Origin of the sequence: Alkalitalea saponilacus (assembly GCF_900168165.1) — a bacterium.
Lineage (GTDB): Bacteria > Bacteroidota > Bacteroidia > Bacteroidales > Marinilabiliaceae > Natronoflexus > Natronoflexus saponilacus.
Genome location: NZ_FUYV01000001.1, coordinates 230,687 through 288,357, shown reverse-complemented (window position 1 = coordinate 288,357; position 57,671 = coordinate 230,687). Strand labels below are relative to the sequence as shown.

At 39.9% G+C, this 57,671-nt stretch carries 33 protein-coding genes (2 of these 33 running past the window's edge); 1 reads left to right on the top strand and 32 read right to left on the bottom strand.

What is annotated here, in order from left to right; genetic code table 11:
• Positions 1-2,723 carry the 5' portion of a family 43 glycosylhydrolase gene (locus B5X70_RS01035; RefSeq protein ID WP_079555992.1) on the bottom strand. 31 nt of this gene lie to the left of the window's left edge, so only the first 2,723 of its 2,754 coding nucleotides appear in the window; its start codon is at positions 2,721-2,723; the stop codon falls past the left edge of the window.
• Between the two features lie 619 nt (positions 2,724-3,342).
• On the opposite strand from B5X70_RS01035, the gene B5X70_RS01030 reads away from it, so the two are divergent.
• Positions 3,343-5,481 carry a family 43 glycosylhydrolase gene (locus B5X70_RS01030; RefSeq protein ID WP_079555991.1) on the top strand — a complete coding sequence of 713 codons (2,139 nt, stop codon included), beginning with the start codon at positions 3,343-3,345 and terminating at the stop codon, positions 5,479-5,481.
• Between the two features lie 71 nt (positions 5,482-5,552).
• Here the strand turns inward: B5X70_RS01030 and B5X70_RS01025 are convergent, their stop codons facing one another.
• The 31 genes from B5X70_RS01025 to B5X70_RS00885 form a co-directional block, all read right to left on the bottom strand.
• Positions 5,553-7,487, bottom strand: coding sequence for a glycoside hydrolase family 97 protein (locus B5X70_RS01025; RefSeq protein ID WP_079555990.1), 1,935 nt, complete (start codon positions 7,485-7,487; stop codon positions 5,553-5,555).
• Between the two features lie 80 nt (positions 7,488-7,567).
• A complete protein-coding gene (locus B5X70_RS18480; RefSeq protein ID WP_143255003.1) occupies positions 7,568-7,696 on the bottom strand; it encodes a glycoside hydrolase family 43 protein in 129 nt (42 codons plus the stop codon).
• A gap of 396 nt (positions 7,697-8,092) precedes the next feature.
• Complete coding sequence (locus B5X70_RS01020; RefSeq protein ID WP_079555989.1) at positions 8,093-10,477, bottom strand: glycoside hydrolase family 127 protein; 2,385 nt, start codon at positions 10,475-10,477, stop codon at positions 8,093-8,095.
• A gap of 698 nt (positions 10,478-11,175) precedes the next feature.
• Entirely contained in the window at positions 11,176-14,313 is a 3,138-nt protein-coding gene (locus B5X70_RS01015; RefSeq protein WP_198314235.1) for a glycoside hydrolase family 2 TIM barrel-domain containing protein, read from the bottom strand.
• A 208-nt stretch (positions 14,314-14,521) separates the two neighbouring features.
• Positions 14,522-15,055 (bottom strand): DUF3237 family protein, encoded by a 534-nt coding sequence (locus B5X70_RS01010; RefSeq protein ID WP_079555987.1) that lies wholly within the window; start codon positions 15,053-15,055, stop codon positions 14,522-14,524.
• Between the two features lie 107 nt (positions 15,056-15,162).
• Positions 15,163-17,547, bottom strand: coding sequence for a carbohydrate-binding protein (locus B5X70_RS01005; RefSeq protein ID WP_079555986.1), 2,385 nt, complete (start codon positions 17,545-17,547; stop codon positions 15,163-15,165).
• A 75-nt stretch (positions 17,548-17,622) separates the two neighbouring features.
• Positions 17,623-18,996: a glycoside hydrolase family 43 protein gene (locus tag B5X70_RS01000; protein WP_079555985.1), complete on the bottom strand. Its 1,374-nt coding sequence runs from the start codon at positions 18,994-18,996 to the stop codon at positions 17,623-17,625.
• Between the two features lie 10 nt (positions 18,997-19,006).
• Complete coding sequence (locus B5X70_RS00995) at positions 19,007-19,843, bottom strand: sialate O-acetylesterase (protein ID WP_079555984.1); 837 nt, start codon at positions 19,841-19,843, stop codon at positions 19,007-19,009.
• Positions 19,844-20,114: 271 nt separating this feature from the next.
• The gene (locus B5X70_RS00990) at positions 20,115-22,688 is read right to left on the bottom strand and encodes a glycoside hydrolase family 9 protein (RefSeq protein ID WP_079555983.1); all 2,574 of its coding nucleotides are present in this window, start codon (positions 22,686-22,688) and stop codon (positions 20,115-20,117) included.
• 125 nt (positions 22,689-22,813) lie between these two features.
• On the bottom strand, positions 22,814-24,373 hold the full coding sequence (locus tag B5X70_RS00985; RefSeq protein ID WP_079555982.1) for a carboxylesterase/lipase family protein: 1,560 nt from the start codon (positions 24,371-24,373) through the stop codon (positions 22,814-22,816).
• Between the two features lie 17 nt (positions 24,374-24,390).
• Positions 24,391-25,578, bottom strand: a complete 1,188-nt coding sequence (locus B5X70_RS00980) for an esterase (protein ID WP_079555981.1) — start codon at positions 25,576-25,578, stop codon at positions 24,391-24,393.
• 19 nt (positions 25,579-25,597) lie between these two features.
• Positions 25,598-26,761, bottom strand: coding sequence for an alpha/beta hydrolase-fold protein (locus B5X70_RS00975; RefSeq protein ID WP_079555980.1), 1,164 nt, complete (start codon positions 26,759-26,761; stop codon positions 25,598-25,600).
• Between the two features lie 26 nt (positions 26,762-26,787).
• Entirely contained in the window at positions 26,788-27,438 is a 651-nt protein-coding gene (locus tag B5X70_RS18220; RefSeq protein WP_232468411.1) for an alpha/beta hydrolase, read from the bottom strand.
• A gap of 15 nt (positions 27,439-27,453) precedes the next feature.
• A complete protein-coding gene (locus B5X70_RS18215; protein ID WP_232468412.1) occupies positions 27,454-27,954 on the bottom strand; it encodes an early set domain-containing protein in 501 nt (166 codons plus the stop codon).
• Positions 27,955-27,965: 11 nt separating this feature from the next.
• The gene (locus tag B5X70_RS00965; RefSeq protein WP_079555979.1) at positions 27,966-29,075 is read right to left on the bottom strand and encodes an alpha/beta hydrolase-fold protein; all 1,110 of its coding nucleotides are present in this window, start codon (positions 29,073-29,075) and stop codon (positions 27,966-27,968) included.
• Between the two features lie 165 nt (positions 29,076-29,240).
• Positions 29,241-30,404, bottom strand: a complete 1,164-nt coding sequence (locus B5X70_RS00960; RefSeq protein ID WP_079555978.1) for an alpha/beta hydrolase-fold protein — start codon at positions 30,402-30,404, stop codon at positions 29,241-29,243.
• Between the two features lie 117 nt (positions 30,405-30,521).
• On the bottom strand, positions 30,522-31,634 hold the full coding sequence (locus B5X70_RS00955) for an alpha/beta hydrolase-fold protein (RefSeq protein WP_079555977.1): 1,113 nt from the start codon (positions 31,632-31,634) through the stop codon (positions 30,522-30,524).
• Positions 31,635-32,155: 521 nt separating this feature from the next.
• Positions 32,156-33,718, bottom strand: coding sequence for a carboxylesterase/lipase family protein (locus B5X70_RS00950; protein ID WP_198314236.1), 1,563 nt, complete (start codon positions 33,716-33,718; stop codon positions 32,156-32,158).
• Between the two features lie 322 nt (positions 33,719-34,040).
• On the bottom strand, positions 34,041-34,718 hold the full coding sequence (locus B5X70_RS00945; RefSeq protein ID WP_198314237.1) for an alpha/beta hydrolase: 678 nt from the start codon (positions 34,716-34,718) through the stop codon (positions 34,041-34,043).
• A gap of 250 nt (positions 34,719-34,968) precedes the next feature.
• A complete protein-coding gene (locus tag B5X70_RS00940; RefSeq protein ID WP_079555976.1) occupies positions 34,969-36,711 on the bottom strand; it encodes a glycoside hydrolase family 43 protein in 1,743 nt (580 codons plus the stop codon).
• A 54-nt stretch (positions 36,712-36,765) separates the two neighbouring features.
• The gene (locus B5X70_RS00935; RefSeq protein WP_079555975.1) at positions 36,766-40,338 is read right to left on the bottom strand and encodes a family 43 glycosylhydrolase; all 3,573 of its coding nucleotides are present in this window, start codon (positions 40,336-40,338) and stop codon (positions 36,766-36,768) included.
• Between the two features lie 591 nt (positions 40,339-40,929).
• The gene (locus B5X70_RS00930; RefSeq protein ID WP_079555974.1) at positions 40,930-41,673 is read right to left on the bottom strand and encodes a 3-keto-disaccharide hydrolase; all 744 of its coding nucleotides are present in this window, start codon (positions 41,671-41,673) and stop codon (positions 40,930-40,932) included.
• Between the two features lie 71 nt (positions 41,674-41,744).
• Entirely contained in the window at positions 41,745-43,157 is a 1,413-nt protein-coding gene (locus tag B5X70_RS00925; RefSeq protein ID WP_079556213.1) for a Gfo/Idh/MocA family protein, read from the bottom strand.
• A 365-nt stretch (positions 43,158-43,522) separates the two neighbouring features.
• Entirely contained in the window at positions 43,523-45,622 is a 2,100-nt protein-coding gene (locus B5X70_RS00920; RefSeq protein ID WP_079555973.1) for a hypothetical protein, read from the bottom strand.
• Positions 45,623-45,751: 129 nt separating this feature from the next.
• A complete protein-coding gene (locus tag B5X70_RS00915) occupies positions 45,752-48,349 on the bottom strand; it encodes a glycoside hydrolase (protein ID WP_079555972.1) in 2,598 nt (865 codons plus the stop codon).
• Positions 48,350-48,527: 178 nt separating this feature from the next.
• Positions 48,528-49,433 (bottom strand): alpha/beta hydrolase, encoded by a 906-nt coding sequence (locus tag B5X70_RS00910; RefSeq protein WP_079555971.1) that lies wholly within the window; start codon positions 49,431-49,433, stop codon positions 48,528-48,530.
• Between the two features lie 110 nt (positions 49,434-49,543).
• A complete protein-coding gene (locus B5X70_RS00905) occupies positions 49,544-51,148 on the bottom strand; it encodes an alpha-N-arabinofuranosidase (protein ID WP_232468413.1) in 1,605 nt (534 codons plus the stop codon).
• 83 nt (positions 51,149-51,231) lie between these two features.
• Complete coding sequence (locus tag B5X70_RS00900; protein WP_079555969.1) at positions 51,232-52,812, bottom strand: glycoside hydrolase family 43 protein; 1,581 nt, start codon at positions 52,810-52,812, stop codon at positions 51,232-51,234.
• Positions 52,813-52,966: 154 nt separating this feature from the next.
• Complete coding sequence (locus B5X70_RS00895) at positions 52,967-54,343, bottom strand: glycoside hydrolase family 43 protein (protein ID WP_079555968.1); 1,377 nt, start codon at positions 54,341-54,343, stop codon at positions 52,967-52,969.
• 18 nt (positions 54,344-54,361) lie between these two features.
• On the bottom strand, positions 54,362-56,308 hold the full coding sequence (locus tag B5X70_RS00890) for a glycoside hydrolase family 97 protein (protein WP_079555967.1): 1,947 nt from the start codon (positions 56,306-56,308) through the stop codon (positions 54,362-54,364).
• A 401-nt stretch (positions 56,309-56,709) separates the two neighbouring features.
• A protein-coding gene (locus B5X70_RS00885) for a glycoside hydrolase family 127 protein (RefSeq protein WP_079555966.1) crosses the window boundary here: on the bottom strand, positions 56,710-57,671 show its end. It continues 1,423 nt past the right edge of the window; 962 of the gene's 2,385 nt are visible here — the last part of the coding sequence; its start codon lies beyond the right edge, outside the window; its stop codon occupies positions 56,710-56,712.

Below are 57,671 nucleotides of genomic sequence, written 5' to 3'. Positions count from 1 at the left end.
ACACCAGGATGGAAAAAGAAAGTATCGTTAACGCCGCCACCAGCGAATGTATTAACCGAATGGTCCCAGTCAAAAACAGGATTCAGTAAGATGAAGATCTGCTCTCCGCCCCATGCATCACTTGATAAATGAAGCACTTGAGATGATTCGTCAAAATTCCAGGAACCTCCAACTTCTTCTCCGCTGTGCAGGTAAGTACCATCAGCATTAAATACCATCATTGGCGCAGACATATTGTTTACGCTGGCTGGGCTGCCCTGGAACCAGAAGGTTCCATAATGCCATGTTCCCGGAATATCATCAACTGAAACCGTTCCGCTTTCAACACCTGAGAATCTCTCTGGAGAAATGACCGGAAATGGCTGTTCCGATGTAACCATACGGGTATCCTCAAGCCAGTTCATCACTCTAACATGCATCTCATAATCTTCTCCATCTGTTTTTCTGGCCTGATGCACAACATACCAGTTGTCACCATCTCTCCAGGTCTTAATGCCGTCTGTGTATGACCAACTTGTTCCTCCTGAGAATTGATAAGGAGTAAGAATTCTACTTTCGCCAAAACTGCTTCCATCAGACAAATTCCTGTTACCATAATCGATGTATGGTCCCATCGGATTGATTGACGCACTCTGAAGCACAGATACATTATTATAGGTTGCAATAAGGGTATAGTAACCATTATAATATATCAATTCAGGTGACCCTACATTAAGATTAGGATCGCTGCTGGTTACTGCAATAACAGGAGAACCTAAAGGCATACCCGTAGACTGATCCAGTTCAACTATATGAACTCCACCGACTCCCTCACCAAAAGCCAGGAAATGACCATCAGCTGTCGCCACAAAACTTGGACTCATTGCCTTATATGAGGTAGATACATCAGAGAAGAGCACCTCTCCCTGATCTGTCCATGATGCATTTTCCAATGAAGAACTGGTCGCATAACCTATTACAGAAGCATCAGTTCCAGCCTCAACAGAATAGTATAATCTCCACTGACTTCCAACTCTGGCAATTGCAGGTTGACCAATCATTATGTCTTCATCCTCGATTGAAGAATCCAATTCCATCAGTCTTGCACCAGCCCAGTTATTAATTACACTGCTGAGAACATATCCATGATCATCAAAGAAAACCAAGTCATCACTTGATCTAACAACAAGCCCTCTTTCGTAATCGAATCCATCAACTCCGGCATTACTTGAAAAAAACCAATATTTGTTATCCACAGCCATGGCCGGATCATAAATTCCGGCTCTTACATTTGAAGGATCAGGGCCAGATGCGTCGCCTATTTTTCTAATCCAAACACCTGGAAAATCTCCAAACGTATCATTGATTCCTGCTCCGACAATAATCACTTCATTATTCCCTTCAAAATCATGCCCTTTAAACAATCGAATATAGATATCTTCTCCTCCCCATTCAGTACTATGCATATGTAATATTCCTCGTCCTGGATCAAAATCCCAAGATCCCCCACTATAAGTTCCATCTGCGTTGAAAGACTTTGGATCATTTATAGCACTTAGGGTATGTCCCCAAATTGTACCATAATAGTAATCGCCTGCAATATCGGCAATGGTAATATCATCAGGAAGAGGTCCGGCATACCTCACAGGGCTGATGCCCGGCACCGGAATCCCCGCACCTACATTTCTTCTTGAATCATCGATCCATTCCATTCGCCTTATATGTAACACAGGTTCAGAAGATCCGGCTGCAACAGCGTGATGTGCAGCAAAAAACTGATTGTTATCGTCTTTAAAAACACTGACACCATTAACCCTTTGCCAGGCTGTTCCTCCTGCATGTTGAAGATTAGACAAAACCCTTGATATTTCCCAAAAATTGGCAATTCCAAGCGCACTTCTTCCTGAGAAATCAGAATATGGCCCCATAGGGTCAGTTGAATAAGTGTGTGCTGTAATGGGTAAATCCCCATTATCAACAGTAAAAAGCAAATGGTAATAACCTCCATGGTAAAACATTGAAGGGTTCCCTGTAAGGGTGTTATCTGCTCGTGATGCAACTCTTACTGCAGATGCGCTTGGCATGCTGGTTGCTGGGTTTAACGGTACAATATGAACCCCACCTCCGCTATTACCAAAAGCCAAATAATGAGATCCTCCATCTGGAGACTTACAAAAACTTGGACTAATAGCTTTATACTCCATTCCCGGCTCAGAGCTAAGAATCTCCCCCATATCAGTCCATTTTGGATCATCCAACGAGGGGGTTACTGCATATCCTATAATAGAGGCATTAGTTCCAGCGGATACTGAATAATATAGTCTCCACTCATCCCCAACTTTAACTAAATCAGGTTGGCCTATTCTAATATTGGTTTCTACTACAGCATCATCAAGCTCTAGCAACCGTGCACCTGCCCAATTAGAAATAACATCAGATAAAATGTATTCATTCCCCTCGGTCATTGTCATATTAACCAAATCAACTGATCTGCGTACCATAAGACCATCCTCGTATTCCACTCCTTCTAGCGAAGCATTCGATGAGATGATGTAATAGTAATTATCCTTTCCAATAGTTGGATCCGTCACATTCGAGTATGAAGGATCCATTGCTGGTGGCTCTGGTTCAGGATTTTTCTGGTTCCCAGCCGGTGGATCCATTTGATCCCACTTCTGGCATGACCATCCTAATAAAACTCCAAACAGAGTCACGGTTAACAATGGCTTAAATTTTATTCTCATAATCAATTTTTAATAATAAAACATTGAATCATAACTTTTAATTGAACTCTTCCTATTTAAAAAAGTGATTTAGGTTTACCTCCATAGAATTGAATATTTGACATTAAACTTCTGTTTGCGATTTATAATTTTTGTTAAATCAAATGTAGGGTAGATTTCACTTTTCATGGTTCAAAATAGTACATATGTGGTGGATTAATGTTGACATACTATGATAGAGAACCTCAAACACCCTTATGAAAAGGGTGTTTCTAACGAAAAACAAACTACGATGCATTTTTGATCAAGAGACCGCACCAAAACAATATTTAACAAAAAGAGTGTTAATCATTCTATACGAATGGAGAGCAATAAGCTAAAGCATATTTACAAATTGATCCACTATAAATAAACTTGTGTCCACCAAGGAATAAAAAAGAAACAATATTTTTATTGCACTCTAAACCATAATTGTGGCTTTAAGTATTTAAAAACACAATTTCCCCTCTCACTTACCAAGATTGACAAAAGGATAATGATATAAAAGAATAAAAACCTCTCTAAATCATCAGTATTACATACTTATACTTAAGCATAAATTACAATTCTAAATAATATAGAATAGCCAAATTAAAAGACTATGAAAAAGAACTTTACCGTATTACTAACTCTGATTTTTATAGCAAATTACACCTTATCAGGTAACCTTTTAAATGACTTTACCCCACCACCCTATTTCGATACCTACCATGAATTTGCGACAGATCCTGAAAATTGGTCCATCTTTAATGTACACGATCCAACAGTCACCAAAGATGGAGAGTGGTATTACATGTTTAATACCGATGTAGCATTTGGCGGTCATAACATTGGCACGGGTGCCATGGTTCGTAGATCCAGGGACCTGGTTAAATGGGAATTTCTTGGAACGGCCTTTAATGGAGTCCCTCAATCAGCAAAAGAGTTCTTTCTCCCGCATAACCCAAATTACGACGACTCAGGCATATGGGCACCATTCGTAATCAAGGTGGGAGATGAGTTTCGTCTGTATTATTCAGCACCAGGAGGTCTTGACGGACAAAACCTTGCCTATATTGGCTTCGCAACCAGCCAATCAGCGGCTGGCCCATGGGAAGATCAGGGACATATAGTTCACTCCCTGCCTAATGACCCCATTAATGCAATCGACCCATCGGTGGTAATTGATCCGGAAACCGGGAAGCATTGGATGGTTTATGGATCGTACCAAACAGGCATGTTCGTATTGGAGTTGGATTCGGAAACCGGAGGCATTTTAAACGAAGGTGATAAAGGCGTGAAAATTGCTGCTCGCTCAGGGGGCAGACATGGTTCAATAGAGGGGCCGGAATTTAGCTACAGAAACGGGTGGTTTTATCTTTTTGTATCATACGACTGGCTGGAGGATTTTTATAATGTCAGGGTTGGCAGATCCCGAAACCCTGAAGGCCCATATTACGATATTAATGGACGAGATATGGCTGCCTACACAGACGATTATCCGATGATTTTAGCTCCTTACAGATTTAATCATCACATGGGATGGCAAGGAACAGGTCACAATGCCATCTTTAATGACAACGGAGATTACTACATTTTTCATCAGGCGCGACCAAGCACATCAATTTTCTGCATGAACCTTCATGTTAGAAAAATACACTGGGTAAATGACTGGCCTGTAGTTGAACCCCAGCGATATGCCAATGTCCCTCAAACTCCAATTAGTGAAAATGAACTCATCGGACAATGGGAACACCTTTTATTGATATATAACAAATCAATTCCTCACCAAAGACCAAGCATCATTGAGCTTCTTGAGAATGGCACCATTGACAATAATGCGGCAAACAGATGGAGTCTGGACGGTAATAAACTTACCATGAGTTGGGGTAATGGACAGCATATAGATCAACTAATTGTATCCCGCGCCTGGGATTGGGAACTCCGAAGACTAACCATTACCTATACAGGCATGAATGAGGGTGGCTTAAATATTTGGGGGAAACATATTACACAGGATGCAGTAGATGCTGTTTCAAATGTTTTTACTGACTCTGTTTATGTCATCCGCAATCATAACAGCAATAAGGTTCTGGAGGTTTTTAATGGAAATGATGCCTTTGGAACAAACATCATCCAAAACACATACACAGGAGCCAATTCCCAAAAATGGATGGTGGAAAATGCCGGGAGTGGTTATGTTGCTTTGCGTCCAATAAGCAGCTCTCAGGGAAGGTATTTGGAAGTGGCAAACAACAATGCAAACAATGGCGCAAATATTCGGCTGGGGACCAATGTAATCGATAACTCAAAACGATTGAAATTTAACTATCAGGAAAACGGCTACTTCTCTATTCATACCGCCTCGTCAAACGATATAAGATCGTTTGATGTGAGCAACTTCTCAACACAGGATGGAGCGAATGTTGTGCAGTGGGAATATATGGGTGGAAATAATCAATTGTGGAGAATAGAAAGAATTCCTCAAAGTCCCACTTCACTTATGAAGACACCTGAACTAAGAATCAGTATTTATCCGAATCCAACAACCCAAAAATCGGTTACAATAGACCTAAACTCTGTGAATCCGGAAAGCAACCTTAAGATTTCCATTTATAACATCTCAGGTTCTATGGTTGAACAGTATGAGGGAGAATGGCTGAACCAATATCAAACAAAAGTCAGATTTGAAAATGGCATATATTTCATAAGAGTTGAAACACCTTCATTTACTTATACAGAACGAGTTATTTCGAGGTAATTCATCCTTCTGCTGATATAACAAAAAAGGGACGATGGATCGTCCCTTTTTTACTTTTATCAAATAAAACCTTAGTTTGCCGGATACCATATCACAAAGCCACCATTTGGTTCCATGGTTAATGTAACATCTGTATCTACCTCAGAAATAGAAAAACCCTTATCTGATCCATCAGAAATTAGTTGTCCGGTAGTATTCACTCCAGACAAGTCAAGGTTCATGGAAATCTCTCGGGCTCTATCCTCGCCATTAATCCCTGCAACAAACCATCCATTTTCTGCTTCTCTGGCCAATACAGCAAACTCTCCCGGATACCCATCAACAAACCGAGTCTCTAGCCATTGCACCGGCAACTGGCGCAAGAAATCTTTTACATAGTCCGGAACTTGTCGAATACCCGCTGGTCTCTCTGCCAAATGTTGAATGCCGGATGTAAACAAAATTGGCAAGGCCAATTCATGTCCTGGCGTTGTTATTCTTATTACATCACCAGGTATTCCGGTTAAATTCATTGGGGTGTAATCAATTGGATCAAAAACATTGCGTGAAAACACTTGCATGGTATTGTGTCGTGGTGCATTATTTGCTGTTTCTTGTGTAAACGTGACAAATTCCATCCCTTCAACTGCCTCAATGGTAACAAGGTTTGGATAGGTGCGATGCCATCCCCTTGGCAAGGTGGCTCCATGGCAGTTGACTGTCAAATTGAATTTTGCAGCGTCCATGAAAATATCATGATAATATTCAATAACTGACTGACCATCTCCACCAAAAAAGTCAACCTTAACACCAGAAATTCCAATTTCGCTGATTCGTTGAAATTCACGCATGCGATCCTCGCGAGTTAACAACGCACTTCTAGGCGTGTAAGGAGCTGTATTCCAATCGCCTGCCGAATTATACCACAGAATTAATTCCACATTTTTAGATGCAGCATAATCGGCCAATTCTTTCATGCGGTCATAGCCAATGTTTTGATCCCAGTTAACATCAATTAAGCAATACTCCCAATTCATATCGGCTGCAAAATCAATGTACTCTCTGGTGGTATTGTAATTAACTGACTCATCTTTATACATAATCCAACTCCAACTGGCATTTCCCGGCTTCACCCATGAAAAATCCATATCAATGGTTGGTGCAGCAAGGTCTGTTCCCAGGGTTGACATCACAATGTCTTCTAAGGAACCAACAGCTATTAAACGCCAGGGCGATAACCATGGCAGCTTAGATTCTGGATTAAGCTTTCCATCAAATATTGTTTCTCGTGGATCAGGGAACCCAATTTTATACTCATTATCATTATATCCGGGAATCAGTCGGGTTCCACAATAACTCTTGTGTAAATCAGCCTCAGAGATTAACATCCAAACATCTCCATTTTTGAATAACGCCGGATAAACCCACCCTACACCAAGAGGAGAAGGGGTACCTGGTTTCACCTCATATTCATATTGCTCTTCGTAAGATGGGTTGGTATGTTCCCAACCAGTTTTTGCAACCGACATTGGAGACAGCCAACCAATGGTTCCTTCAGTAAACCTGAATGAACTGGCCTCTGAGGTAATTTTTTTCACATCGTCACTTTGACCAGGGAAGTAATAGCGATAGGCAAAACCGTTGTCTGACAATCGAAAAATAATATCCATTTGTGCACGATCGCTGTTGAAGAAAGTTAACACTGTTTCAAAACCTTCATAAACATGGTCAACTTGTTTACCGGTTACCAAAGTGTATTGATCACTGATGACCTGGCTTTCTGAAACCCCTCCAAAAGCGAGATTTTCTGTAAAGTCTGCATCCTCCATAACAACTCCAAGCCTTGAGTTTTCAAGAATGATTTTCCCATCATAAACAAGAGAGTAAAATGCATATCCATCAATTGATAGATGAACAATGGCTTTTAAACGGCCATCCGGGCTCTTTAATTCCAGATCCTGTTCACCGGATTTACACCCCGAAAAAAGGAGAAGAATAAGAAATAATTGTAAGAATCTTTGCTTCATAGTCTTTGGATTTTATTGATTACTTAAATGAACTCTTAATATTTGCGAATTCAAACCAAATTAAAAGTAAGCAATACAATTTAATTATCCAAACTTACTTTTGGGATGCTGATTTTGAGCCCCCCCAAATTATACGAAATAACTGCTGCCCATCCTCCCGAAGGCCATTCAACCGGCAACAAATAGGTGTCTTTTCCTGTGTTCCTCATATCAAAATCATAAGGTCGAACACCCAGAGAAACAGCACACCACTGACCGTCCTCGTCTCCTGAGTTCCGTACTTTTTTTCAATCACAAACATCAAAAAACATGCTGTCAGCAGATTAAGTATTTTTTAATTGGTATTATGGGTGTCCCAGTGAGGAATCCAGGAGATTAGAACAGAAGCCAACATTGCTGAAATATTTTTTTAAAATTTTTTTGATTTCATTCGAAGTTTATTTTCGTTATGTAATTACAATTCAGAACTTTTTATTGGTATATATCAAATACGCCTCCCGATCTGGTTCATCGGGAGGCGATACTTGAAGCAATCAATAAATGACTTGAAATTTATTCATCCAATGCCTTTATTTCAAATAACACGTAATCTGTTCAAAAATACACTATTTCAACAACCTTACATAAAAAACTCCTCCTGCAATGGAGTTCTCATGAGCCTGAAATCTAACCTCGTGATAGTTTCCACTCTTTTTCGACTTTATACTTTGAGGGATTTCATAGTTAACATCAAAAAAGCGGTCTCCTTGCGAGCCATCCAGATTGACTGTGGTTAGCAGTTCTCCGTTCATCAAAATATCAAAGTTTCTACCAGCATCGCCACCAAAATAGGTAACCCTAAGTGTAGATGCCTGGTTTTCTGGATCGCTTAATTCATAAGAGAACCAGCCATGAGCATGTCTCCAATGGCGATTTTGATGGACGCCTGTTTCAGTTCTCTCTCCTTTAAAATTTCGTTCAGATTCAGGTTGTTGCTGACCAGTTTCGACGGCATCTAAAGTGCTGGCCTCTAACTCAAGCATTTCACGTTCCCTTTCCTGAAGTTCCTGACGAATGCTTTCCAACTCTTCTCTTGTTGATGTTTGCCAATACACCATATATCTGGCATCGTGCAGCATGTAAAAAGGCATCAACTCCATATCTCTGAATTCGTCTGGAAATATAAGATCGCTGGCAGAAAAAGTTAATGGTTTTCCAGGAACAGGCCTAACTTTATCTTCCAAATTGAACTCACCGGCAAGCAAAACTGGAGCATCTTCTCGTGAAACAAGAGGTCCATGAGCAACATGTCCCATACGGCTATCGTCAGCAATCAGGCCAATCAAATCCTCAGTTCCAGCATGTCCGGTTAACACGAGTGGCCCATGCAATAGAGCCATATAAGGAGAACCATCGGGCATTTCCTCTCCATAAGTGTACATAGGAAGAGAAATCTCAATTACATCACCATCTTTCCACTGACGGGTAACTGCAAAATACTCGCCTGGATTACTTTTACCACGAACGTTTCTACCATTTACTTTAACCTGCAAATCAGATTTATCAATCCAATTAGGATGTCTCAAGAATACGGTAAAACGGGAGGAATTGTCAACATTCACAATAAACTTCGAAGACTCTGTCTCGGGAAAAGCTGTCTCCTGTGTAATTTTTAGTCCATTCTCCTCCCAATTTAAAACTGAAGGGATAAATAGATTCACATATACATTATTTAAATCGTCACGAGCATAAATCAACTCTCCATACTTAGCATGATTTTCAATCCCGCTACCAACACAACACCAGAATGTTTCTTCAGGATTGGAATAAACACGGTAGTGTCTTGGTCTCATTGAAGTAAAATAAACCAACCCTCCATGCTCAGGATGAATAGATGGTAAAATATGATTGTATAAAGCACGCTCATAGTAGTCAAGGTATTTTAGATCATGGCTGGAGAAATACAGCATTTGAGACAGCTTCATCATGTTATAAGTATTGCAAGTCTCAGGCCCTTGACGTGATTCAATCATAGAAGAGAAATCATCGATCTGATGGAAATGTTCATAAGTACTGTTCCCTCCAATAACAACGCTTCGGTTGTTAACAACCGTGTTCCAAAAGAAATCAGAAGCCTCTTTCCATTCTTTATCATCGGCCAACTCAGCAATTCTCATAAAACCTACAACCTTAGGAATTTGAGTATTGGCATGAAGGCCGGTAAGACGGTCTTCCTTAACCAGCAAAGGATCTAAAATTAAATGATGTGAGAACTGTCTGGCCAGTTTGAGATATTTTTCATCACCAGTAATATCATAAACATCTGCAAATACTTCATTGACTCCCCCATGTTCAGACACCAGCATTTCCTGAATCTGTTCAGCTGATAAGTTTGCAACCAATTCAATGCACCAATCGGTCAATGCAATCAACATATCGAATGCTTTTTCGTTACCTGCCAGCAGATAAGCATCACGTAAACCGGCATAAAGTTTATGAATATTATACCAGGGAACCCACTTCCCATTCAAAGAAAAGTTACCAGCATTAATATGACCATTTGCAATCTCCTTCCACATTTCTCTACCACCAGGTATTCCACCTACATAGCCGTCACCATTGGCAATCTGACAACGCTCAAGCTCATCAATCATATAGTTTAGCCTCTTTAAAGCTTCCTCATTGCCTGTTGAGGCAACCATTAAGGAAAAGGAGGTTAAGAAGTGACCCGCAGTATGACCATCAAGCCCAATGTTTTCCCAGTTTCCGTAACGGGGTGCTTTGGGTTCCAATCCTGCATCAATCAGGAACGGAGCCAATAAACGATCCAAATCATGAACCATAACATATGCTTCGTTCATGCTTGCCGCATGAGCAAAAGGGCCATCCAGCAATCTTACCTGCGAAAGGTGAAATGGTTGGATGTTCCCCTGTTCTGCTTTTTCCTTTTCACACGCACTAAATAATAGTAACGTTAATGCTAAAGGAAGTAGTTTTGAAATAATTTTCATAACAATGATATTTTTGATTAAACGTTATAATAAGCTAGCTTTTATTTGATGCATAATACATAATCAGAATATGTGCAGACAACTGACTTTTTTAATGGATAAAGAACTTTTCCGTTTTTTATAAAATCTACGATTTTAAATCCAATTAGAAGAGTCTTCATGAAAAAGAAACCTCTATTTCTGAATAAATCTAAATCCCCAGAACACTCTGGTGATAATCAATCAATAATCTAAACCCAAGCAAATGAAAAAAAATAACAACAAAAAAATGTTGAAGAGCTATTATCAAAATGAGTTTTATGAATCACAGCATATCTGTTAAGACATATTTACAAAAGTAAAATAAATACATACCTTCGTTTTGTAAAATCAGATAATGAATATTATAAAAATAGATAATAATTTTATCCAAAAAAAGAGAGTCAAAGTTTTAATTTTCAAAGACAAAAGATCACGTCTCTAATTATTAAACCTCAAATACTGTTTTTTCAGAAACATTAGATGGCGGCATTTCAAGATGCATTTAGTGCAAAAACCAACTATAGAATATTGAGTGAAGTATGACTTAGTTTGGGTTTTACGAAGCTATTTATCCAAATGCATCGTTTAAGGAAGATTAATAATTCTTACATAGATATATTTATATGCGATTGTTTAGAATTAAGGTAATAAATAAAAGAGCACTTACACAGTAAAAACTATCTGTATTCCTCATTGATTACATTCAATATGAAACCATATGAATAAGGCTTATTCCCGTCAATGGAATATTGCTCCATTGTACGTGCCCCCCATGAATCGTTGCCACCTACCCCTTTAATATTTAAATCAATGTTCACATTCACAAAATCACGCCGGGGTAATAGGTGATTATGGCTTGTTGTTTCCAAATCCTCTTCCTGATAAGGCCATGCGCGAAAGCAGAGTGGTTGTAATCCCTTAACTCTAATGTGCGATGAATTCCCATTGCTAAAGGAGAACCAACGAACATCTCCCCGGTTGGCATTGTCCTGCGGCACTACGAAAGGAGTTATGAACTCTTCCAATGTTTTATTATAATGGCCAACCAATGCCGCAGTTTTCCGATCGGGGTAGTTTTCAAACTCGCCTCTGCCGTACCAAATTATTTCATCATATTCAGCGGGAAGTCGCATTCGCATTCCAAACTTAGGCATTTGGGCAATATCATTGGTTTGGGGCTCATAAAAAGCCTCAACCTGAATTTCCCCCTCTCCGTTTATCTGATATTTAAGTTGGTATGAAGCTCCTACCGGAAGTGACATTTCAAACACTACAACAGCTAAGCCATTCTCAATTCTACTTTCCACCTTTTTCACTACTCTATTTTTAGCTGCATCACGCCACGAACCTAAACGAGTGTTGTACCCGTTACGTCGTTGGTTATCATTGGCTGGTTTCCAGAAATAGGGCTCAAGTACTCCTTGTAGTAATTCATCCCCATTTACATTCCAGCTTTTTAATGCACCATTATGAATATCAAACACAAAAATCGAATTAGTGGATTTTACCTCTACGGAAGAATTGCTTTTCGTAATTACCGGTGTTTGCCCCGTTGAACTGATATGAGAAAAAGAATACGGATGTAGCTGAAATTGCTTTTGGGCAACAACAAACCCTTTGTCGGCCCATAGAGTTGGTCTTCTCAATTTCGCATATACATTTAGAAAAAGTTCTCCATCTACCTCTAACGGATAGTGTATTTCGAGTATGTTATTTGCGTTGAGTGGCTGCTGATCAGATTTAATGACTTTGCCATTATCTAAAAACTCATAGAAATATTCATACTCATGCAGTGATGTAAAGTCGAGCTTACTTATTACCTGAACGTTTGACGAACCAGGGACTACAGAGAAGTCGATATACTGCTGAACCCTTTGGGCTTCATAATAATGGGGGTGCGGAACTCTGTCAGCTCCTATCAACCCATTAAGACAAAACGGACCATCATTGGGAATGTCACTAAAATCACCTCCATAAGCCCAAAATTCATCCGGTTGAAGCGTTAACATTGCTGGATCTACACCGTATCTTTGAAGAGATCCATCCCTTTTCTTTGCTATAGACTGGTCAGCCCAATCCCAAATTGCAGCACCGGCAATGCTCTTATCTGCTTCTATTACATCCCAATACTCCTGCAGATTTCCCAGCGAATTGCCCATTGCATGGGCATATTCGCGAAGCATAACAGGTCTGTCGGTAATTCTTTCGGCCAACTCTTTAAGTTCATTGGGTGGCAAATATCCATCATCGTAAATATCCGACACAGACCGGTCAGAGTCGCAATAGATTATTCGGGTCGGGTCAATTGCTCTAACAGTATCGCGCATAGCTCTAAAATTCATTCCGCTGCCTCCTTCGTTGCCAAGTGACCAAAACAGAATGGAAGGATGATTTTTATCGCGCTGAACCATTGAAACAACCCGATCGACATGCGCTAAAGTCCAATCGGGGTTATCACCCAATTCCAGATTTCCAATACCATAACCGTGCGACTCCTGATTGGCATCACACATAACATACAACCCATAACGATCGCAAAGCTCGTAAAACAAAGCCGAATGTGGATAATGAGCAGTGCGTACCATGTTGAAATTGCCCTGCTTAATGAGCTGTACATCCAACTCAGTAGTTTTAGGATCCACGTAACGACCCGTTCGGGGATGATGGTCGTGCCGGTTGATACCCTTCATCTTAATGGCTTTGCCATTAACCTTTAAAACATCTCCAACAATCTCAATTCGGCGAACACCCAAATGGTATTGAAAACTCTCAACCTCCCCTCTTCTGTCATTTAGTGATATTACAACATCATATAGGTAAGGGTCCTCAGATGACCATAAACGTGGATTTTCAATGACATCGTTCAGGACAACTGTCTGGGTGCTATTACCAGGAATTGTCGGAACAGGTTTAACAAGTATCTTTTCTACAGCTCTTCCGTTCCTGTCCCTTCCCGAAATTGAAACTTCCAGATTTAAATTTCTTATCCTGCGGTTGCTCTTATTGCGCACTTCTATCTCTGCTCCAACCCTGGCAGAAGAAAAATCTGTTGAGGGCTCAGCAATTAGGGCATAGTCTCGAATATGTGTTTTGGGACGTATCCATAATTCAACAGGCCTGAAGATGCCACTTAAACGCCAAAAATCTTGATTTTCCAGATAACTGCCGTCGCTCCAACGATAAACTTCAACTGCTAAAAGGTTTTCACCGGGCTTTATAAATTGCGTAACATCAAATTCAGCAGGCGAATATGAGTTTTGGCTGTATCCGACCTTTTGCCCGTTTACCCAAAGGTACATGGCCGATTCAACCCCTTCAAAGTAGAGGTAGAATTGCTTGTCGTCCAAATCTTCATCGAGTATAAAGGTAGTAATATATGAGCCTACAGGGTTTCGGTTTTCGTAGGCAAACCAATCAGTGGGTGGTTCCCCGGTAACAAATGGCTGATCTCTTTTAAAAGGATAGTTGATGTTGAGGTATATGGGCTTTCCAAAACCCTGCAATTGCCAATTGCCGGGGACTACAATATCATCCCAAACTTCTGCATCAAAACCAACTTCATAAAAATCAACAGGTCGATCGTCAGGCTTTGGCGACCACTTAAATTTCCAGTTTCCATTGAGAGATATAATCTCTTTATGCTCACTTTTATTTGAAGGAAGCACTAAGGAGCTCCGGTATCGTTCTTTGTTAATCCCAATAATTGAGGGGTTTTCCCAATCGGAAGTCTCTTGAGGATAACAAAACATTGAAACCAGTAATAGGATTAAAGTGGTTTTAAACTTCAACAGGAATCTGGACGATATATTCATCATAGCTAAAAGGTATTGAATTTGAATAAGGCTTGAGCAGTCTTCTGGAAATATGGAAAAATGTATATCTATTATAGATTAACCACACATTCAGTTTCAAACAATGCATTTATCATTATGCATATTTGTCTTCCGTTTGAAGCGTATGTTTTTTCGAAAACTGATGCTAAAATACATTTTTTTAAGAAATCACTACATCCTTTAACATGGATTACAGCAGTTTGTAAACCCCTATAATCACATACGGGTCTTCATCTTCCTTTAAATCGGGAAATCCTAAGGTGCCAATAAAGATTGCGTGATTGAGATATTCATATGGGCTGTTAATTGGTGCTTCCAAATCAATCACCGATTTACTATAAAGTTGACTTCCCTCGTGCATCAGAACTTTGTTAATGACTTGAATAATGTAGCCATCATCTGTTTTTAAAAGGTATCTGGCATAGAGTTCCGTATCACCATCAGGTCGCACAAGTTGCCAATCTTCGCCCATTGGTAAAACCACTCCATTTATATTTGTGCCACTAAACGTTCCGCCAAGAATTGGAATAATCCGTCTCACACCCCTCTTACTCTCTCCAAGGTTTATCATTTCCCCGATTTTCACTTTTGCCTCCCACACAAGTTCTGTTTTAAAACTTTTGTAAATTATTTCATGGGAGTCATCATTTTCCTGAGCACTTAAACCATTCATAAACAGTCCAGTTAAAAACAGCATCCCTATTGATTTTGATAAGACAGTCATGGTAAAACAATTTAAAATTTTACGCGTTCAATTTAATGAAAATAGGGCGAAAAGCTAGAAAGCTTAAGCCCTATTGAGAACAAAAGAATAAGATAATGATTTAATTTTTATTTCTGCACTGTCACTTTTTGAGAAAAATAATCATCCCCATTGCTGATTTTAACAATGTAAACACCGTTTGAGAAATTTCCGGAAATCTGCTTCTCCGCCTCATATGTAACAATCTCATTAACGACTACATTACCAGCTAAATCTATTACTTTTACATTATTATATATCAAATCGTTTGTCCTAATACTAATTTGCTTTGACAAAGAGTCATGGTAAATTAAAACATCTTTAACAGCGGGGTTATTAAAACCCACAGTATTTACCTCAATATCAAAATAGTTGATATTAAAACCACTACTTGTTGCCACTATTTTTAAATATTGCTGTCCTTGCTTTAAACTGATGTCAGAAGTAACGGTTTGCCAAATTTGCCAGCCACCGGTATTTGGGACGTTAATCGTTCCAACTTTCACGTCATCCACATAAAGATCGAAATTACGACCTCCAGCTTCAGCTGCAAGACGGAAAGAAATTTGAAACTCAGTCTCGTCACTTTTGTTATCAATAGCATATACCAACCAGTCTCCACTATCAATCCAGCCAACATTTATGCCACCTCCATCATCTGAAGTGGCTTCTGTATCTGTCCCATACTGAAGAGTATAGCTTTCAGCCTGGATTTTAGCAGGTATTTCAGTCCATTCGCCTGGTGCTTCGACTTTATTTTCAACAGCAATATCGATAAACGCGACTAACTCACCGTGATCTGCGGCTGTAACATCTCCGGGAACGTAGCTGATTGTAATCTCATCCCCGTAATATACATTATTAGCCAGCACTAAACTGATAATTTCCTTTCTCACAAAAAATTCGCGAACAACTGCATCCTGATTATTAACTTGTACAGTGAATTGCTCAAGTTGCTGTTCCGTCATCCTCATTGCCTTTGAGAATTGTAAGTTTAATGCGATCGCATTCTCTTCGAGTATTGCTTCTTCAATGGTTACCGGCAAACCTTTTGACTTATTGATAACAGGGTAATCATCAACAGTTTGAAGCAGCCCATTATCAGTTGAAGAAATCCCCGTGCCGGTATATGTAACGGTCAATTCATAATCAGCGAACACCTGCTCGTCCAATACAAAAACGATGGTTTTTGGATTGTCCTCCCAAAAAGAGGACTGCTCAGTTATCGGAATTTCATTTAGACCTTCAAAGGTCGAATTCAAAACCAAACCATCAATATCAGACGGTAAGATCATATCTTTGTTGAATTTAATAATCAGCTCATTACCCGATTCTTGAGCAATAATTTCAGTAATCCGAGGCGATGAACCTGTAAGAAGATTATCGACCAACAATTCATTAAACTCAGCAAGATCCTTCTCGAATACAGATATCACATTCCCATTGTTGTACGAAATATTAATTTGACTGCTGTTAAGAATTGCCTGTTCCAAATTAATGGCCATAATATCCTCATCTATTAATTCAATGTTATTAATATCTACAGGGACACCATCTACATTAACCAGAAAACCTTCAAAATCGTCTGTCTCATCAATAGGCAATGAATATTCAATAACAATTTGCTTAGGATCAGCATCGGTAACATAAGCCGTATTTACTTTGGGAATTCCAAAGCCAAGGGAGAATCGTCTGCAAAACTCCCAAATCACTTCACTGGTATTTACTGGTTCCATAGAGTGCCAGTGCCCAACTCCTTCATGTTTTAATAAAACAACTTCAACCTGATCAGTTCCGGGTCCATAAATGTACTTTGTGGTATTTGAATGACTCATTCCTGCTGGATATGGCTGAATTACCTCGGGTGTTTCAGGGCAATTATTGCGCTCTACCCATGCATCTATAGCCGTTTGAACACCACCAAAAACAACAACATCATCAGTAGTTCCATGCGTATGTATCAAAGGTATAGGTCGCGAACTATTGGTATTTGGTCCTTGCATTAAATAACCCCCTACAGGTGCAAATGCTGCTATTTTATCGGCAATCTGAGTTGCCGCATAGTAGGTCATCATTCCACCCATGGAAAATCCGGAAAGATAAACTCTGTCACGATCAATAGCATAACGATCGTGCATTTCATCAATGATAGCAAGAATAAAATTGATATCGGTCGAACCAAAAAGACTCCATCGACTATTAAGTCCTTCGGGATAAACAACTACAAAATTATGCTCACTCGCAACATCCTCCCACTTTGTCATATTCTTTTGGTAGCTGATATCCTGATTCATTCCATGCATGGAAATCATAAGAGGCCGATTGGGTTCGATATCGGATGGAGCATAAGCCAGCATCCTCCTGGTTTGCTCACCCACTTGAATATTTTCAATTTGGGCAAAAGAATTGGATGGAAATAATGCAATAATCAAAGCAAAACATAAAATCTTTAGGTTGTGGTTTTTAGTTTTCATAATAACTTGAATTTAATTAACACTAAATCTATTAATATAGATTGACTAAAAAGTATTAGACTAACTTTCTACCTGCTATTGAAATCTCCACCAATCGAAATTAAACAGATTGCCTTCTTGGCCTTTAAAAACAAAGCAGACATCGTGAACACCTGTTACTTTTTTCAATTCACATGATTTCATCTCCCAACTTTTTGAACCGCCAGTATTTCCCACCGTTAAATGGCCGATTAGTTCTCCATCTGGATTGTTTAAACGAATTTCAATTTCTCTACCATCAGAATCTGAAGCAACGCTGGCTTCAAACACCTTAGCTCCATTGTTAAAATCGACACTTCGTACAATGAGGTAATCATCATTATTTATATTGGTAACATATATACCCGTTTCATCATCTTTTTTTGTCTTTAATCCTTCACTCCATGCTATGGTTTCAGCCTCAACCCGATTATATGGATTGAGATTTGAAACACTTTCAGCAACTCCATGCTTTGTTGGTATCATTAAAGGGATTGAGCCATCGGGGTTGTATTCAAACTGCTCTACACATACTGAACGCTTGAAGCCTTCTCCTCCGGATAATTCATGACTGTGATAAAAGAAATAGGAATTGCCTTTGTAATCAATAATTCCCGGATGATTAGTAAATGCCAGATGAGGAGCTCTTTCCATAATGAATCCTTGATATGTCCATGGACCTTCAATAGCAGGAGCAGTTGAGTAAGCTATATACTCAGGAATACCAGCAGCTGCGTACACCAAATAATATAAATCATTTCTTTTATAAACCCAGGGGCCTTCAGTGTAAGTTGTCCTCATTCTTCCATCGCGCCCTTCATGAGAACCAAATGCCTCAGTTGTCATTTCTACGGCCATTATTCCGTTGTTACCAATACTGCGATCGTAGGAAATCATATCTTCATTAAGCTTGACATAGTAAAGCCCGGGGTTTCCCCAGAAGAGATAAGCCTGGCCATCATCGTCAATAAATACAGTTGGGTCAATATCGTGCCAGACATTATTGGTTCCCTCAATTAGACGATGCCCCAAGGGGTCGGTGAACGGTCCAGTTGGCGAATCAGAAACCAAAACAGCTACACCATCACCATGAATAGGGCAATACAAATAGAATTTTCCTTTTCGTTCAATGCATTGCGGAGCCCAGGCACCGTTTGTTATATCACTCCATTCAAAATCCTTAAGTGATGCAACAACTCCATGGTCAGTCCAGTTTACCATGTCAGTGGTTGAATAACAGCGCCAATTATACATGGTAAAGAAGTTATCGACGGTTTCGTCTTCGTCATTTGTGGTATATAGATAGAGAGTGCCATCGTGTACCATAGGTGCTGGATCGGCTGTAAAAGAAGTTTGAATAATGGGATTTTGAGCATGAACACAATAAGCTCCCATTAACAATATCGTAATAGATATTTTTTTTAGTAACATAGAACCAGAATTATTTAGAGATTAATATACCATAGTTTACTTCAAGCATCTTTTCACCATACCTTCTTCCCAATATTCTATATCCTTCTGATGTAAAGTGCAAACCGTCGGTCATTCCGGGGCAGCCCTTTGAAGAAACTACATGGGCATTTGATATGACACCCGGCAGCAGATTTATAAAATGATTGAAAGCATGACACCTCCCTCCAAATTCGTCACTAAGCATTTCGCCGGCAAGTATCGGTGTCTTTTCTGGGTTGAGCATTAAGTCAGCCAACAGGTTATCATAAATATCCTGCACTTTATTGACCCAAAGCGTATCGTTTGGGTTCGATTCACCCTGGTGTAACAGGGCTCCTTTAATTATGCCGTTGGTTTGGGCTATTTTGGCCATTTCAACCAATCTACCATATGGATTTCCTCCATAATTCTCAATCCAGCCAATCATCCAATCGGGAGCCGTTTCGATGTACTCCTGATGATTGTATTTATCGAACAATTCGATGCGTGACCCACCAACAGATACATTTATAACACCAATGGTTATTGAGTCCGGTAGATTCTCAATGAGTGTGCGTCCGAAATAATCTGCGGGAGAGATTCCCGCATTGCAATCAGAAATAGGTGGCGTTGCGGTGTACCAGTTTCCCATGACCCTATCATGTTTCGGGCAATCCATGGCACTCAACATTTGAAAACGTGCATCAACAACAGAGTCTTGTGCTTCGGCAGGTGCTGCTCCAGCCATATTCGACTGACCAAAGCACAGGTAAATGTGAAAGTTTGGGTCTTGTGAATAAACCAGCGTGCTTAAAAACAAAAACGTTATCATTAAAAGTAATTTCATATCCTTGATTTTCTAATAGTTAAATTATTATTTTTGAAGCTGTTTCAAAATTGAATTTAAATTGTACTTGTCTTTCAAATATTAAATTTCAAAGTACGATTTACCCCTAAATCCCCCATAGTGGGAATTTAAGCCTCCCATTTGGGGGAGGTTTGGAAGGGTAAATACAATGATGCTTTCAAATTGCAAGAATTAAGTATTCTTATTCGACCTTTGAGACATCTTCATGATTTTTCAGATCAAACTAGCAAACTACCACTCAAAGGAGGTTCTAATCAATTACCTTATTCATCTCCTTTGCCAGTTCTTCAATAGCATGTGCCAGAAAAACATAGGGAGTGGCTGTGGTTATAATTGCCTCATTTTGTCCCCACAGGAACGGCCAGTCATCTTTGTTCTCATAAAAATCAGGCTGTAATAACACCAAACCGGGAACTACGCCTCCGGCAATAAACGTAAAATCGGCCCGGTTACTGCCATAAGTAACTTGTTTGGACTTCACTCCTATTGTAGAAACGAATGAGACATTTGAATATGGATGACAACCGAGTATGTAGTCCATAGCACTAAATATCGACTCAACATCCATTAATTCAGGGTAATACTTATGAATAAAATAGTTGTTGATGGCCCATTTCATGATAGGGGTATTGCCTCCCCATCCCCGGCCTCCCATGGGAACCTCGTATGGACTCACCGAAGTGATTTGATTGGACTCCTCCAAATATTGCAAAACAAACGGACGAAGTTTGCCGTGAAAATTCTCATTCATATGAGGATATGCCATGAGGGCATAAGAGAAAGCATTATCTACGGGAAAATTACCAGGTCTGTTTGTATCAAACATTGTCCTATCCATCTGGCTCCAAATGGCATCTTCGAAAACTCTTTTAAATCGGTCCTCTTTTGTAGTTATAAATAGTTGGAGAGCCGCTGAAGTTTTCACTCTCATAAAATTAAAGAAAGGCCTGCCGCCATCCATTGTTTCAGGATCTACATCTATATTATCATTCCACATTTTCATAGCACAGTCCAATGCTCTTTGGGATAAATCCGGATTAAACTCCTTTAAAACCCTACTTGCTGCGGCCAACGAAGCTGCGGTTGAGTAATCCATAAAAACACTGCGAGTTGTAAAGGCCCACCGGTCATCGAGTGTGCCACTGCTCACGCCATCTGTTTCATAAGGCGCTAAATTGGGATTGTATGGGAGATTATCAGTTATTGTTGCAGCATCACCGAGATGATGATATTGGTATAGATTTCCCACAACGATTCCTCTAATGGGATGTCCAATATTTTCGATTTGTGCAACTAAAGCCAAAACACCATGCTCAATCTGTTGGAGCATGTCATTTTTTCCATCAGGACGGTGAATGTCAACATATCTGGTTTTTTGATCCACGTAGGTCATATCACGCTGAGGTGCAAAAGTCTCATAAATCTGAACCAAATCCATAACAACAGCATTATGAGAGCCCGTTTGAATGTCAAAGTCTCCGGCATCGTACCATCCTCCTATGTCTAATCCGGGAATGCGCTCGAAAGGCTCAAAGCGGGTGTCGGTGGTATCGCCCATACTGTAACCGTCAAAATGATTATGATTCAGAGGTGCCTGAAGGGCATCATCCTGGTGTGCATTTCCATGCCAGATACGATAAGCTTCTCTTACCGTCATGTGATCCATTTGAATAGGCAGCCAAACATCCATTGTTGGATGCCAGATACCTTCATAAACATCTTTAGAAATAGGAAAAACATTGGTTCTTTGCCCGCCATATTCAATAAAATAAACACCCTCATTCTTCACTTCACTGAAATCAAACACAAGGTAATTATAACGCAAATATCTGCCCCATTCTTCTGTCATGCCTGTAAACACGGGAACTTCGCTACCATCTTTAGCAACCTTGAATATTTTGGCTGATGATTGCGGATTGTCGTTTTTATCTAATTCAATGATTGCTCTTTTTCGTTGTGCAGGAGTGTACCCAACTTGCGAGAACCCAATGTTGGGTTCTCGCACCCAATCAGGAATTGTATGGGGTTCAACATACCACTCCATTACCTTACCAGTTTTTCCTGATGGGAGAAGAGAGCGAAAAACATACCATCCATTCTGAGCCAGAATGCGTCCGTCGAAGAACATTATTTCCGAATCAGACTCAATTACAACTCGTCGTTCAGGATTTTCCGGAGCCAAAACAAAGGAATTCGCCATTGAAATTGGCAAAGGTTCAAGAAATTCCCCTCTTCCGCGATCATCAAAGGTGGAGTGATCAAATATTTGCTGAATTTTTTCACTCGAAGGTCTCACTTGCGCATCACTGGCAGGGTACCGGGGAAAAAGTTTAGGCTTACCGTCGGCCAGATAAGTACTTTCCCAATAATCAGGAGGAAGAAATTCAAAGTTTAAGCCTGCTCTTCCTTCCAATTCTTTCGGAATTGGTTTTTCTAAAAACACTTCAATCCGGAACCCGTTTTTATGTGGAGTTACCTTAATTTCGCTATCAAAATTAAAATCCGCATACCGCAAATGTGTCGAAATGAAGTTATTCTCGACATCAACTTTTCTACTCACAATTTCCGGAACCAAATCCCATTGCTCAGGCGTGTGATGCAATCTAACAGCACCTCCGGTTGCTGTTCTCACTCCGTGGTGTATCAACTCAATGCCGGCGGTCTTCTCATCAAAAAATATGGGATTGTATCGATTGCTGTAAACCAATACATTAAGACCATTCTGCTCAAAATACTCCAGTTCATTCAACTGAAGAGTTTGACTATGAACGAAACTGCTCCATAAAAGGAACAGGGATACGAGAAATGCGAATTGAACTTTCATTTTCTGGATTTTGGGATATTTATTTTACTGATAATATACACGCTGCACAAACATCAACCTAAACCTTTAATAAACTGATGCTTACTCTTGTACATCATGAACATTCAAAACTGTAAATGGTGATTCTATTTTGCCCAATCTTTGCCTTCGGGCGTACGGCGCCATTTATAATAGGCATCCATTACCTTTAGTGAGGCCTCATCAGGAACCGGTCCCAAGTATGCATTTGGTCCTAAATACATTACATTTGGATTCTCTTTGGTGAATTTGGGCCATTCCGTTACACCTTCACCATTGGGGTGGCCATATTTGGCAAAATTAGTCCAATAAGTACCCATAATCTCCGAGATTTCAAGGTCTGACTCAGAAACATTCGGATCGTCTGCATTAAGATTCATAAATACAAACGGGACATCCACTCCATGCGGTGTTCCATGGTCAGCCTGAGGAGAATCCTCCGCGAATTCAGGGTGCTGGTCGAAATAATAAAAGAAAACCGGAGAGCTACCGACTTCAGACTGCAAGTTTGCCCAAGCCCATGTTGGCCAGCCAAAAGCGGCATCGCGCATAAGGTTACGGGCACTTCGCGGCACAGAGGTTTCTCCCACCGGATAAGCTTTTAATAATTTATCCGCAAAAGGGCCAAAGCGTCTGTTCACATTATCAATATAATCTTGCGGAGTACGCCCACCCGGGAAGCTCAAACCTTCATCAGAGTTATAACCAATAAGTACAGGTACATCATTGAATTTACCCATTTCATATAATTCATACTGATCTCCGGGAATTACATAGCCATCAACAATTGGCCAGGCTCCTCCCATTCCCATTCCCAGGGGTAGTTCTGTGGCATCAATCTGTCTTAGTTCTTCAATGGACGACACCCCTACTCTGTTAACATACGCAATACCATCCTGCTCTGCCTGTTGCAGTGTTTTCATATTCTCGCCAGGGTAGGTTGTTGGCCTTGTTGGACCAAACGAGCCGCCACTCTGTGATATTGCTCCATGAAACAAACCCTTTGCAACAGGTGAAGCACATAGCATACTTACCGAGATTCCTCCTGCCGATTCACCAAAAATGGTAACATTATCCGGGTCACCACCAAATTCGGAGATGTTTCTTTGAATCCATTCCAGACCTGCAATTTGATCCAGCAGGCCATAGTTTCCTGAAACACCATTGGGGCTTTCGGCACTCAATTCGGGGTGTGCCAGAAAACCAAGCTGGCCAACTCTGTATGCAATACTTACAACAACGACTCCTTTGCGTGCCAGATGTTCCCCATTGTGCACAGGATCGGATGTTGAGCCAAAGCTAAACCCACCTCCATAAATCCAGACTAAAACAGGCAATTTTTCCTTTGCCGATTTTGCAGGCGTCCAAATGTTAAGGTATAAACAATCTTCACTTTTTCCTGAGGCCGGTTCTCCTCCCTGCATTGGTGCGGGTGCATATTCAAAAGTTTCCAATACTCCAGGCCACTTTTCGACGGGCTGTGGGGCTTTCCAGCGCAAATCTTCCGTAGGAGGTGCTGCAAAAGGAACACCTTTAAAAATCAACAAATCATCGGTGACAACTCCCTGGATAAGACCGCCCTCCACTTTAACCTGACCGGGTTGCTGTGAGCATGAGCCTATCAAAAGTGCTAGTAATGTGAGTAGTATTAAATTAATATTTTTCATTTTGAGCAGATTTAAGATTAATTTGATTTCCAAAGATTTGGCAGGAATCTATAATATAAAAGGTGTCTCCATGTTCCCCAATCGTGTCCTCCGTGACCTCCAATATAGTATTCATGTTTAATGTTATGATTAGCCAAAGCTTCATGCAATGCCTGACAACGATGATTAAAGAAACTGGTTGCTTCTTTCGTTCCCTGTCCTACAAACAGATAATCAACCTTTTCATTGACATGGGGGTCATTTAAAAAGTGCGCCAGTGAAGCTTCAGCATTTGAATCACCGGCACTTAAAATACCAAAGTTTGCAAACAAATCTAACGAACGAAAACCGATGAACATGCTATGACGGCCCCCCATTGATAATCCTGAAATGGCTCTTCCTTTTGGAGAATCAATGGCACTATAGCTCTTGTCGATCAGCGGAATGACGTGCTCACGAAGTTCCTTTTCAAAAATATCGAAAGTAAGCTCTGTATGATTGGGGTGATTACGGTGTATGATCTGATTATTAGGTATGGCAATTATCATGGGCTCAGCCTTATCTTCTGCCAACAGGTTATCCATAATAAAATTAACGCGTCCATCGTAAACCCAATTGGAAGGAAGTTCACCACTCCCACCTACCAGATATAAAACAGGATAGGTTTTATTCGGATCGTAACATGGCGGGGTATAAACATACAGTTCACGTTGCCCATCGGTAACGGCCGAGTAATAAACATGTCTGGTAACATTTCCATGAGGCACATCTTTTGCATCATAATATGCAGGTTCATTGCCATGCACTACTAACTGACTGTATGGAGGCATAGCGGTAAAAGCAGCATAAGTGTTATTAGGATCCGGAACCTGTACTCCATCAATATGAAAATGATAAGCATACATATCAGGGATAAGAGGACCTATTGTCAGGCTCCAGACCCCGTCCTCACCTTTAATGAAAGGAATGGGCGCATTTCCCAACTCATTTGCTGTATGTATTGCCCCCGGGGGCAATACCACTTCCTTAGCCTCAGGAGCCCTCAGTCGGAATGTAACAGTTTGGTCGTGGTGCACTTCCGGAGAGTTAAGAGGAGCGCTGAACGGATTAAGGCCTTCAGTATTTTTATGTGGATTGTAATCCAGATTTACATTGGCTTGCTGACCTCTTAGAGCAAAAGGACTCAGCAAAACTAATCCCACAAGAAATAGTATATGCTTTTGCATAAAATTTATATTTTAATGATTATTTAAACACCCGTTGAATAAAATCGTGTAACGATTTTCTCCAAACCTGCCACTCATGATCTCCCGGAAATGTATTGAACTTGACCTTTAGCCCCTCCTCGCGCATTTTTGCCACAGCCGTTTTGGTATGGTCAATACGCATATCAGCCTCACCGCAAGATATGTAAAGCAAATTGAGCTTTTGGTTAAATTCACCCGCCTTAGAGAGCAGTCCCGGTATTTCACTTTCAGCATCGAAAGTACTGCCTGTATTTGTCCGAATACCTCCAAAAATACCAGAACTAAAAATCCCAACAGAACTGAAAACATCAAGATTCTCAAGTCCTACATAAAATGACTGACCACCACCCATCGACAATCCGCTAATGGCTCTATTTTCAGCATTGGCTTTGGTTCGGAAGTTTTTATCAATAAAAGGTACAATGTTATGGAGCATCTCCTGTTTAAAGCCTGTCATAGCTTCACTGCTATAGCCTCTCATACCGGATGCAATATTACCATTTGCTATTACCACTATCATTGGTTCAGCTTTGCCTTCCGCTATCAGGTTATCAAGAATTACATCAGCTTTTCCTTGTCTAACCCATCCAGTCTCATCCTCGCCGCCCCCATGTTGCAGATATACGACCGGATATTTTTTCTCAATACTTTTATCATATCCGGGTGGAGTGTAAACATAAAGTCTTCGCCAGCTATTGGTAACATCAGAGAAGTAATATTTTGAACTCATTGCCCCATGTGGCACATTTTTGATAGAATAAAAATCGACTCCGGGTTCCGGAATTTCAATTCCACTGGTCATTCTACCAGTCCCATAAAAGGAATTACTTGCAGGATCGGCAACGGGTATCCCATCAATTACCAAAAAATAATAATGGAATCCGGGCTCAATAGGCTCTGTACGAACAGTCCACATGTCATCGGCGCCCTTGACCATATCATATTTTTTACCCAGATCAATCTGAATTTGCTGAGCATTTTGGGATTTAACCCGAAAAACAACACTGTTATCAGGCATGATACATGGGCAATCGTTCTGGTTGATATTTGTTGATGCCGGAACCGAAGAATCTATTAATTGAGCATTTACATTCTGCAATATAATTGCAGAAGAACTTAAAAACAGCGCTGTTATAAAGAATTTAAATATCAGGTTTTTCATTCTTTCGTATATTCTATGAATAAGTTCTATTTGAATAGTAATTGAGTATATTGATATAATGACCTGCGCCATGTGAGCCAATCGTGACCTGTGCCAACAGACTCATAATATACATAGTCAATTTCCTGTTCATGTAACATATCACGAAAGGCGCCTACAGTAAGGGGAAATATTTCAGCTTCCTCAGTACCAAGTCCAAGCCATAAAACCTTAAGACTTTCATTTACAAATTCACCATCTTTAAAAATCCCACCCAAAAAGGTATCAACATCAATCTTATCCGAGCTGGGGAAATTTGCTGTTCCACTGAACCCTCCATAAGAAGAGAACTTATCAAGATTGTTCATGGCTATTCGCATGGTTTGATTGGCTCCCATTGATAGTCCTGCAATGGCACGATTTTCCCGGTTGGTTTTTGTTCTGAAGCGTGTGTCAATTAAAGGAACAATTTCGTTCATCATTACCTCCTCAAAAACCAGTGCAGGTCTGTTTGGATTGTTTACAGCTTGATTTTCATCCGGTTTAAAGGCATAGCCATTATCCATCACAATGATCATGGGAACTGCTTTTTCCTCAGCAATTAAATTATCAAGAATAATATTTGCTTTGCCCTGCCTTGACCAGCTGGTTTCATTTTCAAAACTTCCGTGCTGTAGATAGAGCACCGGGTACCTCATATTTTGGTTTTTATCTTAACAAGGAGGTGTATAGACATAACATCTGCGAAATTCCTGAGTTATTTCTGAGAAATAAATTAGTTCGGCCACAGTACCATGCGGGACATTTTTAAGTGCGTAAAAATCTTTATCGTGTGCAGGAATCTCTACGCCACTCCCCCATCTTCCGGCACCATAAAAGTAAAGGCTCCCCGGGTCGGGCACTGAAGCACCATCAATATTGAGCTGATAATATTGAAAACCTTCTCTCTGAGGAGCAGATTCACCAGTCCAAACTCCATTTTCATCTTTGGTTAAATCGTATTTTACTCCTCCTATATCAAGCTGCACATAGTTTGCATCCGGAGCTGAAATCTGCACCCGCACCCGCCCTTCGGAGTTTACCTGTGGAAACTCTTTGCCGGGTTGATTTAGTTCTGATGGCTTAAAATCCTCCTGCATTATGGAAGATTGCGCAAACCCAGGTTTGCCAATCAATAGTGCAGATAAAAACGCAACTAACCTTATGATTTTCATAATATGACTATTTAATCCAAATCATTAAACAACAACGGAGCAAGCTGATGCAGACTGCGACGCCATGTGTGGAATTCATGGGCAGTACCTTCCGAAACATACGACACCGCGTTGTATCCATTTTCTTTCAAGGTTTTTACAGCTGTTGCAATCCTTTCTGGTCTCTCTTTACTGCCACAACTCAAAAAAACAAGTTTTAGATTATCATGTTCCTTGAGCTCTTCAGGTGCGTAAATACCACCGCTGAATAAGGCATAAGATGAAAATACATCGGGTCGGTTAAGGGTAACCAGCCTGGTTTCAAATGCGCCCATTGATAACCCTGCCATAGCCCTGTGCGATTGGTTACTTACCGTTCTGAAATTAGCGTCAACATAGGGAATTAATTCATCAATAAGTACGGTTTGAAATGGGTTAATGTCAAAGTCCATTATTCTGCCAAATTCCACATCATTGATCATCCCATAGGTCATAACAATGATAAAAGGCTTTGCTTTTCCTTCTGCAATAAGGTTGTCCATGATGAAGTTGGCACGTCCCTGTTTAGGCCATGAAGTTTCATTTTCACAATAACCATGTTGAAGGTATAAAACAGGATAGTTCGATGTTGTTTCTTTTTGATAACATGGGGGAGTATAAACAAAAGCTCTACGGGATACGCCGGTGCTTTCTGATGGAAAATAAACTTCATGAACATGGCCATGCGGTACATTCTTATTTGCAAAGATATCCATATCATCTGAGGGCACCTCTATGCCGCTTCCATAGCGGCATGCACCAAAGAAGAACCGACTACCGGGATCCGGAACTGAAGCACCATCAATATTAAGCTGATAATAGTGAAAACCCACATCCTGAGGTTCCGACTCTCCGGTCCAAACGCCATCATCATCCTTCACCAAATCATATTTCACTCCACCTATATCAAGTTGAACATAGTTTGCATCCGGAGCAGAAATCTGAACCCGAACACGCCCCTCTGAATTGACCTGAGGAAACTCACTTCCGAGCTGATTTGAGATGGCAGGCTCAAAGTCTTCAACAATGGCTGGCTGATTAGATTGAGCCATTCCAAAATGAAATGACAATAGTACTATTAGTGCAATTTTTAAAATTTTCATAATTAAGTGATTTATGCAATGACGTTATCATATAGAACTGTCAATTGGTGAAAGCTTAAAAGTTTATTTCGATAACTGAATTTTAAAACCCATGCAAGTTGCGTAAAACGGCAACTTGCATGAAAATCCATATTATTTTTAAGACTTACTTATGTAAGGAAATCATTAATCTTGAAACAAGAGAGGGGCAAATTGATACAAGCTTCTTCTCCAGGTTTGCCATTCATGTGCTGTATCAGGCGAAACATAATAATGGGCATTTAAACCTCTCTTTTTAAGTTCTTCAACATTTAATGCCGGATCGGTTCCCATATTATATCTGCCACTCTCTACTTCTGTGCTTCCAAAGCTAATAAACAGCAGATTCACATTATTTATAAAATCAGGGTTTGCTTCAATGTCTTCGATGCTGATGCTTCCGCCACTAAACATTCCAACGTGTGAAAACAGATCAGAATTGGCCAGAGTTATAACCCTTGTTTGCATAGCCCCCATTGACAAGCCTGCCATCGCTCTGTTTTGCTGATTGGCAATGGTGCGATAGTTAGAATCTATCATAGGGATAATATCTTTGGTAAGAATATTCATAAAACCATCTGCCCACCCTGTTGGAGGCCATGGACCACGTGGTCTTTCACCGCCATCGGCAGGCCTTGACCTTTCAGGCATTCTCCAGGTACCATTGTCCATCACAATAATAAATGGCTTGGCTTTCCCTTCTGCTATAAGGTTGTCCATAATCAGATTTGCCTTTCCTTGAGCTGACCAACCTGTTTCATTTTCACCACCCCCGTGCTGTAAATACAATACAGGATATCGTTTCTCAGGGTTGTGTTCGTAGCATGGTGGTGTATAAACGAAACAACGACGTGTAGCATCATCAATTTCAGAAAAATAGATGTGCTCTCTCACCTGACCGTGAGGTACATTTTTAAGAGCATAAAACTCATCATCATGTGCCGGTATTTCAACTCCACTGCCCCATCGACCTGCACCGTAGAAATATAAGCTACCCGGATCCGGTACTGATGCACCATCGATGTTTAGCTGGTAATAATGGAAACCTTCATCCTGAGGAGCCGATTCACCTGTCCAAACACCATTCTCATCTTTGACCAAATCATATTTAACAGCGCCAATATCAAGCTGGACATAGTTAGCATCCGGAGCAGAAATCTGAACCCGAACACGTCTTTCGGAGTTTACCTTTGGGTATTCTTTTCCAGGTTGATTTGCAGAGGATGGTAAAAAGTCTTCCACAACCTGACCATGTGCAACTGCCCCAATGGCTAAAGCCATAAGGAAGATGCATTTTGATAGATTTTTCATTTTTGAATGTATTTTAGTTAGTGCAATTTTTATGTGTTGATTCACTTAAAAAAAGGATACTTCGAATACCATTTGGCGAAACTTAGAAAATCCAATGTTCTTTGCTTTGAAAATACTCTATTTAAACAAGAGTTTCGAAAAGTTGTACAGGTTGTTACGCCACACTGGCCATGTATGTCCTCCCGGATACTCGGAGTATGAATATTGAACACTCATTTGGTCAAACTCACGCATCATTACCTGGCAATTTTCCCAGGCAATGTCCTCTTGCCCCCCCATTGCGATCCAGAACTGTTTCAAGTTATTATTAATTACTTCTGTGTTGTTTCTCATAAAATCATACTGGGGATCTGAAATCGCTGGTTGATTGACCCACCATCCTGAACTAAAAACTCCTAAGAATGAAAACATTTCTGTATTCCTTAACCCCGCATGAAGGGTTTGCAATCCACCCATTGACAGACCTGCAAGTGCACGACTGTCAGCATCAGCCTTCACACGATATTTACTTTCCACAAAAGGAATTATGCTTTCTATCAGCTCGTTCTCGAAAGCTTCTAAAGCGCTTAGCCCAAAACCTGCGGAGGGAATATTGCCATCAACCATTATCACGACCATAGGGACAGCTTGTCCATCGGCAATGAGGTTGTCGAGGATAAGGTCGGTTTTCCCCTGCATAGCCCACCCACGCTGATCCTCTCCTCCACCATGAAGAAGGTACAATACAGGATATTTTTTTGAAGTATCTTTGTCATAACACGGAGGAGTGTATAAATAAAAGCTTCGCCAACTATTGGTTACTTGGGAGAAGTAGCGTCTGATTCGGATCTCGCCATGGGGAACATCTCTCAGGGAATAATAATCATCTCCGTCAAAAGGAATTTCGATTCCACTTGCCTTGCGGCCCATTCCATAGAAAGTTTCACTGGCAGGATCAGCAACAGCAAGTCCGTTAATTATCAGAGAATAATAATGAAAACCTTCTCCCAAGGAATCTGTAGTGACCTCCCATACTCCATCACTGTTTTTAACCATGTCGTATCGTCGGCCTAAATCAAGTTGTAATTGATCAACATCAGGAGCTTCAATTCTGAAAACAGCTCTGCTGTCTTCTGTTATTCGGGGATATTCCGCTCTTCTTACGTTTGTTGATGCAGGTTGAGAGTTGCTTTGCCCCATAAGAGTGAATATCAGGCAAATTTGGGTTAATGTTAATAGAGTTCTTCTCATTTGAAAATAATTTATTTTAAAATATGTCTTATTACTTTCCGATCCATCGAAACAAATTGTTGAGATTTATCGGGGGATGAAAGATATCGAGGTTCGGCAAAGCAGGAACTTTTATGAAATGATATTGTACCTGATGGTCACAACTAAATGGTGGCGACACTTCATTTTGAACAAAACAATTTAATTTATTTTTATAATCATTAATACAAACAGAAAATCCCATCTTAATCCATCAATACACAAAAACACACAACACCCTAATCATCAAAGTGATTAAAGCCCTTAAATCAAAACAAAACTGAATTCAGGCAGTTAAAAAATGTATCCATTATTTAACAAAGACATTGATTATAGCAAAAGGTTTAATCATTAAATGTTAAAAGCTACTACCAAAAAATGGTAGTAGCTTTTATTTTGACCTTAACCTTCGTTTAATGGCTTATTATTTTCATTCCCTTGTTGTGAGTTTGACTACGTCTCCCGATCTATCGGGAGACGATTCACAAAACAAAGACGTTTCATTATTGCTCAAAAGACAATACAATGTCCATCAACTCCCTATCGTGATTTCTTACAATTTTGCACTCATCATCAAAAATCATGGTTACTCCATTTTCCTTAGTATAAGCATCCCACTCAGGTAAAACCCCGGCAACATTAGGATCACCTGATCTGGCAAAGTTTATCCATGATGAACTCATTATTTCAGCCAGAGCAATTGCATCCTCTGTGTCGCCTGACCAGTGCTTACCAAGCTCTATATTATTAAATACTAAAGGAATGTCCAACGCATGAAAAGAGCCACGTGTACCATCATCCACAGGACTTTTCCATGTTAACATGTAAGAATAAACCGGGGCAACTCTTGTAGATGCTGCATCGGCCACTTTAATTGTTATGGGGCGAAATACGGTATCAATTGATAACAAATCCTGAGGCGTATAATCAGGGTATGCTTGTTTAAATAGTTCAACAAAACGACCAGTTTCTTCAACGTATTGGCTCTCTAACCTTACACTTGCTTGTTCGAAAGTGAGATCTGTCTCTGCATAATATGTTCTCATCATCTCATTGAAAGTAGTACCAATCATCAATGGAACCTCCTGGCTGATATTTGAAAATCCTGGAGTAAATGGCTGTTGAAGTAAATCAGTGCCATCCGGAACAGGCCCAAACCCAAACATTCTTCTTGTTCCGGGTCTCCTAAGTCCAACGGTCCTTCTTAATGCACTATCGCCTGCAACAACAAGCTCCTTGTACGGAATGGATTTCAACTTATGAACCTCATCTTTTGATATTCCCAGATAGTCCAATAAAGCAAGACCTACCTCTTGTGATTTCTCCTTAGTCATTACATTGACCAAGGTTCCACTTTGTATAATTGCTTTGTGAAATAATCCACTGGCACCAGGCATACACATGAGGGTTCCCACCTTCCCGCCTCCGCCTGATTCTCCAAAAATGGTGACATTATCAGGGTCGCCACCAAAGTTCTCAATATTTCGGTTAACCCATTCCAGGGATTCCACAATATCAAGCATCCCCACATTTGCAGATCTGGCATATTTGTCATCAATTGCAGATAAATCGAGGAAACCAAGGATATTAAGACGATGGTTGATTGAAACAACGACCACATCTCCTTTTTCTGCCAATAGTTTACCTTCTGTTATAGGGTCACTGCCGGAGCCAAAACTAAAACCACCTCCATGTAACCAAACCATTACAGGTCGCTTTTTCGTGTCATCCAAGCCAGAAGTCCATATATTGACACTAAACAAATCTTTCTCATCCATCACTGAGTCTGGCGACCAACTATTAATCTGCATCGCAATGGGACCATACTCAACACATTCAAGCACTCCTTGCCATCCATCAACTCTTTCAGGTGGCATAAACCTTTCTGCCTTAGCGTATGGAACACCTTTAAAGGTATAAATTCCATCATCTAAATAACCGGAAATATCTCCGCTGCATATATTTACAACCGGATTTTGATTGTTGTCAGAACTTTGTTTACATGAGCTAAGAAACAAACTCAGAGATAAGATGAGTAATCCTGAGCAAAATGACATTTTTTTCATTTTGAATTTAATTAAGGTTTTAATTTTAATAGAACAACAAGCTTTTATACACTCAACAGGCAATCAATACTTTAAAGCATTAACTGCCTGCGCTTTGGTGATCGACCGTCAATCTTTGTATTTTAATGGTAATCAATGTTTAGTTGTAAATGCTATAATCAACAGGCTTAAATAGTAATTGAACAAAATGGTAGAGGTCATCCTTCCACACTGCAAAATCATGATGACCGTCCGGAATTAATCTATAAATGTGTTGAACATTATTTGATTTCAAAAATTCATGCGTTCTGAGGGTTACGCGCAAAAGCCTATCCTGATCACCTCATGAGATATAAAGCAGTTCTAGATCCTCATTAATTTTAGAAGGATTCGGAATTAGTTCATTTGGTTCTTTGGTGTTAGGAGCAGAAGAGAAACCTCCAACCCATGCAAATTGATTCGTGTTTCCCAATCCAAAATTTAGCGCTTGTCCTCCACCCATGGATAAGCCGGCTATAGCTCTATACTTACGCTCCTTAATTACCGGATAGTTAGCCTCTATATGCGGGATTAAATCATTAAGTAAGTCTTGTTCGAATGTTGAAAAGGCTTCTACCTTGTCCCGTTCGAAGATATTGCCTTCTGCCCGATCATTTTTCATTGCTCGTCCGTTGGGCAAAACAACAATCATGGGATTCATTTTACCCTCGGCAATAAGGTTATCAAAGATCAAATTTGGAGAACCATTGACATACCACTCAAACTCATCACCTCCTATTCCATGAAACAAATACAACACCGGACACTGATTCTCAAAATTAAAGCAGGGAGGGGTATAGAGCAAAGCGTTTCGAGTTGTTCCTACAGTGTTTGACTCATAGACTATCGTGTCGATTTTTCCAGCTAAAACCTCAGTTTGAGGAAGGTCAAAGCCTTCAGGGGCATTTTCAATAAAACTCTGAGAATTAACAATGACGGAGATTAAAACAAAAATGGAGATTAAAAGAAGAAGCTTTTTCATAGATACAAAATTATTAATCATAGCATATTAAGATATAATGTTCGTAAACATTAACTGCGCACAATGTTCAAAATAAATGGAGATACTTTATAAATGTAAAAAATAATCTTTATGTGCAAATTAGATATAAAATCTAAGCTGAACAAATAAAAAACACCTCCCGGCATTGCCAGGAGGTATTTACAGACCAAATTTACCAGTTATTGTAAATTTTATGGTGATTTTTTATAGCTAAAATCAGTTATTTAACTTATTCAGGTTGTACATCATTACCAGAAGTTGCATATAAACCGATTAAATTACCGGTAAATCCACCAGCTACATTAGTAGAAAGAATATCTCCTGATACGGTTCCTCCCAAATTCTTAAATTCAGTTCCATCCAATGAATAATTAAATCTGTAATTATCACCTTCGGCTCTAATTTGCAGATGAATTGGATTACGAACGTCAATTTTAGTGCTGGCCAGAATGGTTGACTCACCTCTTTCCGTTCTCTCAAGTAAAAGATAAGTGTCGTTACCTTTTCTTGTAACCCCAAACACATAATTGAAACCTTCGTTCTGGTAACACACAATTCCTGCCAAATCACTCTCAGATCGAGGAGTGTAGCTCATAGTTGTGGTTGCAGTGAAAGTATTATGCATTTGTCTGATAAATAAGCTGGAAACAGGAGCCATTGCTTTAATGTTGTTCTCAAATGGAGTAATCTGAAGTCCATTTCTGGTTCTGTTAATGAATGCTTCACGTGGCCCTCTCATTCCAATCCATCTAAAATCAAGATTTTCAGCAGAGAAATCCTCGTTTATAGTAAAATTACCGTTAGGAACGAAACCATCTTCTCCTGTCCTGTTTACTACACCCTTAGGCATTTTAAGCTTTGGCTCAAATGGCACTAGACCGTTTACGAAAACCGGCCATTCTCCACTCCAATCAACAGGAAGAATAAAAGTTTCACGTCCCATGTTTACTCTGTTTTTTTCATTAGGACGGATTGCTAAAAAAACTGCGTAGTACTCCCCATCAGGCCCTTCTACTATATCCGCATGTCCTGCCCATTCTACTCTGTTAGCCCTGTTTGGATTCAGGTAACGCTGAGTCATAATTGGATTGCCCGGTGCAGGAGTATATGGCCCTCTAGGATTGTCGCTCACAAAAACAACTTGACTATGCCAACCTCCAGTTCCACCTTCAGCGCATGATAAATAGTATCGGTCATATTTTTTATAGATGTGTGGCATCTCAATCCAGATAGGATTTTTTGTAATATCCACTCCACCATCTACAATAATCTTATCAGTGCCTTCAATAACCTGGTTTTCTTCTAAGCAGAAGTCCCAAATTTTGATAACCCTGTGTCCCTCATAAAGTTCTTTTCCTGGGTCTGGAGCATCGTTGTGCACAACGTATGCTTTACCATCCTCATCGAAGAATAATGATGGATCAATTCCATTAAAGTTCAATCTGTAAGGATCACTCCATCCTTTGAATGGATCTTTTGTGGTTACAACCATATTACCAATGCCTCCTGCAAACTGGGTTGTAATCATGTAAAAAGTCTCATTATGCTCATTATACTTGATAGCGGGGGCAAAAATACCGGCACTAATTCCGGAATCAACCACCTTAAGCTGTGAAGGTCTGTCCAACACATGACCAATCTGAGTCCAATTCACTAAGTCATTGGAATGAAAAATAGGCACACCTGGCCACATAGAGAAAGATGAATGAACCATAAAATAATCATCTCCTCTTTTAACAATCGCAGGATCAGGGTAGCATCCCTGCAAAATAGGGCTATAGAATTCATCGTCTTCTAAAGGATAATCCCGGTAAACCTGATCATCTCCCTGATAAACAAATTCAGAAAAAACGGGAGCATTTCTGTTTGCTCTTCTTTGCGCTTCCACTGCACTAAAAGAATAAATCATCATAAAAACGGACAAAAAAACCATTGGCCATTTTCCAAAATAATTGATTTGACTTTTCTTCATCTCTATATAAATTTTAAAAGTAAATAATCTATGAACTTAAATTTATAACATAATTCAATATCTATTGCTATTCACCAGCTCTTTTAGATACCCTTTTTGTGCATTTCCAATGATATAAATACCACCTGGCAGCCCATTTACAGCGTCTCTTCTATATATAGAAGAGCGAATTAGAACACCGCTTATTGAGTAAACATCTACAATATCATCATCACTCAAAACCGGTTTGTCCATTTCTGAGATACTATTTGGAATATCAACATAATATTCATCAGAATTAGACACAAAAACATCATCGATATAAATAGGAATTCCGCCATGCGACCAAAACCCGATTATATAAAGAGCTTTAGGATCTAATTTTACTTGTTGCCCATCTACAACTTTGTACATATGTTGCAATGGCACTACAAACTCAGTTGCAGATCCGACTACATAAGAATAAGGCGTACTCCAATAACTGGTTTCATTAAAAATACGAAAGGAGGCACCACTTGTGGTAGGCTGTTTCAACTTTACAACAAGGTATTTGTAGTCTGACAAATCTAAACCTTGATCATATGTCCAGCCTCCAAAGCCCCATTGTCCGGTGATTAATGCTCCAGTTTCCTCATCAAATGTACCGGATTCCCAAATTGAAGGGTTAAACAACTCATTGGTTAACGGGAAGGTTGTAACGTTTACATCAAAATAAATGGTTTCAGAACCGGCCAACTCTCCTGAGAAGGTAACAGTAATGTTTGCAACACCGTCTTTTAGGGCTACAATTTGTCCATTAACAATCCGAACAACATCTGGAGATGAATTTAGTATATCTGCACGTCTGGCAACGTTTTCAACTCTTCCATCCTGATAAAGCGCACTTACATTGAGGGATCTGCTGCTTCCTGTCATCATTGTGATATTTGAACTCTCAACAGACAAAGATTCAAGAATTAACTGATCCTCAGTATAACCTACAAAATTGGGATCGTAGAACATATCTTCGTTGAAAACCTCTTCAGTTGAAAACCAATCTATATCAACAAATCCACCCTCTTCAATGGTTGCATAATTGAATATGGCAAAACGATTTGCGAAAGATAAATTTTCATCAAAACCTAGTTCAAAATCAATCCCGAAGGGGATGTAATCCTCATTATCTAAACTGTAATAGAAAGCAGCCTTCTTCTCATCTCGGTTAACGATTATGCGTAAATATATGTAGGCGTCTGAGATTTCCGAACCTATATCAATTGTTCCATTATTATTATAGATAATTTTGGGCTGATCATTTTCAACCATAACTCCAATGAATGCATACGGATTTTGAAGGATAGATAGACCTGCAACATCACCCTCCACCATTTCGCTAATATCCATTCTAATGGTGGCGTAAGACTTATCATTATCTTTAAACCCTAGCACCCTCTGCGTGAGCACGTTTTCCGCATCACCGATATTATCAACTACATTTCCTGTATGAATTCGCAGATAACCGGGTCGCTCAAACAACGACCAATTTGAATGATTAACGCTGTTATACCAATTCCATTGAGCTCCTAACTGATAATACCGGAAATTATCATTGGTTGATAGCGCCGTAGGAAAGAAACTCATTCCAACCCTTGGTTTCTGCATATTTCCCATGATTTCACTAACGATTCTTACCGAGGGCCACCCATCATTCCATTCTAATCGATACAATGACGGCAGTTGCCCAAGTTCTTCGTGATTGTAAGAAAGGAGAGACCACCATTGTCCTGTCTGAGTCTCAACGATTGCAACACTATTAATCAATGTATGATCAAGAAGCACTGACTCTTCATAAGGGCCTGTTAATTCATCTGAACGAAATACAATTTGACTTCCTGTTGACACATTACCAGATGTAATGAAATACTGACCATCAATTATATAGGCACGAGTTCCATAAAAGTCATAATCTCGAAAACCAATGATGACCTCATTGCCACCTACGGCTTCAAAGTCCTCGTTTAGCTCTCTAAGCATGATATCACCAGCCCCATGAATCATATATTTATTGCCCTCGGCAAACATCAATACCGGATTATCATAATAGGTGTCAAGCTCATCTATAGACCATATACCTTCAGGGTTTTCAGACGAAAGAATGTATGTATTATTATCGGTATTAAAAACAATATAAAACACTCCTTCATGAAAACTAATTCTGGAAAGCCCATTGGGAATTAAGTCGCTATAAAAACCTTCACCATGAGCAGACTCGGCTCTTTGTAAAGGATTAACGGCATATTCCCAATTCACTAAATCATTAGATTTTAACAACGACAATCCACCTGCTATGATTTTTGAAGAACTCAACATATAATACATATTATCCACAAGTATTACATCAGCATTTGGAAAATCACCATAAATTACAGGGTTTTTAAATGTTCCATTACCATTGTCGCTGATGGATCTGTTTTCAAAATGTGGGCGTGGATACTCATATCCGGCATACTCTTGCCACCAATGGAAAGTTGGGTAACCGCATGCTTCGGGATTTCCTCCGTATGCAATTCCTCCATCAGGATCACCATTTTCCAGAAGGTTTTCGACCATCAATAAATTCCAACTCACATTACCAGATTCATCTGTTATTTTTTTAAAGTTTGCGCCAAATCCTTCTCCACCTGCGACACCGGTTATTCCATCTCCCCAGGCACCAACTCCATCGGGAGCCCAATCAATTTCGGTAATAATTATGGGTGCAAAATCTGCAACAGGTTTCACATTTTCATCCCAAGCCTGTCTGAACCTCTCATAATTTCTAACACCACCCCAATATCCGGGATAGATGTGGACAGCATAACCAATATTGTCTCCCAGGATAGGATTAACTGCAAAGCCCTTATAGTGGGACTGATAACCAGAACCTGGAATCCAAAGCACATTATGAAACCCATTCTCACGGATTCTGTCCACAATTGGTTGAAATATTTCAACCAACACATCAAAGTGTGGTTGTGTATTGGCACCTACAGAACCATCTGCAAGACGAATTTGAACTGGTTCGTTAGCCAGTTCAAACATGATCTCCTCTTGCTGTTGAATCCAAGGATGGCTTGATACAATATCCCACACTGTCATCAAATATTCAGCGTAATTATAATCATCCTCTACACCAATCACATGAGGAGAAACTCCCGGAGGACGAATTACAACGTATAATCCCCGAGAAATGGCGTGCTCAGCCAATGGAATATATACCTCATCAAGATACTTTATAAATCTATCAACATTAAAACAGTTGGGAAGCTCATGTGCATCGGGAGTACATCCCGGTGTGTTAGTCCAATGAGGATCCATGTGCAACCTGATGTAGCTCATATACCAACCCTTCGAAGGATCGCTTAAAACATCAATTACAGAGTTGTTGTAAGCCAAGGCCCCTTCAACATCGAAGTCATGCCAGCGCCATTCCCCAACATGACCACCGTTGAACCATGGACTGGGGGTAATCCCAACACCATGAAGATTCACAATATTACCATGTGGATCTTTTAAATATCGGCCATCAACATGAAGTCTTGGAGTTGGCATTCCGACCCAAGCCAAAGCTTGATTGCCAACCATAATTAGAACAGCTAATAAAGCAATTCGAAGTAAACATTTTTTCATAATTGTTCTTATTAATAAAACTGGCAGTGAAATTAATCTAAAACAAAATCAACTCCTTTTGAAATTAGATAATCCATATTTACTCTCAGATAAATTCGACAAATAAAGCCTCTTTTCAGCCAATCTAAAACTGTCTTTTTATGTGTTTTATGAATATATGCAATCAGTGATTGAGAAAATGAGGCCTAATTTACGGTGCGAAGATGGACGATTAAATCATTAAATAGTGAATTAATAGCTCGTTAGATTTTTTTATCTCGTTGATTTTCATCTAAATACAGACCCACCTCTTAAATCCTCAAACTCTTTAAAACCAAGTAGATAATTTTGTCTAGTATCTAATCCCGAATGCCTCGGGAAAAGTCTATAGATCTATGATAAGCATAAGTTTGCTAAAAATGATCGGGTGTTTGATTTACAACCACGCAGCACTGTGCCTGTAGAAAGAGAAAGTATATCTGACATGAACAAGTTTAATTTCAAAACGAAGAAATAGATATAGATATTTAAATATATCCCATCAAAAAAATAAGTGACAGCCGTATGGCTGTCACTTATTTTTTTACATTACAGAAAAGCTATAATTGTCATTCAATCGTTAAACAAGTCTATTTCTCTTACCCAGATATTTCTAAAGCTAACAGAATCTCCATGGTTTTGAAGGCGTATGGGCATTTTTTCATCATGCACCTCATACTCAGGAAAACCTATGTATCTGGTGGGACCTAATAGTTCCACATGGTTCTGCACCAAAATACCGTTGTGTAATACAGTAACATAGGCAGGGGATTTTAAAGATCCATCATCGTTAAAGCGAGGAGCTATAAAGAAAATATCATACGTTTGCCATTCGCCGGGAGGCAAAGAAGCATTAACCAAAGGAATATGCTGTTTATATATACTTGCAGCTTGTCCATTGTAGTGGGTCTCATTTTCCCATGAATCAAGCACCTGCACTTCGTACCTATCCATAAGAAAAACACCACTATTTCCACGCCCCTGGCCACTACCAGTTACGACTTCCGGAGTACGCCACTCAACATGAAGTTGCACATCTCCAAAACGAGCCTTTGATAGAATATCTCCAGTTCCCGGAATAACAGTCAATACTCCATCTTTCATTTCCCAACGAACAGGATCGCCATTGCGATGCTCCCAGTGCACTAGATCAATTGAAGAACCCAGCAAAACTTTTGCATCGGAGGGAGGCATATTGAATCTGCCTGGTATTACTACTTCAGGCTCACGTGACCAATCCTCTGTTTCTCTGGGATCCTGGCCATAAACAACAGTCAGGATCAATGAAAAACCCAAAACCATAAATAACTTGATCATAATTTAAATAATTTAGAAATGAATATCTATATCATCTCATCTCTTCGTTTTAAACGAAGAAATGAGGAGGATTATAATTTGTAAAATTCTTCCCATCCTTTGCGCGGTGGAGTTCCAACCAACAATTCATTACCCAGTTTACTATTGGTTATTTGTTTCGTTTCTCTGTCAAAAACCAATTTCTTGTTCATGAACTGAGCCATCACACCCAAACTAAACACCTGACTTAAAGGACCCGAAATCTCAAATGGAGAGCGAGCTTCCTCCTGCCCCTTCACAGCTAACAGGAAATTTGCGTAATGGTCTGACGGGCTTTGTGGAACATCAGGAAGTTTGCTTTGCATTTCTCTTGCTTTCTCCTCTGGTATGATAGACAAAGTGCTCGCATGAGTACCACCGGCAAACACAAGATCTTTACTGTAAATTTCTTTTCCAGGATTTAATGAAATAGGTTGAATCGCCCCATCGCTTGGTGGCGGAATATCAGGATCTAATTCTACATTCCCCATTCCGTCAGGCAGGGGAGGAAAATTATCAATACCATCATACCAGGTGATGTCACAAGCCGGCATATTCCCTCTTTCAGGGAACTTGAATGCAATGGTTGATGCCTGAGGGAAGAAAAAGCTATTATGCCCATCAAGCTTTATGGGATCTATTTCATAAGGCAACCCCAAATCAAGGAATCTGTGAGCCGTATCAATAATGTGAGCACCCCAATCTCCTAAAGCACCCAATCCAAAGTCATACCAGCAACGCCATTGACCATTTACAAAATCACGATGAAAATCTCTCATCTCTGCTGCAGCGACCCATCCATCCCAGTCTAAAGTTGAAGGTATGGGATCGCCGGAAGGAAATTTTGTAATACTGGTGTCCCATCCATGCCAACGACGAGGGTTGTTCATATGGGCATTAATATGCGTAACATCCTTAATTATCCCTGCTTCTACCCAAGCTTTAAATTGGAAATAATTGGCTCCGGAATGCCCCTGGTTCCCCATTTGAGTGACAACACCATACCTACGAGCAGCCTGCATCATTAGCTCCACCTCATGAAAGGTTCTGGCTAGTGGTTTTTCAACAAATACAGCCTTTCCTAATGACATTGCCAGCATGGTCATAGGGAAGTGCGAGTGATCAGGAGTGGCTATGAGAACAGCATCAATTTGATTGGCCATTTTATCGAACATCACTCTGAAGTCCTGAAAGCGGGGAGCATTAGGAAATTGCTCCATCATACGTGTGGTATGACGGGCACCCATATCGGTATCGCAAAGCGCAACAATGTTACACAGTCCTGTATTATACAAGGCCAAAATGTCTGCAGCCCCTTGGTTTCCGATTCCGCAGCAGGCAAGGTTTACTCTTTCGTTTGCGCTTGCACGTTTAGAAGAGATCATACCCATTAATGACCCGCTCATTGCCAAACCGGCGGTGCCTAATGAAACATTTCTTATAAAATCGCGTCTGTTAGTACCCATAATTATTGGATTTAAATTAATATCATCAATTTTAAAATTACCATAGAACCTAAAACACAAATTAAAAGTTTCTTCAAACTCTTCAAACAGGATATTTGTATCAAATTTACATGGCATCTGTTTCAGAGTGTATCTAAAACGAGTCACGTGGCTTAGGGACTCGTTCTCCTGAAGCACCAGCCGCTATTTCAAAACAACCTATCAACAGATGTAAAACTTTAAAATCAGTTTGATTATTTTCTATATTCTTTCCCTTATAGAATAAAAAGCAACAAGCTATCCCCGTTAAATGAATAGGGATAGCTTGTTCAATTAAATCACATAATCATTGTAAAAACCTAATCATAGGTTTTTAAAAACAAATCTTACTCAGATTCAAACACAACGTTGTATGTTTTCACAATGCCATTGTAATCAAAATTAACCACTGCTATTCCGTCTATCGAATCAGCCTGCATTATGTCCACTCTAACAGCTGGATTACTTGCAGAGGCGGTTACATTAGGAGTTTCGCTTGTTCCTGATGAAAACTTATAGCTGGCTTGATATAGGGTATAATCAACAATACCGTTTTCATTGGTTGATCTTACCGGCGTGGCAGGAATTTCTACCTCGTTGCCATTAACTTGAATATTTACTGTGGGAGCAATTGGGCGAACAATCTCCTTTTGGTCAGAGCTGAAGCCCAGCCCGATTAGATCAAAAAGGCCTTCTTCAGCCGGACCTTCTGCCACAAGGAAGATGGCATGCTTTTTCTCTAAATGATCTACAAACTCAGATACATCTATACTATATTTATTGGTTTCCTTTGCTGAATTGGCTGGTACTAGAATCTCTCCAATTTTAGTTCCATTCCAGGCATTGTTATCCCAAGGTCCGTCTAGCCATACGTTAACTTTAAATGCCTGATCTGTTTTTGGCGTCAGGAAAAGATTAAAAGCTGTATTATTTCCAGGTTTGCTGCCTTCAAAAGCCTTTAAACCCTTTTTGTCTGTATCCAAACCCCCAAAACCAAAATATTTATACCCAATGATATCCCCGCTAAGGACTACACCAATGGGCATGTTGTTATCCCAAATATCCCAGCTATCTTGCTGGCTTCCTAAGTTTGACAGATAACAGGCATAACCAGCCGAGTAATAGTTATATGGATCCAATCCATAAATATGGAAACCTTCCGATGTTACTTCTGCTCCAGTATATTCTATTCCCTGACTGTCTTTTGCTGTCCAAATTTTATCCTCTGCATAGGGGTCGTATGCCCTGATGATTACTTTTCCACCATCAGCCACAGGTTTTTCATCCCACTCAATAATAATGGGTGCCACCATTGGCTGGCGCGCATTTCCAAAACTTCTTGGAGCCCTGTGATAAAAAGCATACCACTGGTCATTAATCAGTTCAATACTTCCATGGGTGTTGTGTCCTGAATAACTTGTTTGAAGTGCAGAACCATCTTCATTTAATACAGGAGCACGTGAATCTACAAGAACCCCTCCGCTTCTCCATGGACCCAGCGGCGAGTCTCCGTATGCATAACGCAATGTGGAGTTGGTACTGCTCACTCCATAATCGGGGCCGGAATAACCACTGAAAACCCAAATATATTTGTTACCAATCTTACGAATTGATGCCGCTTCAAAAAAATTAAATGAGCCCAAGTCTTCTCCCTCATATACATGAGGATATTCGGTTCCTTCCGGATCCCTGATAACTCCATATCTGAAACTGGCAGGAATAAAACGGTCGATCACTTCAGTTCCAGGCCTTACAGAGTACATGGTATTTTGATCAAGCTCCGCTGCCAGCGACCGTTGAAAGCCCCAATAGCCATAAGCTCTGAACCCAATTTCATAATCAGGATCATTGGGATCTGTAACATATTCAATATACACTGAAGGGTCAAATCCCATTATACTTCCAGGTAAGGTGTTGCGGCCATCTTCAGTCATATTAATAGGGGTAAAAGGGCCATCAGGACGGTATCCCTTTGCCACCATAGCTTCCCGGCCGGGACCACGACTATGCGGATAAAGATAATACTCCTTGGTTCCGTCTTTTCTAACAACCTCTACAAGATCCGGAGCATACATCACGTCCCACTGGTCATCAACATGGTAGGTAAAAATAGGACCTTCATCACGCCAACTCGACAAATCTTCTACAGGAGCGGACCAGGCTCTTATATCCGGACCACAATAACTGGTATATCTCACATCGTGAGAACCAATGATGTAATACCTGTATTTTCCAGGATTATCAGGATCTTCGAAAACACGAGGCTCTCCATCCGGAAGATGCTCCCATAAAGGCAGGTATGGGTTTCCTGTAACCCGGAAGGTAGCTTTATCATTAGAACTTGCCATCCCCGAATCTCTTACTTGTGCACAAGAGAACATAATTAAAGGTATAAACAGCGATAAGAGCATATACCTCATCCACATAACCATCGTTTCTTTTTTCATAAATACTATTTTTGATAATTTAATATAATTCTGATCTCATCATAATTCTATATAAGTATTGAAACTTAATTTAGGTTCTGATTTTGCGATGATCAAGAACAAACGTGCTTTGATTAACGCATCAAGTGCTTATTGATAAATCACTTTTTTTCCGTTCTTGATATAAATAACACCCTTCTGTGGATTTCTTACAGGACGGCCCAATAAATCATAATACACATTGTCGCCATCATTCCAATCTTGGAACTCAGGCATGTCATTAATGTTTGAGACGTCATCCAGCACAAGAGGTAGATTAGCAGCAGTAACGGACCCATCAAATTCAAAATAGGCACTGAATGGCATTATTATATGCTGTTCGCCACTCTGCACTCGATGAAAAGAGTAAATACCGCCAACGTTTTTAAGCACATAACTGTTTCTCGGAGCCCTAACAGAAACATAAACGTTAGTCATATCATCAACCAAGCTCTGCTGCTGCGTTGACACCAAACCATTTCCAATGAATGTAAAAGTTCCGTTGCCAACTACCAGGACAGGCGTGTTCGCATAAATCCCGCCATTTTCAACACGATACCCATAAATATGTCCAGATTCATATTCCAGAGTATATACCCCTATATCTTCTGGGATATTGGCATCAAAAGGCAGTGAAATAATCCTATACCCATTAAGTTGTATGGTATAAGATGCAGAACCTACAGTAATATCTTCGTGAATATAAAAGCTTCCACCAACATCAGACAAGATTAATTCCTCACTAATGTTATCAGATATAAGATTTGCAGCACTTACACCTTGTTCCTCACCAACATAATACACTGCATTTTTATTTACAGCCATGGAATGCCAATCTGTGCCAGCTGGTATTCCCGTGACTTCTGAAAAGTCAATTGAAGTTGTTGTCATATCTTCAAGACAATCCAGGAGGAAACCATCACCCGAACTATATGCCCCGGAGAATTTATACATCTTCTCATCTCCTATCATAAAATAGACATCTCCAAACGTAATAGAGAGAACTGAAGTCCAGTTTCCATTACGAAGCCCAATAACACCGGTAATACCATCTGTTAAGACATCGGTTGAAATATCAAGAACCCAATTGTAATTTCCTTGCTGATTAAAACTTATGGTTCCGTAATTATGAGATCGTACTTGCCCATTTCTGTTTATGTAATACAAAGTTGTATTAGCAGAAGTGTAAGTAGCAGGGGAAGATATTTCTTTGATATGAAACACAAGTTTGTTATACCTGTCATCCAATTGCAAATAACCATTAGAGCTGTTGGTATTTGGACTAATGAGATGATTTCCATTATCAAAGATAAAAGTTTGTCCACTCATTTGGTAATCGGTTCCAAATGAAGGATTGGTTACAAACTGATTTTCGATTGCATTCGGGAATATCTGTACGCCTTCCATTTCTGATTCAGGTCTATCATCACCAATACTAAAAATAAGCGTGGTGAAGCTTGAAGCAGCAATATCTATTCTTGGTCTAAAAGTTTCCTCCGGAATATCGATGGTTGATTCTACCATATTGGCATTGATGGTGGTGGTTATACTTGTAGCCATATTGGTGTAAAATGGTAAATCAATGGTTAAAGTATATGGGTCATCTGAAGGGTTTATAACTTTTACAATTACCTCATCGCCGGAAGCAGATAAATAGGCCGACCCATCCAGAATATCAGATCCACCTCTCCATGAACTTTCAACACGTGTAGTACCTGTAGTATATTGGGCAAAGTGGCTCAGAATATAACCGCGTTTTGTAATCACTCCATAAGGTGTTCCGTTTGTTCCATCACCCATCATGCCATAATACCGTTTTGAAGCATAATGAACCCACGCATTAATATCGCTTAAAAGTGCTGTGTTAACAGCCATTGCAAAATCAAAAGCATCAATTGACCAAGTAAAATTACGATCTGATGGTAAGTCGGCATTCCAGTTTATCAAAAACTCAGATTGCCATACTTCCATTCCCTTTTCCTGAAGTTTTTTATGAGCAGTTTGGATTGGTCCATATTGGTGACCTGCAAAGATTCCCAGATTATTAAACACTTCGTCAGGCAACATGGCATTTGCGTAATTATCTGTAATCCCAATTCCCTCTGCGGCCATAATTGGAGCGGTAATAATGTGACCGTAATCCCTGATAAAATTCGCCATTTGCTCTGGAGACCAGCGGCATCCATGATAACCGGGTAAATAATCAGGTTCATTTTGAATGGATATGGCGGCTAACTCCACCCCATTCTCTCTCATCAATTCAACGAAATTATTTAAGTAGTTTGCATAATCTTCGTAGTGTTCTTCTTTAAGTTCCCCGATAATTCCATTATGCACTGCATTGATGTGGTTATTGGTTTTCCACTCTGGAGGCATTGTCCATGGACTAGCGAAGAGCATGACGCCCAGGGATTGCGCTAGTTGGGCAGTAGGAATTGCTTGTGGAAAATTTTCTTCTCCAACTGGGATGTAAATTCGCATGATATTATACCCCATTTGGCTATTTTCGCCCCATAATTGTTGGACCTGTGCTGTGGTCATGTGGTTGAACTGAAATTGTGGTCCATTTACAAACCCTCCGAAGCCTGTTATATTTTGATGCTGGACACTATTATCAATCACCATTGTAGCCGTTTGGGCATATATTCCGCCAGCCGTCAAAAACAGAATAAAAACAGGCAATAAAATTAAAGTATATATCTTTTTCATGTGTTAATTTTTGGTTTTTATGGTTCCATATTCTTTGGAAGAATGAGTCCCGATGTTTCGGGACTCGTTACAAGGCACAATTCTCTTAATTAGTATTCATAAATTACCATAGGTAATTTATGCTTTAACTTTTATCCTGTAGTATGCAATTTTGAGATCTCTATAAAAACTCAATCCATCAGTTTTTATAAACCTGGAGAAAAAAGTCTACCATCATATTTATATACTCCTCTTCATGAACACCCGGCCCATGGCCTCCACCCTCAACAATAACTAATTCGCTATCAACTCCGGCATCATTAAGTGCTTCATAGAGGACTTCGCTCTGACAATGTGGAACAACCCTGTCGTTGTTTCCGTGAAAAATAAGAAATGGAGGTGAGTTAGGCGAGGCATAAGTTGTGGGACTGGCGAGTAGCGTTTTTGTTTGATTCTCCTGAATAGCTCCCCCAATATATCGAGATGCAGGTGAGTTAACATCATCATGAATAAAATCAGTTCCACCGCATGAATCCATTATCAACATGTTTGTAGGAGGGAACCAGGCAACCACAGCATCAACCGAACTGCAAAAATCAAGATACCTTCCGACTTCCCCCTCTAAATCAACTTCTTGGCCTTCAAGCGTGAAACTCCTGACATTTCGGGTAACGCCTGCCATAGCAGCGAGGTTACCTCCTGATGAGCTGCCGCTAATACCTATAAAAGAAGTGTCCAACCTGTATTTCTCAGCATTGGCTCTGATGTATCTGATAACTGCTTTAACATCATGGATTTGAGCAGGAAACAAAGCATCCCAACTGGCACGATGATTTGGGGCGACTACTGCAAACCCCGCATCCAGCAAAGATTTACCTATGGTATTCATATCAGCTCCCTTAGAGCTGTTTGACAACCATGCACTCCCATAAATGTATACTATAACGGGGTAACTGTCTTTCTCCACAGATGGAAGGAAGATGTCCATATTATGAAATGACAATGTATCAGAGGCGTAGTTTACATTCTTCCAATTTTTCGAATAGTCCTGAGCGATAAGTGGAATATTTATAAGGAAAAACAAAGTAAGTATATATACCTTCATAATAGATTTTTCATTAGGATTTTGTACTGGCAAGACTGAAGCTAGTTGAAGATTGAAGCTGCTTATTAGATACTATAATCTGAATAAGCAGCTTCATTAATATTCAATTATTAATTTCTGGTTGTAATTGAAAGAATTGTCACAGATTGAGGTTGCACTGTAACTGAAACCTTGTTACGAGAAGCCTGTGCTTTAATCTCTTTAGGCTTAACGTTATTGGGGTTTTCAAAGGTATTAACTGCATCAATCGCATTTGCATAAAGAGTCTCCCCTTTAACGTTTCTAATTGAATATCCGTCCAGAGATAGGTCAAAAGATGCTCTATTATTAGGGTCAATATTGGTTATAGCAACATAAATTTGACCATCTTTTCCTTTTGCTGCAATGGCATCAACCTGTGGAAGGCTGATATCTCCAACCTGATAAACCCCAGGATCAAAATTAATTGCAAGGCGTGTTGCATCCTGAAAAGGTACATACATTCTAAATGCATGGTAAGTAGGAGTTAATACCATTTTTTCATCCTCAGTATGAATCACTGACTGTAATACGTTGACCATCTGAGCAAGATTGGCTCCATGTACCCTCTCAGCATGACGGGTGAATATGTTAAAATTCAGGGCGGCAATTACTGCATCGCGTTGCGAATTTTGCTGAATCAGGAATCCAGGCTCTGTCCCTTCAGTGGGAGCCAGCCAACTGCCCCATTCTGAAACCAGGATTGAGACTTCCGTGTCGGGATCGTACTTATCCATTATAGCCCTGTTGTTGGCAATATACTGGTCCATTCCAAGTGCCTCTTCAATAACTTCAGCGTACTGTAGTTCATTAAAACCGGTAGCAGGAATCTCTGCCGGCCAGCCACCGCGAGTATAGTTATGAATTGCCAGGCCTTGTATATCCCAGGTCCAGGTACGGTCTGCCCATGCCTCCATAATAGCTTCTGTATAACCAAAACTATATTCGTCAAATGAATCAGGCCCAACAGCCACAAATTGAGTGTTTACGTTTGGGTTGTAATTGCTGGTAAAAGTTAAATGCCTTTTAAGTTCGGTAATATATTCCTCTGGTGTAAAAGGGCCTCCACATCCCCAGGTCTCATTTCCGATTCCCCAGAAAAGAACTCCGTATGGCTCAGGATTGCCATTACGAGCTCTTTCATCACCAAGGGCTGTTCCTGTTGCAGTCAGATATTCCAGCCAATCAGATGCATCCTTTACAGACCCTGATCCAACATTGGCAGAAACAAATGCTTCAGAGCCTATCTGATTTAAAAAGTCAAAAAACTCATGTGAACCAAAAGTATTTGGCTCAACAGCTCCCCCCCAACTTACATTTATTCTGACTCTTCTTTCCTCTGGTGTACCTATTCCTTCCCGCCAATGATACCTGTCGGCAAAACAACCGCCCGGCCATCTAACGTTTGGTACTTTAATTTCTTTTAAGGCCTCAACAACATCATTTCTAATCCCTCTTGTATTGGGGATGTGTGAATCAGGGCCAACCCAAATACCGCCATAAATTCCAAACCCCAGGTGTTCAGCAAAATGTCCGAAGATATTCCTATTAATAACAGGCCCTTCCTCATCCGGGTTAATTGTAATTTTCACAGGACTATTCCCCTGAGCCATGCTTGAGTTAACGTTTATTGAATACCCCAAAACAAAAAGGAAAGCAATCATAAACGCTTTGTTAATTTCAATAAATTTCATCATTTTCATTATATTAATTAAACAACTGTTTATCTAAATCTATTGATTATAATTTAATGTACAATAAAATAAGTTACAAATTAAACCTAATTACCACCCATGCTATCTGAAATTTCAAAATGTCCGAAATCAACATAACCTCCTACCGATTTGGTTGCATAGTTAAATAATCCGAAGCGATATCCCATGAAATGAGGCAAGGTATAGGCCATCTGTAATGACTCACCTATTTCTGTCCATGCTTGGCCATCTAAACTGTAATAAAAATATGCTTTATCGTTTCTGTCATTATAATCGCAAGCAATTTTCAAATATACTTTATCCTGGTTCAGTTCTATTCTTTCCAATTCAACGGGCTCCTCAGATTCATTGCTCACCATAATGATGGATGTAGAATTGCCATCACGTGATACACCAACAAAGCCATATCGTCTTTGCAGCGCAATCATACCGGCAAAATCACCGTCCTTCATGTTGCTAACATCAATGACTGTAGATGCAGAACTTTCTGGACCAAAAGTTCGTTGCGTAAGGGTGTTTCTTGCCTGCAGAACATTCTCATCAACTCTTGAGGTTTTTAGGCGAAAATATCCCTTTCGTTCTTGCAACGTCCAGTATTCATTTACAGGATTATGATTCCATTGCCATACCAATGGCATCGAATTGTCTCCTGATTCTCTTTCAAAATTATCGGAAGCAACAATTCCGGCAGCATTTATATTTTTTACCGGAATATCAAGAGTATCCGGAACAACGCCATCAACACCAAGCACAGGCCAGCCATCTTCCCATTTAGCCGGAACCATGTATGGAATACGACCTACTGAGCCAAAATCGCGAAAAAGAAATGCCACCCAATCACCTTCAGTTGTCTCAATTAAACCACCTTGTGCAATGCCTCTGTCGCGCAATGCCAATCGGCCTTCATAAGGTCCGGTAATTTGATCAGCCTTGTGAATAATTACCTTTCTCATACCTCCTCTAACCCAGGTAATATTAAACAGATAATATTTTCCATCAAATTTAAACATCTGTGAGCCTTCCGCCGGAAGCATAATATTGTCACCGGCAGGCGCACTGGCATTTTCAATAAGAAGCACTTCTGACCCCTCTTTTACACCGGAAAGATCTTCTTTTAATTCAACCATAGTAATTCTGCCAACACCGGCAATCAAATACACCTTGCCATCGTCGTCAAAAAAGAGTGAGTGGTCATGAATGGAAGGCCTGAATGATATCTCCTCCCAAGTACCATTTTCTATATCAGTGGTTTTATAGATGTGAGTTTTTCCTGATGTTGCAGAAAATGTTGATGCATAGAATACTCCGTTGTGATAACGCAAACTGGGTGCCCATGAACCATTTCCATATGCACTCTCGCCATTTCTCAGGCTCATTCTGTCATTATCCACTAAAATATCATAAGCGTAACTTACAATTTCCCAGTTTACCAAATCCTTTGATTTCATAATGGGCAATCCGGGACTCATGTGCATGGTTGTACTGGCCATGTAATAAGTGTCATCAACAAGAACAATTGACATATCAGGAATGTCAGCCCAAACTACAGGATTTGTAGCTTTATCTCTTGCTTCTTCAATGTTTGCCTGTGATTTGCAACCGGCCAGCAAGAAAACGAACAATACCAAACTTAGTAAAGTTTTCATATTTTTAATATTAAAAATGAGAATTTCAACATCAGATTTTTCAAAAGCCGTTAATTTCGAATTAAACCTTTATCCCCCAAATAAGAGGGATAAAGGTTTAATAAATCATTCCAAATATTTTAGGAAAAAAGTTCCATATTAACGCTCATAATATCTATCTGCTAAACATCCACCAATCAAAGTTGAACAAGTTACCTTCACCACCGGTAAATACAAAATATAAATCATGAACACCTCTCACCCTCTTAAGCCTACAGGATTTAACGACCCAATTTTTATCTCCTCCTGTATTTTCAACTTTGCAGGTTCCGAGCAACTCACCATCAACCCCTCCTATTCGGATTTCAATATTACCTCCTGCTCTTCCTGATGCTACAGATGCTTTGAAGTTTCTCGCTCCACGACCAAAATCAACGTCACGAACTCTAATGTAGTTCCCATTATTGATATTGGTGACAAAAACACCTGTTTTTTCATCTCTGTCAATGTTCAGACCTTCAGACCATGCAATGGTTTCAGCTTCAACCCTGATAAATGGGTTTAATTTAGCCACACCTTCAACAATTCCTTCTCTGGTTGGAATGATTTCCGGGAATGAGCCATCCGCGTTAAACTCGAACTGTTCAACACAAACAGAACGGTTAAATCCGCCACCCCCTGGTAATTCTTCACTATGATAAAAGAAATAGGAATTCCCCTTATAGTCAATTACACCAGGATGGTTCGTAAATGCTAGCCCCGGGTGACGCCCCATTATTATTCCCTGGTATGTCCATGGCCCTTCAGCTGTAGGTGCTGTGGAATAGGCAATATATTCAGGAATACCAACTGCGGCAAATATCATGTAATAGATATCGCCTCTTTTATAGAGCCATGGTGCCTCTTCGTAATTGGTAGTATATTTTTCACTTGGCTCAGCTCTTTCCCCAAATGCTTCAGGTGTCATATCGAGAGATACGACTCCGTTATTACCTATACTTTTGTCGAATGAAATCATGTCTTCATTCAACTTTACATAGTGTAATCCGGGATTTCCCCAATACAAATATGCTTGTCCATCATCGTCAATAAAGACTGTAGGGTCAATATCATCCCAGATGTAGTCAGATGAACGCACCAATCTACGTCCTATTGGATCTTTAAATGGTCCATACGGTCTGTCAGCCACCAAAACACCAATTCCATCTCCGTGGATTGGGCAGTAAAGATAAAACTTTCCGTTGCGCTCAATGGCTTGAGGAGCCCACGCTCCATTTTCTACATTAGACCATTTAAAGTCTTCCAATGAAGCAACAGTTCCGTAAGCTGTCCAATTCACCATATCGGTAGTTGAAAACAACTGCCAATCGTACATGGTGAAAAAATTGGAAGTTGTATGCTCATCGTGTGTTGTATATACATACAACGTATCGTTGTATATCATTGGAGCCGGATCCGCTGTGTACATGGTTTGCACAAAAGGGTTTTGTGCATTTGTTACTAAGAACATCAAACTGGCAATCAAAGCCGCACTCAATCTTAATCCTCTCATATTATATTATATTATTTTTTACTTGGTTAATACAAAGCCACCGTTTGGTTGAATGGTTACTGTAAAACGACCATTGGCAGGAACTCTGGTTGTTTCCATAAAAGGTGTCCCATCTCTTTTGTCGTTATACATGGTTACCGTTTGTCCTGCCATCATAGGCAAATCAATGGTTATCCTTTTGGCTGCTGTTTCAGCATTGACACCCGCAATATACCAATCCTGACCATTTCGACGAGCAATTACGCTATATTTACCGGGAGTTCCGGCAATGTACCTGGTTTCGTCCCACAACACAGGAATATTTCGCATAAATTCAATTGCGAAATCCGGAGCATCGGTTAAATTATTTGGTGTAAGTGCAAAAAACTGAACAGGATTTTGGAATAGAATTCCTGTGGCAAGCTGGAAAATATCAGTAGTTAAACGCTTTTGACCTTCCTGGTTTCCACGATTTAAGTATTTATTAAGAACAACTCCACCAAACTCCATGCTGGCCACCGAGTTACGAATGAATGGGTGTAAGGTGGCATAAAATGCCTCCTTTTCGCGGGTATCCTGCACAAAAACCAGCATCTCGGAAGCCAAAACAGCTTCGCTACCTACAAAATTGGGGAACATTCTTTCCCACCCACGTGGCAATGTAGCACCATGAAAATTAACCATTAAACCATAATCGTTGGCATCGGACATAATGTCCTCGTATAGTCTCATTGTTTCCTGTTTGTCACCACCCAGAAAATCTACTTTAATTCCTTTTACACCAACCTCCTGCAACCACTTCATTTCTTTCTTTCTCTCAATAGACGTGTTCATCTTATTGATAGGAGTTTGGAAGGCATCATTAAAAGAGCCATTGGAGTTATACCATAGAAAAACCCCAACATTTTTCGAACGAGCATATCTTACCAACTCTTCCATTCTGTCGTACCCGATTCTTTCGTCCCACCATGCATCAATCAGGATGAATTCAAAATCAAGTGCCTCAGCCAAATCAATATATTTCACCTGATCTTCGTAGTTCATACTAGGATCCTGCCAAATAATCCAGCTCCATGTGCTACGTCCAAATTGATAATCGATTGAAGGCTTGTAAAGCGGCTCAACAACATCCCACATAATGGTTGTTTCAACGATGGGAGCAAGTGTTTCACCAACAGTGATTGTTCTCCATGGAGTTACTCCAGGCAGCCCTAACTGTGCTCCTGAGCTACCAAAACCGTTGTTCTGTGCAGGATTTGGATAATCAACGGTAAATACGCCATCGGTGTATTTACTTAAATGCGATGCATTATATAAACTACGTACTCCGGTTTCAGAAATAAGCACCCATCCATTGTTTTCAACATTAAACAATCCAGGATAAACATAACCCTCTGAAGATTGGTTTCTTTGGATGGGATAATCCGCTTCATACCCACTCTCATAACTGGGAGATGTACGAGCAAATGCTTCCATTGGTCGCATCATGTGAGAAAGGTAACTTCTAGTAGAGGATGGAAATCTGAATCCTGTTGCTTCCTCCTCAACAACACATGCTCTTGTATCTCCCCACATTGGGAGCTCATAACGAAACGCAATATCATTATTGCTTACCTGGAAAAGGATTGAAATCTCCTTGCCATCGCCATTTGTAAAGGTTGAGCGCAAGGTATTAGCATGATATTTAATGAAGGAGTGCTTAATTCTATCCTGCGTATACTCTTTTTCCACAACTCCTTCCTCAGAGCCAACATAGCTCATGTTTGTTCGAAAATCGCCCTCATTCGTCAATAACCCCAATGGGGATTTTTCAAGCATTGTATTGCCATTGTATTCTACAGAATACATTGCCTGATTATTCTCGACTAGAATGGAAACCTGAAGCTTTCCGCTAGGACTGCTTACGCTTGCCACTTGTTGGGCCATAATTGCTGATGAAAATAACATCAAACAGACTGACGTTAAAATAGAAAAATGAAATCTCATAATAAACAACTATTTAGTTTTAATATATATTTACAAAAACTTCGCCGATTAATAATGTTAACTCTACTAGGAACTTACCATAATTTCAATTTTTAAATATAATTAAAATTAAAACGCCGGATTTTTAGATTTAGATAATTAAGTTAAAATCTCAGATATTTCGTTATTGCCTGAACTATGTAAATCAGTAATTGCACTAAATCTTTAAATCAAAATCTCTCAATTAAGAGCGAGCATGAAATTCCAACTTTTTACCCGACCAGAGTATATTATAACTCTTAATATTTCTCTGCCGTTACCAATCCTAGAAAAATTGTCATTGACTCCCTCTAAGCACAGCCATCTACGAGCAGATTGGAACAGCAAGAGCTTTCAAGTATAATAAATCATTTAACTATCCCTCACTCTTGCTTTACCAATCGGATAAAATAAACAGCCCCGGCTGTATTTCCTTGTATTGATTGAAATTTTACCCTTATGCTTTCTTTTCCCTCAACCATTGAATCAGGAATTGCATACTCCACATCATGAAAAACAGATTGATTCCATCGTCCTGTATTGTCTTCACTTACCAGTTTCTCGTCATCAATGTATATCTCAAATTTTCGTCCTCCCCACTCAGCGCCCCAGTATCTAACAATCAGACTTAAATCAGTCTCAGAATTGGTTTTCATTTGATAGCTGAAAAAGCCATTGCCCCGTGCATCTCGATAAAACTCATCAAAATGATTCCCTGTACTTGAATTCTCATATTTGAGAACATGGTCTGTTTCGGGCTGTTGCTCACCTGTCGCAACAAAATCAATTGTTCGACTTTCTAGAGCAATCCTTGCATTTTCCAAATTTGTTAATGAATCCATGTAGGCCTGATATCCGTCACTTGTTAGAGCCAGCCAGTACATCATATATCTTGCATCATGAATTTGGAAAAATGGTTTCAACTGAATATCTACTGGATTTATCATCTCCAAATTGAGCGTAAAGTTTAGAGGTTCTTCGTCAAGAGGGCTCAATTTATCGGCGATATTCTCAATGTCGTCTTCAATCAGGATGGGTGCTTCATTTATGGGCAACAATCTCCCTCCAGGATACTGACTCCAACGACCATCGTCTGCTATAAGCCCCCTCAAGTCATCTGTGCCAGTTTCAGCGCCTAACAACACTGGACCGTGCATGAAAGCTATATAGTCCGGCACGTTAGGTAAATGTTCAATACTGCTGTGCATTGGCATGCTGACCTCCACCACATCTCCCTTTTCCCATTTCCTCTTAATGCTTATATAAGATGAAGGAAGCGCTGAATATTTAACCTCTTTACCATTAACAGAAACTCGTAATTCTCCCTCTTTGACCCATCCCGGGT

Coding starts and splice junctions, on each gene's coding strand:
- B5X70_RS00965 (WP_079555979.1), bottom strand. CDS start 29,075: ATGAAAATTTTAAAAATTGCACTAATAGTACTATTGTCATTTCATTTT.
- B5X70_RS01005 (WP_079555986.1), bottom strand. CDS start 17,547: ATGAAAACTAAAAACCACAACCTAAAGATTTTATGTTTTGCTTTGATT.
- B5X70_RS00995 (WP_079555984.1), bottom strand. CDS start 19,843: ATGAAATTACTTTTAATGATAACGTTTTTGTTTTTAAGCACGCTGGTT.
- B5X70_RS00990 (WP_079555983.1), bottom strand. CDS start 22,688: ATGAAAGTTCAATTCGCATTTCTCGTATCCCTGTTCCTTTTATGGAGC.
- B5X70_RS01015 (WP_198314235.1), bottom strand. CDS start 14,313: ATGATGAATATATCGTCCAGATTCCTGTTGAAGTTTAAAACCACTTTA.
- B5X70_RS00890 (WP_079555967.1), bottom strand. CDS start 56,308: ATGAGATTTCATTTTTCTATTTTAACGTCAGTCTGTTTGATGTTATTT.
- B5X70_RS01010 (WP_079555987.1), bottom strand. CDS start 15,055: ATGACTGTCTTATCAAAATCAATAGGGATGCTGTTTTTAACTGGACTG.
- B5X70_RS00920 (WP_079555973.1), bottom strand. CDS start 45,622: ATGAAAAAAGAAACGATGGTTATGTGGATGAGGTATATGCTCTTATCG.
- B5X70_RS00930 (WP_079555974.1), bottom strand. CDS start 41,673: ATGATCAAGTTATTTATGGTTTTGGGTTTTTCATTGATCCTGACTGTT.
- B5X70_RS01000 (WP_079555985.1), bottom strand. CDS start 18,996: ATGTTACTAAAAAAAATATCTATTACGATATTGTTAATGGGAGCTTAT.
- B5X70_RS01030 (WP_079555991.1), top strand. CDS start 3,343: ATGAAAAAGAACTTTACCGTATTACTAACTCTGATTTTTATAGCAAAT.
- B5X70_RS18215 (WP_232468412.1), bottom strand. CDS start 27,954: ATGAAAATCATAAGGTTAGTTGCGTTTTTATCTGCACTATTGATTGGC.
- B5X70_RS00955 (WP_079555977.1), bottom strand. CDS start 31,634: ATGAGAAGAACTCTATTAACATTAACCCAAATTTGCCTGATATTCACT.
- B5X70_RS18480 (WP_143255003.1), bottom strand. CDS start 7,696: ATGAGGAACACAGGAAAAGACACCTATTTGTTGCCGGTTGAATGGCCT.
- B5X70_RS00960 (WP_079555978.1), bottom strand. CDS start 30,404: ATGAAAAATCTATCAAAATGCATCTTCCTTATGGCTTTAGCCATTGGG.
- B5X70_RS00985 (WP_079555982.1), bottom strand. CDS start 24,373: ATGAAAAATATTAATTTAATACTACTCACATTACTAGCACTTTTGATA.
- B5X70_RS00895 (WP_079555968.1), bottom strand. CDS start 54,343: ATGAGAGGATTAAGATTGAGTGCGGCTTTGATTGCCAGTTTGATGTTC.
- B5X70_RS00905 (WP_232468413.1), bottom strand. CDS start 51,148: ATGATGAAATTTATTGAAATTAACAAAGCGTTTATGATTGCTTTCCTT.
- B5X70_RS00910 (WP_079555971.1), bottom strand. CDS start 49,433: ATGAAGGTATATATACTTACTTTGTTTTTCCTTATAAATATTCCACTT.
- B5X70_RS00975 (WP_079555980.1), bottom strand. CDS start 26,761: ATGAAAAACCTGATATTTAAATTCTTTATAACAGCGCTGTTTTTAAGT.
- B5X70_RS01025 (WP_079555990.1), bottom strand. CDS start 7,487: ATGAAGCAAAGATTCTTACAATTATTTCTTATTCTTCTCCTTTTTTCG.
- B5X70_RS00935 (WP_079555975.1), bottom strand. CDS start 40,338: ATGAAAAAATGTTTACTTCGAATTGCTTTATTAGCTGTTCTAATTATG.
- B5X70_RS00945 (WP_198314237.1), bottom strand. CDS start 34,718: ATGAAAAAGCTTCTTCTTTTAATCTCCATTTTTGTTTTAATCTCCGTC.
- B5X70_RS18220 (WP_232468411.1), bottom strand. CDS start 27,438: ATGAGGTACCCGGTGCTCTATCTACAGCACGGAAGTTTTGAAAATGAA.
- B5X70_RS00925 (WP_079556213.1), bottom strand. CDS start 43,157: ATGGGTACTAACAGACGCGATTTTATAAGAAATGTTTCATTAGGCACC.
- B5X70_RS00915 (WP_079555972.1), bottom strand. CDS start 48,349: ATGAAAAAGATATATACTTTAATTTTATTGCCTGTTTTTATTCTGTTT.
- B5X70_RS01020 (WP_079555989.1), bottom strand. CDS start 10,477: ATGAAAATTATTTCAAAACTACTTCCTTTAGCATTAACGTTACTATTA.
- B5X70_RS00980 (WP_079555981.1), bottom strand. CDS start 25,578: ATGCAAAAGCATATACTATTTCTTGTGGGATTAGTTTTGCTGAGTCCT.
- B5X70_RS00900 (WP_079555969.1), bottom strand. CDS start 52,812: ATGAAAACTTTACTAAGTTTGGTATTGTTCGTTTTCTTGCTGGCCGGT.
- B5X70_RS00950 (WP_198314236.1), bottom strand. CDS start 33,718: ATGAAAAAAATGTCATTTTGCTCAGGATTACTCATCTTATCTCTGAGT.
- B5X70_RS00940 (WP_079555976.1), bottom strand. CDS start 36,711: ATGAAGAAAAGTCAAATCAATTATTTTGGAAAATGGCCAATGGTTTTT.